The sequence below is a fragment of the Burkholderia theae genome (assembly GCF_048565265.1).
In the GTDB taxonomy this organism is placed as follows: Bacteria; Pseudomonadota; Gammaproteobacteria; order Burkholderiales; family Burkholderiaceae; genus Burkholderia; species Burkholderia theae.
The window spans coordinates 1,594,764-1,651,508 of sequence record NZ_CP183462.1 but is presented as its reverse complement, the minus strand read 5'-3'; the positions used below and the strand labels follow the sequence as shown (position 1 = coordinate 1,651,508).

Annotated in this window: 52 protein-coding genes and 1 pseudogene (2 of these 53 running past the window's edge); 23 read left to right on the top strand and 30 right to left on the bottom strand. The window is 68.7% G+C overall.

Annotation, left to right across the window (positions count from 1 at the left end; translation table 11 throughout):
* The 4 genes from ACN22W_RS24920 to ACN22W_RS24905 form a co-directional block, all read right to left on the bottom strand.
* Positions 1-186, bottom strand: the 5' portion of a protein-coding gene (locus ACN22W_RS24920) for a hypothetical protein (RefSeq protein WP_129516970.1). The gene continues 132 nt to the left of window position 1, outside the view; the window shows 186 of its 318 coding nt (coding positions 1-186); the start codon lies at positions 184-186; its stop codon lies off the left edge, out of view.
* A gap of 192 nt (positions 187-378) precedes the next feature.
* Positions 379-852 carry a hypothetical protein gene (locus ACN22W_RS24915; protein WP_419689787.1) on the bottom strand — a complete coding sequence of 158 codons (474 nt, stop codon included), beginning with the start codon at positions 850-852 and terminating at the stop codon, positions 379-381.
* Between the two features lie 348 nt (positions 853-1,200).
* Positions 1,201-2,589: a nucleobase:cation symporter-2 family protein gene (locus ACN22W_RS24910; RefSeq protein ID WP_419689786.1), complete on the bottom strand. Its 1,389-nt coding sequence runs from the start codon at positions 2,587-2,589 to the stop codon at positions 1,201-1,203.
* 151 nt (positions 2,590-2,740) lie between these two features.
* The gene (locus ACN22W_RS24905) at positions 2,741-3,688 is read right to left on the bottom strand and encodes a LysR family transcriptional regulator (protein WP_419689785.1); all 948 of its coding nucleotides are present in this window, start codon (positions 3,686-3,688) and stop codon (positions 2,741-2,743) included.
* Between the two features lie 103 nt (positions 3,689-3,791).
* On the opposite strand from ACN22W_RS24905, the gene ACN22W_RS24900 reads away from it, so the two are divergent.
* Positions 3,792-4,529: an SDR family oxidoreductase gene (locus tag ACN22W_RS24900; protein ID WP_419689784.1), complete on the top strand. Its 738-nt coding sequence runs from the start codon at positions 3,792-3,794 to the stop codon at positions 4,527-4,529.
* A 20-nt stretch (positions 4,530-4,549) separates the two neighbouring features.
* Here the strand turns inward: ACN22W_RS24900 and ACN22W_RS24895 are convergent, their stop codons facing one another.
* Positions 4,550-5,527, bottom strand: a complete 978-nt coding sequence (locus ACN22W_RS24895) for a LysR family transcriptional regulator (protein WP_419689825.1) — start codon at positions 5,525-5,527, stop codon at positions 4,550-4,552.
* 133 nt (positions 5,528-5,660) lie between these two features.
* Between ACN22W_RS24895 and ACN22W_RS24890 the strand changes: the two genes are divergently transcribed.
* From ACN22W_RS24890 to ACN22W_RS24880, 3 genes and pseudogenes are all read left to right on the top strand, one after another.
* Positions 5,661-6,377, top strand: coding sequence for an SDR family oxidoreductase (locus ACN22W_RS24890; protein ID WP_419689783.1), 717 nt, complete (start codon positions 5,661-5,663; stop codon positions 6,375-6,377).
* Positions 6,378-6,391: 14 nt separating this feature from the next.
* Positions 6,392-6,526, top strand: a pseudogene (locus ACN22W_RS24885) (antibiotic biosynthesis monooxygenase); the annotation flags it as partial.
* Positions 6,523-7,680 (top strand): iron-containing alcohol dehydrogenase, encoded by a 1,158-nt coding sequence (locus ACN22W_RS24880; protein ID WP_419689782.1) that lies wholly within the window; start codon positions 6,523-6,525, stop codon positions 7,678-7,680. The pseudogene ACN22W_RS24885 and the gene ACN22W_RS24880, both read left to right, overlap by 4 nt.
* 56 nt (positions 7,681-7,736) lie before the next feature.
* On the opposite strand, the gene ACN22W_RS24875 is transcribed toward ACN22W_RS24880, so the two are convergent.
* Positions 7,737-8,258, bottom strand: a complete 522-nt coding sequence (locus ACN22W_RS24875) for a hypothetical protein (protein ID WP_419689781.1) — start codon at positions 8,256-8,258, stop codon at positions 7,737-7,739.
* A gap of 30 nt (positions 8,259-8,288) precedes the next feature.
* Complete coding sequence (locus tag ACN22W_RS24870) at positions 8,289-10,469, bottom strand: ornithine decarboxylase (RefSeq protein ID WP_419689780.1); 2,181 nt, start codon at positions 10,467-10,469, stop codon at positions 8,289-8,291.
* 509 nt (positions 10,470-10,978) lie between these two features.
* Here ACN22W_RS24870 and ACN22W_RS24865 point away from each other — a divergent pair.
* Together ACN22W_RS24865 and potE are read left to right on the top strand one after the other, a co-directional pair.
* A complete protein-coding gene (locus ACN22W_RS24865) occupies positions 10,979-13,279 on the top strand; it encodes an Orn/Lys/Arg decarboxylase N-terminal domain-containing protein (protein WP_129516981.1) in 2,301 nt (766 codons plus the stop codon).
* Between the two features lie 54 nt (positions 13,280-13,333).
* The gene (potE, locus tag ACN22W_RS24860; protein ID WP_129516982.1) at positions 13,334-14,719 is read left to right on the top strand and encodes a putrescine-ornithine antiporter; all 1,386 of its coding nucleotides are present in this window, start codon (positions 13,334-13,336) and stop codon (positions 14,717-14,719) included.
* A 39-nt stretch (positions 14,720-14,758) separates the two neighbouring features.
* Here potE and ACN22W_RS24855 read toward each other — a convergent pair whose 3' ends face one another.
* Positions 14,759-15,667 (bottom strand): LysR family transcriptional regulator, encoded by a 909-nt coding sequence (locus ACN22W_RS24855; RefSeq protein ID WP_419689779.1) that lies wholly within the window; start codon positions 15,665-15,667, stop codon positions 14,759-14,761.
* A 269-nt stretch (positions 15,668-15,936) separates the two neighbouring features.
* Here ACN22W_RS24855 and ACN22W_RS24850 point away from each other — a divergent pair, with 269 nt between their 5' ends.
* Positions 15,937-16,512, top strand: coding sequence for a putative glycolipid-binding domain-containing protein (locus ACN22W_RS24850; RefSeq protein ID WP_419689778.1), 576 nt, complete (start codon positions 15,937-15,939; stop codon positions 16,510-16,512).
* A gap of 27 nt (positions 16,513-16,539) precedes the next feature.
* Here the strand turns inward: ACN22W_RS24850 and ACN22W_RS24845 are convergent, their stop codons facing one another.
* Positions 16,540-17,532, bottom strand: coding sequence for a sulfonate ABC transporter substrate-binding protein (locus ACN22W_RS24845; RefSeq protein WP_419689777.1), 993 nt, complete (start codon positions 17,530-17,532; stop codon positions 16,540-16,542).
* A 138-nt stretch (positions 17,533-17,670) separates the two neighbouring features.
* Entirely contained in the window at positions 17,671-18,078 is a 408-nt protein-coding gene (locus ACN22W_RS24840; RefSeq protein ID WP_343490305.1) for a DUF427 domain-containing protein, read from the bottom strand.
* A 326-nt stretch (positions 18,079-18,404) separates the two neighbouring features.
* On the opposite strand from ACN22W_RS24840, the gene ACN22W_RS24835 reads away from it, so the two are divergent.
* Positions 18,405-20,066 (top strand): ABC transporter substrate-binding protein, encoded by a 1,662-nt coding sequence (locus ACN22W_RS24835; RefSeq protein ID WP_419689776.1) that lies wholly within the window; start codon positions 18,405-18,407, stop codon positions 20,064-20,066.
* 42 nt (positions 20,067-20,108) lie between these two features.
* Here ACN22W_RS24835 and ACN22W_RS24830 read toward each other — a convergent pair whose 3' ends face one another.
* The 7 genes from ACN22W_RS24830 to ACN22W_RS24800 all read right to left on the bottom strand — a co-directional run bounded on the left by ACN22W_RS24830 (position 20,109) and on the right by ACN22W_RS24800 (position 26,498).
* Positions 20,109-21,056: a TauD/TfdA dioxygenase family protein gene (locus ACN22W_RS24830; protein ID WP_419689775.1), complete on the bottom strand. Its 948-nt coding sequence runs from the start codon at positions 21,054-21,056 to the stop codon at positions 20,109-20,111.
* 161 nt (positions 21,057-21,217) lie between these two features.
* Positions 21,218-22,171: a TauD/TfdA dioxygenase family protein gene (locus ACN22W_RS24825; RefSeq protein WP_419689774.1), complete on the bottom strand. Its 954-nt coding sequence runs from the start codon at positions 22,169-22,171 to the stop codon at positions 21,218-21,220.
* 147 nt (positions 22,172-22,318) lie between these two features.
* Positions 22,319-23,164, bottom strand: coding sequence for an ABC transporter ATP-binding protein (locus ACN22W_RS24820; RefSeq protein ID WP_419689773.1), 846 nt, complete (start codon positions 23,162-23,164; stop codon positions 22,319-22,321).
* A gap of 40 nt (positions 23,165-23,204) precedes the next feature.
* On the bottom strand, positions 23,205-24,035 hold the full coding sequence (locus tag ACN22W_RS24815) for an ABC transporter permease (RefSeq protein WP_419689772.1): 831 nt from the start codon (positions 24,033-24,035) through the stop codon (positions 23,205-23,207).
* 34 nt (positions 24,036-24,069) lie between these two features.
* The gene (locus ACN22W_RS24810) at positions 24,070-24,912 is read right to left on the bottom strand and encodes an ABC transporter permease (RefSeq protein WP_419689771.1); all 843 of its coding nucleotides are present in this window, start codon (positions 24,910-24,912) and stop codon (positions 24,070-24,072) included.
* Positions 24,913-24,927: 15 nt separating this feature from the next.
* Entirely contained in the window at positions 24,928-26,010 is a 1,083-nt protein-coding gene (locus ACN22W_RS24805; protein WP_419689770.1) for an ABC transporter substrate-binding protein, read from the bottom strand.
* A gap of 242 nt (positions 26,011-26,252) precedes the next feature.
* A complete protein-coding gene (locus ACN22W_RS24800; RefSeq protein ID WP_419689769.1) occupies positions 26,253-26,498 on the bottom strand; it encodes a hypothetical protein in 246 nt (81 codons plus the stop codon).
* Positions 26,499-26,861: 363 nt separating this feature from the next.
* Here ACN22W_RS24800 and ACN22W_RS24795 point away from each other — a divergent pair, with 363 nt between their 5' ends.
* From ACN22W_RS24795 to ACN22W_RS24740, 12 genes are all read left to right on the top strand, one after another.
* On the top strand, positions 26,862-27,044 hold the full coding sequence (locus tag ACN22W_RS24795) for a Flp family type IVb pilin (protein ID WP_048250404.1): 183 nt from the start codon (positions 26,862-26,864) through the stop codon (positions 27,042-27,044).
* 89 nt (positions 27,045-27,133) lie between these two features.
* Positions 27,134-27,613, top strand: a complete 480-nt coding sequence (locus tag ACN22W_RS24790) for an A24 family peptidase (RefSeq protein WP_419689768.1) — start codon at positions 27,134-27,136, stop codon at positions 27,611-27,613.
* Between the two features lie 20 nt (positions 27,614-27,633).
* On the top strand, positions 27,634-28,650 hold the full coding sequence (gene cpaB, locus ACN22W_RS24785; RefSeq protein ID WP_419689767.1) for a Flp pilus assembly protein CpaB: 1,017 nt from the start codon (positions 27,634-27,636) through the stop codon (positions 28,648-28,650).
* 62 nt (positions 28,651-28,712) lie between these two features.
* Positions 28,713-30,095, top strand: a complete 1,383-nt coding sequence (locus ACN22W_RS24780) for a type II and III secretion system protein family protein (RefSeq protein ID WP_419689766.1) — start codon at positions 28,713-28,715, stop codon at positions 30,093-30,095.
* Positions 30,096-30,108: 13 nt separating this feature from the next.
* The gene (locus tag ACN22W_RS24775; RefSeq protein WP_048250399.1) at positions 30,109-30,492 is read left to right on the top strand and encodes a CpaD family pilus assembly lipoprotein; all 384 of its coding nucleotides are present in this window, start codon (positions 30,109-30,111) and stop codon (positions 30,490-30,492) included.
* A 22-nt stretch (positions 30,493-30,514) separates the two neighbouring features.
* Entirely contained in the window at positions 30,515-31,738 is a 1,224-nt protein-coding gene (locus ACN22W_RS24770; protein ID WP_419689765.1) for an AAA family ATPase, read from the top strand.
* Positions 31,735-33,144 (top strand): CpaF family protein, encoded by a 1,410-nt coding sequence (locus ACN22W_RS24765; RefSeq protein WP_419689764.1) that lies wholly within the window; start codon positions 31,735-31,737, stop codon positions 33,142-33,144. The genes ACN22W_RS24770 and ACN22W_RS24765 overlap by 4 nt, the downstream gene beginning before the upstream one ends.
* Positions 33,141-34,118 (top strand): type II secretion system F family protein, encoded by a 978-nt coding sequence (locus ACN22W_RS24760; RefSeq protein WP_419689763.1) that lies wholly within the window; start codon positions 33,141-33,143, stop codon positions 34,116-34,118. Before ACN22W_RS24765 ends, ACN22W_RS24760 begins: the two co-directional genes overlap by 4 nt.
* Complete coding sequence (locus ACN22W_RS24755) at positions 34,115-35,059, top strand: type II secretion system F family protein (RefSeq protein ID WP_129517001.1); 945 nt, start codon at positions 34,115-34,117, stop codon at positions 35,057-35,059. Before ACN22W_RS24760 ends, ACN22W_RS24755 begins: the two co-directional genes overlap by 4 nt.
* Positions 35,056-35,913: a tetratricopeptide repeat protein gene (locus ACN22W_RS24750; RefSeq protein ID WP_419689762.1), complete on the top strand. Its 858-nt coding sequence runs from the start codon at positions 35,056-35,058 to the stop codon at positions 35,911-35,913. The genes ACN22W_RS24755 and ACN22W_RS24750 overlap by 4 nt, the downstream gene beginning before the upstream one ends.
* Positions 35,910-36,338: a TadE/TadG family type IV pilus assembly protein gene (locus tag ACN22W_RS24745; RefSeq protein ID WP_129517003.1), complete on the top strand. Its 429-nt coding sequence runs from the start codon at positions 35,910-35,912 to the stop codon at positions 36,336-36,338. Before ACN22W_RS24750 ends, ACN22W_RS24745 begins: the two co-directional genes overlap by 4 nt.
* Entirely contained in the window at positions 36,331-37,371 is a 1,041-nt protein-coding gene (locus ACN22W_RS24740; protein ID WP_419689761.1) for a TadG family pilus assembly protein, read from the top strand. The genes ACN22W_RS24745 and ACN22W_RS24740 overlap by 8 nt, the downstream gene beginning before the upstream one ends.
* On the opposite strand, the gene ACN22W_RS24735 is transcribed toward ACN22W_RS24740, so the two are convergent.
* The 4 genes from ACN22W_RS24735 to ACN22W_RS24720 all read right to left on the bottom strand — a co-directional run bounded on the left by ACN22W_RS24735 (position 37,335) and on the right by ACN22W_RS24720 (position 42,373).
* Entirely contained in the window at positions 37,335-38,597 is a 1,263-nt protein-coding gene (locus ACN22W_RS24735; protein WP_419689760.1) for a glycosyltransferase family 87 protein, read from the bottom strand. The genes ACN22W_RS24740 and ACN22W_RS24735 overlap by 37 nt on opposite strands.
* Before the next feature lie 14 nt (positions 38,598-38,611).
* A complete protein-coding gene (locus ACN22W_RS24730) occupies positions 38,612-39,688 on the bottom strand; it encodes a glycosyltransferase family 2 protein (RefSeq protein WP_419689759.1) in 1,077 nt (358 codons plus the stop codon).
* Positions 39,689-40,006: 318 nt separating this feature from the next.
* On the bottom strand, positions 40,007-41,269 hold the full coding sequence (locus tag ACN22W_RS24725) for a glycosyltransferase family 87 protein (protein ID WP_419689758.1): 1,263 nt from the start codon (positions 41,267-41,269) through the stop codon (positions 40,007-40,009).
* Between the two features lie 6 nt (positions 41,270-41,275).
* The gene (locus ACN22W_RS24720) at positions 41,276-42,373 is read right to left on the bottom strand and encodes a glycosyltransferase family 2 protein (protein ID WP_419689757.1); all 1,098 of its coding nucleotides are present in this window, start codon (positions 42,371-42,373) and stop codon (positions 41,276-41,278) included.
* 315 nt (positions 42,374-42,688) lie between these two features.
* Here ACN22W_RS24720 and ACN22W_RS24715 point away from each other — a divergent pair, with 315 nt between their 5' ends.
* Entirely contained in the window at positions 42,689-43,063 is a 375-nt protein-coding gene (locus ACN22W_RS24715) for a phage protein NinX family protein (protein WP_419689756.1), read from the top strand.
* 21 nt (positions 43,064-43,084) lie between these two features.
* On the opposite strand, the gene ACN22W_RS24710 is transcribed toward ACN22W_RS24715, so the two are convergent.
* The gene (locus tag ACN22W_RS24710; protein WP_419689755.1) at positions 43,085-44,071 is read right to left on the bottom strand and encodes an ABC transporter substrate-binding protein; all 987 of its coding nucleotides are present in this window, start codon (positions 44,069-44,071) and stop codon (positions 43,085-43,087) included.
* 148 nt (positions 44,072-44,219) lie between these two features.
* Positions 44,220-45,098 (bottom strand): LysR substrate-binding domain-containing protein, encoded by an 879-nt coding sequence (locus ACN22W_RS24705; protein WP_419689754.1) that lies wholly within the window; start codon positions 45,096-45,098, stop codon positions 44,220-44,222.
* A gap of 100 nt (positions 45,099-45,198) precedes the next feature.
* Here ACN22W_RS24705 and ACN22W_RS24700 point away from each other — a divergent pair, with 100 nt between their 5' ends.
* A complete protein-coding gene (locus ACN22W_RS24700) occupies positions 45,199-46,767 on the top strand; it encodes an MFS transporter (RefSeq protein ID WP_419689753.1) in 1,569 nt (522 codons plus the stop codon).
* A 29-nt stretch (positions 46,768-46,796) separates the two neighbouring features.
* On the opposite strand, the gene ACN22W_RS24695 is transcribed toward ACN22W_RS24700, so the two are convergent.
* From ACN22W_RS24695 to ACN22W_RS24680, 4 genes are all read right to left on the bottom strand, one after another.
* Entirely contained in the window at positions 46,797-47,945 is a 1,149-nt protein-coding gene (locus ACN22W_RS24695; RefSeq protein WP_419689752.1) for a LysR family transcriptional regulator, read from the bottom strand.
* A 61-nt stretch (positions 47,946-48,006) separates the two neighbouring features.
* A complete protein-coding gene (locus ACN22W_RS24690; protein ID WP_193100883.1) occupies positions 48,007-48,735 on the bottom strand; it encodes an aspartate/glutamate racemase family protein in 729 nt (242 codons plus the stop codon).
* Between the two features lie 22 nt (positions 48,736-48,757).
* Positions 48,758-50,308 carry an NCS1 family nucleobase:cation symporter-1 gene (locus tag ACN22W_RS24685; RefSeq protein ID WP_419689751.1) on the bottom strand — a complete coding sequence of 517 codons (1,551 nt, stop codon included), beginning with the start codon at positions 50,306-50,308 and terminating at the stop codon, positions 48,758-48,760.
* Between the two features lie 346 nt (positions 50,309-50,654).
* A complete protein-coding gene (locus ACN22W_RS24680; protein ID WP_419689750.1) occupies positions 50,655-51,962 on the bottom strand; it encodes an MFS transporter in 1,308 nt (435 codons plus the stop codon).
* 532 nt (positions 51,963-52,494) lie between these two features.
* Between ACN22W_RS24680 and ACN22W_RS24675 the strand changes: the two genes are divergently transcribed.
* Positions 52,495-52,941, top strand: a complete 447-nt coding sequence (locus ACN22W_RS24675; RefSeq protein WP_129517017.1) for a MarR family winged helix-turn-helix transcriptional regulator — start codon at positions 52,495-52,497, stop codon at positions 52,939-52,941.
* 23 nt (positions 52,942-52,964) lie between these two features.
* On the opposite strand, the gene ACN22W_RS24670 is transcribed toward ACN22W_RS24675, so the two are convergent.
* The 3 genes from ACN22W_RS24670 to ACN22W_RS24660 form a co-directional block, all read right to left on the bottom strand.
* Positions 52,965-55,241, bottom strand: a complete 2,277-nt coding sequence (locus ACN22W_RS24670; RefSeq protein WP_419689749.1) for a molybdopterin cofactor-binding domain-containing protein — start codon at positions 55,239-55,241, stop codon at positions 52,965-52,967.
* 137 nt (positions 55,242-55,378) lie between these two features.
* Positions 55,379-56,032 (bottom strand): isochorismatase family protein, encoded by a 654-nt coding sequence (locus tag ACN22W_RS24665; protein WP_419689748.1) that lies wholly within the window; start codon positions 56,030-56,032, stop codon positions 55,379-55,381.
* Positions 56,033-56,051: 19 nt separating this feature from the next.
* Positions 56,052-56,745: the 3' portion of a 2,5-dihydroxypyridine 5,6-dioxygenase gene (locus ACN22W_RS24660; protein ID WP_419689747.1), read on the bottom strand. 347 nt of this gene lie beyond the right edge of the window; the window shows 694 of its 1,041 coding nt (coding positions 348-1,041); the start codon falls outside the window, past its right edge; it ends in the stop codon at positions 56,052-56,054.

Sequence of the window (56,745 nt, the reverse complement as noted above, 5' to 3'; positions counted from 1 at the left end):
GGCGTCAGGCTCCTCGTCGTCGTTGAGCGGCGGCTCGAGCATGTCTTTGAGCATCGTCGCCAGTTCCGGGGTGTCCCAGGGTTCGCCGCGTTGCTCCTTCTTCCTGATGTAGTGCCGGATCTCCGCATCCTGTTCGGGTGTCAGTGGCAGGTGCCGAAAGGTGCTGCTTGGGTTGGCATCGATCATGATGGTGCTCCGAAGTCCGGCGGGGTCCCGGTTTGGCTGCTTCCCGGGATCTCCGTGCCGGAAAAACGATAAGGATGACCGATCGACTCGCGAGCGAGGCCGGGCCAGGGCGACTCGCGCGACGGTCGGCGTCGCGAATACTGCTCGCCGAGCGGATGCGCCATCGAATGCTCGGACGTGCGTGGCAGGTTCTTATTTGCGGAAGTTCGGATCATGGATCCGGTCGAGGCGAGCGAACAGCTCATTGATCTGGTATTCGAGTACCTTGTTTCGCTCGAATCGTGTCCGGAGTGCGTTGAGCTTGACTCGCCAATACGCCGGATCGTTCACTGGCGATCGGTTCGTGAAGGCGTCGTGTGTTTGCTCGAGCAGTCCGATCGCGCCCCTAATGTGAGCCAGTTCGCGCTCCACATCGCAGTACCAGCTCATTTTCCGACTCCCGGTTATGGTTCGATTCTTGGTTTTTTGTACGGCGAGTGCGTTCGATTTCACTCGAAGGCCGCCGCACGGGCCAATTTCGAGCGGTGTTGTCGTCCGTGCCCGCAGGCAGGATCTCGACCACTGTGTCGAAGCCTGCGTCGTCGTCATGCGGGCGGTCGTGTTGCGCCGGCGCATGGGGCAAATGAGCGCGCAATATTCGAATCCACGATAGAGATGCGCGCTCATGACGAGCTGCTGAACTCTGAACGTTCGGCCGCGACGAATCGCAGGGCGAACGCATCCGGCCTGTATCGCCGTGTGTGGCGCGACGGGGGGACGAAAGACTTAGCGCTGCGTGCGACAGTGGGCGCGCTGCAGCAAGAGGGAAGAGGGAGGGCGAGCAGTCGAACGGATCACGACTGCCCGGATGAGTTCATCATACGCGCGTCGTCCTTCGGGTGCCCGGCTTATTTCGGGCGGCGCGGATTGCCGTTGGTACGCGGTGTCCGGCGCGGTCGGGGTGCGCTGGCGGTCGGCGTTCGGGCCGACCGGCGCGGTGCCTGAAACACCGCGCGGATGCCACGTATCGGGTCCTTACTTCTTTTCCGGCAGGAACCAGTTCATCACCAGCGCGCAGATGCCGCCCGTCGCGACGCCCGATTCCAGCACGTTCTTCAGCGCGTGCGGCAGGCTGTTGAGAATGTCCGGTACCTGCGACACGCCGAGGCCGAGCGCCAGCGACACCGCGATGATCAGCAGCGCGCGGCGGTCGAGCTGGACGCCCGCGAGAATGTTGATGCCCGAGGCGGCCACCGCGCCGAACATCACCATTGCCGCGCCGCCGAGCACGGGCTCCGGCACGGCCTGCAGCACGCCGGCGACGACCGGGAACAGGCCGAGCACCACGAGCATCCCCGCGATCCAGATGCCGACATGGCGGCTCGCGACGCCGGTGATCTGGATCACGCCGTTGTTCTGCGCGAACACGGAGCTCGGGAACGTGTTGAACACGCCGGCCAGCAGCGAATTCGCGCCGTTGACGAGCACGCCGCCCTTGATTCGTTGCATCCACACCGGGCCTTCGACCGGTTCGTTCGAGATCTTGCTGGTGGCCGTCACGTCGCCGATCGCCTCGAGCGACGTGACGAGGTAGATGATCAGCATCGGCACGAACAGCGACCACGAGAAACCGATGCCGAAGTGCAGCGGCGTCGGCACCTGGAACAGCGCGGCCTGGTGCATGCCGGTGAAGTCGAGGCGGCCGAGGAACGCGGCCGCGAGGTAGCCGATCACGAGCGCGATGACGAGCGCGGTGCTGCGCACCCAAATGATCGGCACGCGGTTCAGCAGGATGATCGTGCCGAGCACGAGGCCGGACAGCGTCAGGTTCTCCGCGCTCGCGAACGTGCCCTTGGCCATCGCGCCATAACCGCCGCCCATGCTGATGAGGCCGACCTTGATCAGCGTGAGGCCGATCAGCAGCACGACGATGCCGGTGACGAGCGGCGTGATCAGGCGCTTCACGAACGGCAGGATGCGCGACACGCTCATCTCGACGAACGACCCGGCAATCACGACGCCGAAGATCGCGGCCATCACGGTCTCGACCGGCGTGCCCTGCTTGACCATCAGGCTGCCGCCGGCGATCAGCGGGCCGACGAAGTTGAAGCTGGTGCCCTGGACGATCAGCAGACCGGCGCCCAGCGGGCCGAAGCGCTTGCACTGGACGAAGGTGGCGATGCCGGAAATCACCAGCGACATCGACACGATCAGGGTCGTATCGCGGCTGGACACGCCGAGCGCCTGGCAGATCAGCAGGCCGGGCGTGACGATCGGCACGATGATCGCCAGCAGGTGCTGTAGCGCGGCGACGAAGGCGACCATCGGCGCCGGCCGGTCGTTCGGGCCGTAGACGAGGTCGCGGGCCGATGCTGCGGCGTCGGCGCCGTGGGCGGCGGGTTGGGCGGAGGAGGCGGGTTGCATGGCGAGCGGGCCGGACAAGGTGGAAAGTGCGGCATTTTATCCGAAGGGCCCGCCGTCGCCGTCGGGGCGCGCGGCAATAGCCGGGATCCGGCCGACGGCGAAAACGGCGACGGATCGGCGCCCGCTTGGCCGCGACCGCGGCGCCCGTCGATCAGCGGGTTTGCCGGGAGGCGACCGTGGCCGTCGTCGCGGTCGCGCTGAAGCCGGGCAAATCGGGAATCCGCTGCGCCATGAACTGCAGGAACGTGCGGGTCCGCAGCGGCAGATATCGGCGCGACGCATACACGAGGTGCAGCGCATGCGGCGGAACCATGTCCCACTTCGGCAGTAGCCGGACGAGCTGCCCGGTGTCGATCAGATCCTGGACGAGCCACGCCGGCGCGCTGCCCACCGCGTTCCCGGCCAGAAAGCACTCCCGCAGCGCAATCGAGCTGTTCACGCGATACCGGCCGCGTACCGGGACGGCGACCTTGTCGTCGCCGCGGGCAAATTCGAGTTCGCTTCCGATGATGTCCGCGCGCGCGTAACCGACGTACTCGTGCGCCGCCAGGTCTTCCGGCCGGCGGATCCTGGGTGCCTGCGACAGATACGCCGGCGCGGCCACCAGCAGGCGCGGCGACGACGCGATGTGTCGCGCGACGACATCCGGCGGCAGCACGTGACCGAGGCGAATGGCGACATCGACGCCTTCCTCGACCAGATCGATCACGCGATCGGTCAGGTGCAGTTCGACGTCGATCTCCGGCCACGCGGCGAGGAATTCGAGCACGAGCGCGTTCAGCCTCAGCTCGCCCAGCCCCAGCGGCGCGTTGACGACCAGCTTGCCGACCGGCCGCAGCGTTTGCCCGCGCACCTCGGCCACGGCGCCGGCGTATTCGTCGAGCACGCGCTTGCAGCGGTCGTAGAAGCGGCGGCCTTCGTCGGTCGGCGCGAGGCTGGTGGTCGAGCGTTCGAGCAGGCGGACGCCCAGTTCCTTTTCGAACGCGGCGACGATCTTGCTGATCGTCGGCTGGCCGGTGCCTTCCTCTCGAGCGACCGCCGAAAAATTGCCCAGCTCGATCGCGCGGACGAACACGCGCATGGATCGCAGCGAATCCATCTTATTCCTTTATGGCATGAACCCTATTCAAGTTTCCCATGTTCCGGCGCAATTGGGCATGACTTAACGTTCGTGAACCTTCAACCCTTGATGAGGAGTCGACATGAACGAGGCAACGCAATCTTCGACACTGGACGGTGCGCACGTCGTGATATTCGGTGGGAGTTCCGGAATCGGTCTTGCCGCCGCGGCCGCCGCGAAGGCGAGGGGCGCCACCGTCACGCTGGTCGGCCGGACCCGCGCGAAGCTCGAGGCGGCCGCGCAAGCGATCGGCGGCGCACGCATCGCGGTGGGCGACATCGCGGACAGGCACGCGGTGCAGGCCGTATTCGACACGATGACGCGCGTCGATCACCTGGTCGTCACGGCCGGCCGCTTCATCGCCGGCAAGCTCAGTGAGACCGATCCCGATCACCTGCTCGGTGCGATACAGGAGCGTATCGCCGGGCCGGTCTACGCGATCCGGGCCGCGTTGCCGCTGATGCCTGCGACCGGCTCGATCGTGCTGACTGGCGGGCAGCTGGCGGATCGCCCGGCCGCGCAAGGCACGTCCGTCATCGCGGCGGCCGTGCGCGGTGTCGAAGCGCTGGCGCAGTCGCTCGCGCTGGAACTGAAGCCGATTCGCGTCAATGTCGTTGCGCCCGGCTTCGTCGAGACGCCGCTGTACGACGCGTTCGGCCCGGAAGCGCGCGATGCGATCCTGGCGGGAGCGGCCGCGGCGCTGCCGGGCGGCCGCGTCGGGCGCGCCGACGAAGTCGGGGACGCGATCGCGTTCCTGCTGGGCAACGGCTTCATGAACGCCGAAATCCTGCACATCGACGGCGGCGGCCGGCTGGTCTGAACCGGGCGCGTTGCGTGGCGTCAGCCGGCCGCGCGTGTTTTCGTGCCGCGCGCCGGTGTACGCGGTGCGCGGGCATCGGGATACATGCGCTGGCACACGGCAATGACCGTGTCGCGCAGGCGGCGATGCACGGGGTCGCCGTGCATGCGCGGGTGCCACAGCGCGGAGACGAGGATCGCGGGCAGGCGGACCGGGATCTCGAAGCTGCGCAGCCCGAGCGTTTCGACGAGCCCCGGCGAGAACGCGTTGCCGAGGCACGAGCGCGGCACGAGCGCGATCAGGTCGGTGCTGGCCGCGACGCGCATCGCATCGGGGTAGCTGGGGACGACCACGCGCACGGTCTGGTCCGAGCCGGACCGGTTCGCCGGCTCATCGGCCGGTCCGCTGAAATCACCGAGCTGCGCTGCGATCACTTGACGGCAGGCCGCAAAGCGCGCGGGCGTGATCCTGGCCGACGCGAACAGCGGATGTCCGGCGCGCGCCACCGCGACGTGCCAGTCGTGACCGAGCATGCGCGTGTGCAGCTCGGGCGCGTCGTCGCCGCGCTTGCCGATTTCCAGATCGACGGTGCCGTCGCGCAGCGCTTGCGGATCGCGGTCGGGCTTGGGCACGAAGCGGATGCGCACGTGCGGTGCGACTTCGCCGATCGCGGCGACCACCGGGCCGGACAGCATTTCCATGAACGACGCCGCCGCGCGAATGGTGAACGTGGCGGCGAGCGTCGCCAGGTCCACGTCGGCCGTCGCCGGCCGCAGCACGGCGCGCGCGTCGCTTGCGATCGCATGTACGCGGTCGCGCAATGCCGCCGCGTGCGGCGTCGGCACGAGCTTGCGCCCGGCGCGCACGAGCAGTTGATCGCCGGTGGAAAGCCGCAGCCGCGTCAGCGTGCGGCTCATCGCGGACGTGCTCAGGCCAAGCCGGCGCGCGGCGCCGGTCACGCTGCCTTCGGACAGCAGCACGTCGAGCGCGGTGACGAGGTTCAGGTCGATGTCTTCCATGCGGACAGGATACGCCATTGCTCGATCTGGCATGGCGTCTGATGCAACTATCGATTGCATCCGGTGCGTCTGGCGCATGGTTCGGTGCGCGCCTATAGTGGGCGCATCATGCAACCCGGCAAAGGCGGAAACCATGCAATCGACTGAATCAAACCGGAACGCCCCCGCGATCCTGCTCGTTGCGGCCTCGCGCGGCCTCGGGCTCGCGATGGCGGAGGCATTTCTCCGCAAGGGCTGGAACGTCACGGGGACCGTGCGCGAAGGATCGGGCCGCACGAAGCTGCACGATCTGGCGGACCGGTTCGACGGCCGGCTCGAGATCGAGACGCTCGACATCTGCGAGCCGGTGCAACTGGCCGCGCTGCGCGAGCGCCTGTCGGGCCGGCGCTTCGACCTGCTGTTCGTGAACGCGGGGACGACCAACGATCCCAACGAAACGATCGGCGAAGTGACGACCGACGAATTCGTGCGCGTGATGATCACGAATGCGCTTGCGCCGATGCGCGTGATCGAGGCGCTGCAGGATCTCGTGACCGCGGACGGCCTGATCGGCGCGATGTCGTCGGGGCAGGGCAGCGTCGCGAACAACGTCAGCGGGATGCGCGAGGTCTATCGCGGCAGCAAGGCCGCGCTGAACCAGTTCATGCGCAGCTTCGCGGCGCGCCAGGCCGGCACGCCGCGCGCGCTGGCGCTGATGGCGCCCGGCTGGGTCCGCACGGAGCTGGGCGGGCCCGATGCGCGGCTGACCATCGACGAGAGCGTGCCGAGCCTCGTCGACGTGCTGATCGCGAAGCGGGAGCGCCCCGGGCTCGAGTATCTCGACTATCTGGGGCGGACGGTGCCGTGGTAAGCGGTGCATCTGGCATGCATCGGGAAACGCCGCACTTCCAGTGAATCGCGATCCGGGCGATCATGCCGTTGCTCGATCGCCGCGACGTGTCGCGCTACATGGTGCAGCCGGACACCGGCACGGCGACGCCACCGGGAGGCACCCGATGAATCCGTTTCAATTCCGTACCGTTCCGACGCAGATCGTCGAATTCGGCGCCGCGCGCCGGCTCGGCGCGTTGTTGCGCGAACGCTTTCCGGCGCTCGCGCGGCTGTGCGTCATCACCGATGCGTTCCTGCATCGCAGCGGCGTGCTCGCGCCCGCGCTGGAGAGCCTCGCCGCGCACGGCTGGCAGGTGACCGTGATCGACGACGTGATCGCCGATCCGCCCGAGCACGTGGTGCTCGAAGCGACCGAACGGGCCGTCGCGGCCGACGCCGAGCTCGTGCTCGGCCTGGGCGGCGGTTCGTCGATGGACGTCGCGAAGCTGATCGCGGTGCTCGCGCCGGGGCAGCAGGCGCTGGCCGACATGTACGGCGTCGACAAGGTCGCGAGCGCGCGGCTGCCGCTCGTGCAGATGCCGACGACGGCCGGCACGGGCTCGGAGGTCACGGCCGTGTCGATCGTCACGGTCGGCGAGGCGCGCAAGATGGGCGTCGTGTCGCCGCACCTGTTTGCGGATGTCGCGATCCTCGACGCCGAGCTGACGCTCGGCCTGCCGCGCGCGGCGACGGCCGCGACGGGCATCGACGCGATGGTGCATGCGATCGAGGCCTATACATCCGCGCGGCTGAAGAATCCGGTATCCGACATGCTGGCCGTGCACGCGCTGACGCTGCTGTCGCGCAACCTGCTCGCGGCGTGCGACGACGGCAGCAACCGGCCCGCGCGCGAGGCGATGCTGGTCGGCGCGATGTTCGCGGGGCAGGCGTTCGCGAACGCGCCGGTCGCGGCCGTGCATGCGCTGGCCTATCCGGTCGGCGGGATCTTCCACGTGCCGCACGGGCTGTCGAATGCGCTCGTGCTGCCGCACGTGCTGCGCTTCAACGCGCCGGCCGCCGCGCCGCTGTATGCGGAACTCGCGGCGATCGTCGCGCCACAGGCGACGGGCAGCGACGAAGCGAGGACGCATGCGCTGATCGACGAGATCGACCGGCTGATCGTCGCGACGGGCATCCCGCGCACGCTGCGCGAGGTCGGGATCGGGGAGGGCGACCTGCCGAGGATGGCGTCGGACGCGATGCTGCAGACGCGCCTGCTCGTGAACAATCCGCGCGAGGTGACGGAGGCCGACGCACTGGCGATCTATCGGCACGCGTGGTGATGCGGCCGGCGTGAGCGGTCGACGGGCCGCGGCGCGATGCCGCCGGCCGGGTGCCGTTATTTCAGGTCGCGATCCTTGCAGGTCGGCTCGAGCTCGCCGTCGAAGTACTGATACAGGTGCACGAGCAACTTGTTGGCGCCGACCTTGCGCCCGAGGTAATGCGTGCCTTCCACCGACGTGCAGGTCGAGAGCGCGAGCTGCAGCCCGCCGTCGAGCACGGCTTCCGGGCGGGCGCCCTGGCGCACGAAGCGCGCGGTGCCGACCACGCCGAAACCGCGCGTGTCCGCCGCCACCGACTTCGGCAGCGACAGTGCATACGCGGCGATCGTGCGGTCGTCGTGCAGCGCGTCGAGAATCTGGTTGGCGGGCTTGCCGGCAGGCCCGGTGATCGTCGCGCAGCAGCGCGGGATGCCCTTGTCGTCATCCGGCAGCACCTGCAGCGACGTGCCCGCCGCGAGGTGCGTGTTCGGCGTGTAGTAGACGCCGTCGGCAATCACGCCGACCTGCTGCGCATGCGCGGCAACGGAGACGGCGAGTGCCGGGGCAATCAGGAGCGGACGAAGGGCGCGAATGGGCATGATGGCGGCGATGATACACGTCGTGCGCGATCAGGCGCGCGATGCGTCGGCGCCGGCGGCCACCACGTACGCCGATGCCTGCTTCGTACCGTCCGGCTTCGTCTGCAGGTACACGCCCTGGATCTCCGGTTCGAAGCCCGGCAGCGCGTTGATCCCGGCTTCGAGCGCGCGGAAGTAGTCGAGCGCGGGGCCGCCCCACGCTTCGCCGGGCACCACGCAGAAGATGCCGGGCGGATAGGGCAGCGCACCTTCGGTCGCGATCCGGCCTTCGATGCGATCGAGCGTGACGAGCTCGACGTTGTTGCGGATCAGCTCGGTATTCGCGGCTTGCGGCAGCATCGCCTGCTTCGGGAACTGCGCGCGCCGGAACATCTGCTTCTGCAGGTGTTTCATGTCGTGGCTGCGGTAGAAATCGTGCATCCGCTGGCACAACTGCCGCAGGCGCATGGTGCCGTACAGCTCCGGATACGCTTCGCACAGCGACGGAATCGCTTCGCGCAGCGGCGTGTCCTGGTCGAGATGGCGTTCGAACTGCGCGAGGTGCGCGACCAGATGCTGCAGCTTGCCGAAGCTCTCCGACGGCGTGAGCAGGAACAGGATCGTGTACAGGTCGGCCTTCTCGGGCACGACGCCGTGCTCGCGCAGGTAGCGGGCGAGGATCGGCGCCGGCGCGCCGAACGGCGCGTACTCGTGCGTGTCGCGATCGATGCCCGGTGTCGTCAGCAGCAGCTTGCACGGATCGACGAAATACTGGTTGTCCGCATAACCTTCGAAACCGTGCCAGCTGTCGGCCGGATGGAAGCGGAAGAAGCGCAGGTCGTCGACGATCTGCTCGGTCGGGTAGTCGGCCCACGGGCGGCCGTCGACATGCTGCGGAATGAACGGACGGATCTGCCGGCAGGTCTTCAGCAGCAGCTTGCGCGCATCGACGCCGTGCGCGACGCAGTCGCGCCACAGGCGCTTGCCGGCCGGGCCCGCGTGCATCTGCGCGTTGACGTCGAGTGCCGCGAACATCGGGTAGAACGGGCTCGTCGACGCATGGATCATGTACGCGTTGTTGAAGCGCCGGTGATCGCAGTAACGTTTCTGGCCTTCGATGTGGCTGTCCTTCTTGTGGATCTGCGACGTCTGCGAGAAACCGGCCTGCTGCTTGTGCACCGACTGCGTGACGAGGATGCCGGGATCGTCGGGGCCGAGCGTCAGCATCAGCGGCGAGCAGTCCTGCATCATCGGGATGAACTGCTCGTAGCCGACCCACGCCGAATCGAACAGGATGTAGTCGCACAGATGCCCGATCCGGTCGACGATCTCGCGCGCGTTGTAGATCGTGCCGTCGTAGGTGCCGAGCTGGATCACCGCGAGCCGGAACGGGCGCGGCAGGTCGGCGCGCTCGGGCGCGACGTCGCGGATCGTGTCGCGGATGCGCGCTTCGTCGAGCGCCGCGTTGTCGACGCCGCCGATGAGGCCCCACGCGTTGCGTGCGGTCTCGAGGTAGACCGGCCGCGCGCCGGACAGCACGAGCGCGCCGAGGTGTACCGACTTGTGGTTGTTGCGGTCGAACAGCACGAGATCGCCGGGCGCGAGCAAGGCGCTCGTGACGACCTTGTTCGACGTCGACGTGCCGTTCAGCACGAAGTAGGTCTTGTCCGCGTTGTAGATCCGCGCGGCGTTACGCTGCGCTTCCAGCGCGGGGCCTTCGTGGATCAGCAGGTCGCCGAGCCGGACGTCCGCGTTGCAGAGGTCGGCGCGAAAGATCGTCTCGCCGAAGAAGTCGAAGAACATCCGGCCGAGCGGGTGATTCGAGAAGAACTGGCCGCCCTGGTGGCCGGGGCAGTCGAATTCGACGTAGCCGCGCTGCACGTAGTCGCGCATGACCTTGAAGAACGGCGGCAGCAGGTTCTCGCTGTAGATGTCGGCGGCGGCGGAGATCTGCCGGCCGTAGTAGTGACGGCCGCCGTGCCCGAGCTGGATCACGCCGCTCGCGCCCGGCAGGATCGACGGCGGCACTTCCTGGTCGGGCTCGACCGCGACGAAGAACGGAATCGCGAAGCCGGTTCTTTCAACGGCTTTCTGGACTTTCTGCGCCGCATCGATTCCGACGACGATTGCCGCGATATTCGTGAAATCGGTCTGAAATACGTCGACCTGTTCGTGCGTGGTGAGGAAGGCGCCAATCAGCGCCGGCTCGACTGCGATTTTCAACAGGCTCACGCGAATTCTCCCGAAAATGTGCGGAAGCGGGCGCGGCATTCGCGCCGGTACGCAATCCATGCGTAATCCGGCATGCGCCGCAGCCGATTCAAATGCTCCCGCGAATGCTGAATGCCGAATGCGCTCCGCGCCAGCTGGCCTTGCGCGGCGGGGTGCGGCCGCCACCGGTCAGCGCACGGCGCAGCCGATCCTAGCAACAAAACCCGGCGAGTTCAATCGAGCGGAAATGACAATGTCATTGCAGGATGAGAATGATCAAGTTATCTCGAATTTAAATGCTGCGGTGCACATGAAAATGATCAAATCATGAAATCCGATTTGAAAGCGACCGACGTTTTCGCCGAATCGTCGGCTTTTCATTGAAAGTCGTCTATGGCATAGTCGGCAGCGAATTGGATGGCGAATCAAACCGGAATTGCGAGCGTCTCATGTCGCCGCCCGTGGCCTGCGTCCGGGTGCTCGCGAGACGAACAACCCCAATGAAGCAACGGAACAACGAGGGCAACATCATGAATACGTCCGTCGGTGGCATCCGTCGTCTCGGCATGCGTGCGCTGCTGGTCGACGACGAGATCACGCAGGAAACGGCAACGGGGCGCGCGGTCCGCACGCTGAGCGCGGAGCTCGTGCAACGCGACATCGACGTGCTCACGGCGACCTCCGCCGACGATGCGATCGTATCGATCCGTTCCGATCCGTCGATCCAGTGCGTGCTGCTCGACTGGGATCTCGGCGTGGACGGCCACGGGCCGTCCGAGGCCGTGGTCGACGCGATCCGGCAGCGCAATGCCAACGTGCCGATCTTCCTGCTGGCCGACCGCAGCGTCGCATCGACGGTGCCGGCCACGGTGATGGGCAAGGTCGACGATTTCGTGTGGCTGCTCGAGGATACGGCCGACTTCATCGGCGGGCGCATCCACGCGGCGATCGAACGCTATCGCGCAACCGTGCTGCCGCCGATGTTCGGCGCGCTCGCGAAGTTCTCGCGCGTCTACGAATACTCGTGGCATACGCCCGGCCACACGGGCGGCACGGGCTTTTTGAAGTCGCCGGTGGGCCGCGCGTTCTTCGAATACTTCGGCGAAGCGCTGTTCCGCTCCGACCTGTCGATCTCGGTCGGCGAACTCGGCTCGCTGCTCGACCACTCGGGCCCGATCGGCGAAAGCGAGCGCTACGCGGCGCGCGTGTTCGGCGCGCACCGCACGTATCACGTGACGAACGGCTCGTCGACGTCGAACCGCATCATCCTGATGGCGAGCGTGAGCCGCGACCAGATCGCGCTGTGCGATCGCAACTGCCACAAGTCGGCCGAGCATGCGATGACGATGTCGGGCGCGATCCCGACCTACCTCGTGCCGACCCGCAACCGCTACGGGATCATCGGGCCGATCGCGTCCGAGCGCCTCACGCAGGCGGCGATCCGCGAGGCGATCGCATCGAACCCGCTCACGGCCGGGCTCGCCGATCGCCAGCCGAAGCACGCGATCGTCACGAACTCGACTTACGACGGCCTGTGCTACAACGTCGCGCGTGTCGAGGAGCTGCTCGGCGCGAGCGTCGACCGCCTGCACTTCGACGAAGCGTGGTACGGCTACGCGCGTTTCAATCCGATCTACCGCGACCGCCATGCGATGCACGGCGACCCGCGCGACCATCATGCGGACCGGCCGACGGTGTTCGCGACGCAGTCGACGCACAAGCTGCTGACCGCGCTGTCGCAGGCGTCGTACATCCACGTGCGCGACGGCCGCAACCCGATTCCGCATGGCCAGTTCAACGAAACGTTCATGATGCACGCGTCGACGTCGCCGAACTACGCGATCATCGCGTCGAACGACGTCGCGGCCGCGATGATGGACGGCCCCGGCGGCGAAACGCTGACGCACGAGTCGATCGAGGAGGCCGTTGCGTTCCGGCAGATGATCGCGCGGATGAGTGCCGAGTACGCGGCGAAGGGCGACTGGTTCTTCGAATGCTGGCAGCCCGACACCGTACTCGAGGCGCGCACGGGCCGCACGCTGCCGTTCCATGATGCACCGCCCGAGCTGCTCGCGAGCGACCCGTCGTGCTGGGTGCTGCGCCCGGGCGCGCAATGGCACGGCTTCGGCAATATCGAGGACGGCTACTGCATGCTCGATCCGATCAAGGTGTCGATCGTCACGCCGGGCGTCGCGCCGGCCGGCGGCCTGATGCCGGTCGGCATCCCGGCGAGCGTCGTGACCGCGTATCTCGATGCGCGCGGGATCGTCGTCGAGAAGACGACCGATTTCACGATCCTGTTCCTGTTCTCGATCGGCATCACGAAGGGCAAGTGGGGCTCGCTCGTCAGCGCGCTGTGCGACTTCAAGCGCGACTACGACGCGAACCTGCCGCTCGACCTCGCGATTCCGTCGCTCGCGAAGGAGCATGGTTCGCGTTATGCGGGCATGGGGCTGAAGGACCTGGCCGACACGATGTTCGCGGCGATGGAGCAGCTCGGCACGACGCGGCTGATGTCGGAGGCGTTCTCGATCCTGCCGACGCCGGAGATGAGCCCGGTGCGCGCGTACGAGCATCTCGTGCAGGGCCGCGTCGAGCAGGTCACGCTCGACGAACTGGCCGGGCGCACGGTCGCCACCGGCGTCGTGCCGTATCCGCCGGGCATTCCGCTGCTGATGCCGGGCGAGAACGCGGGGCCGGCCGGCGGCCCGGTGCTCGGCTACCTGAAGGCGCTCGAAGCGTACGACCGGCGCTTCCCGGGCTTCGCGCACGACACGCACGGCGTGGAAGTCGAGGACGGCACGTACCGCGTGTACTGCCTGAGTGCCTGACCGGACGAACGAGCGACCGGCCGCGCGGCGGCCTCACATCGAAGGATCGACATCATGGAAAACGCAGCGCGCATGACCGACGCGGCCCCGGCGGCCGCGCCGAAGAACCGGATGAATGTCTGGCAGCTGACCATCCTCACGGCAGTCAACATGATGGGCTCCGGCATCATCCTGCTGCCGTCGAAACTCGCGCAGGTCGGCACGATCTCGCTGCTGTCGTGGATCGTCACGGCCGGCGGTTCGCTCGCGCTGGCCTACGCGTTCGCGCGCTGCGGGATGTTGAGTCGCAAGCCGGGCGGGATGGGCGGCTACGCGGAATACGCGTTCGGCAAGGCCGGCAACTACATGGCGAACTACACGTACGGGCTGTCGCTCGTGATTGCCAACGTCGCGATCGGCGTCACGGCGGTCGGCTACGGCACCGTGCTGTTCGACGCGACGCTGACGCCGCTGCAGACGGGCCTCTGGACCATCTTCCTGCTCGTGCTCACGACGGTCGCGAACTTCGGCGGCTCGCGCATCACCGGCCGGATCGGCGCGGTGACGGTGTGGGGCGTGATCATTCCGGTCGTCATCGTGTCGCTGATCGGCTGGTTCTGGTTCAGCGGCGCGACCTGGGGCGCCGCGTGGAATCCGCACAACCTGCCGTTCGGGCCGGCCGTCGGCGGCTCGATCGCGGTGACGCTGTGGGCGTTCCTCGGGCTCGAATCGGCGTGCGCGAACTCGGACGCGGTGGAGAATCCGGAGCGCAACGTGCCGATCGCCGTGCTCGGCGGCACGGTCGCGTCGGCGATCTTCTACATCGTGTCGACCAACGTGATCGCGGGGATCGTGCCCAATGCGATTCTCGCGGCATCGAACGCGCCGTTCGGCATCGCGTTCGCGACGATGTTCACGCCGACGGTCGGCACGATCGTCACCGCGCTGATGGTGATCGCGTGCATCGGCTCGCTGCTCGGCTGGCAGTTCACGGTGGCGCAGGTGTTCAAGAGCTCGGCGGACGTCGGTTACTTCCTGCCGGTGTTCGCACGCGCGACGCGCACGGGCACGCCGATCGTCGGCATGGTGATCCTGCTCGTCGCGCAGGTCGCGCTGGCGCTGATGACGATCAGCCCGGAATTGAGCAGCCAATTCCAGAAGATCGTCGATCTCGCGGTCGTGACGAACCTCGTGCCCTACGTGATGTCGATGGCCGCGCTGATCACGATCCAGAAGGTCGCGAAGGTGCCGCCAGCCAAGGCGCTGCTGACGAACGCGATCGCGATGGTGGCCACCGCGTACAGCTTCTATGCGCTGTTCAGTTCGGGCGAGCAGGCGCTGATGCTCGGCGGCCTGTGCGTGTTCCTGGGCTGGACGCTGTTCGGTTTCGTCAGCGCGCGTTTCTACCAGATGGAAGTCGACGCGCACGTGAAGGAGCCGGGGAAGTCGCTGCAGGCGTGACGGCGGGCGGCCATCGGTGACGGCCGGTGGCTGTCGTCGTTAGCGGTGGCGCTGCGTCAGCAGCGGCGGGATGGCCTGCTTCAGCAGATCGACGACGGCCCGCACGCGCGGCGGCAGCGGCCGCTGCGCATGCACGAGCGCATTGAGCGCGAAATCGGGGATCGCGTACTGCGGCAGGAGCCGGACGAGTTCGCCGCGCGCGAGCGCGTCGGCGCAGGCCGGGTGCTGCACCACGCCGATGCCGCCGGCGGCCACGATCGTGTCGAACATCGGTCGCCAGTGGCTCGTGGTCATGACCGTGCGGATTCGCGCGTGCTGGACCGCGCCGCCGTCTCGTTGCAGCGGCAACTGCTCGTTGGCGAAGACCCCCTTCACGCGAATGAACGGATGGGCCGTGAGATCGGCCGGCGTGTCGAGCGGGCCGTGCCGGTCGAGATACGACGGCGCGGCGACGAGTACGCGGGCGACCTCGCCGAGCGCGTGCGCGACGAACCCGCCGTCGTTGAGCTGGCCGACCCGGATCGAAATGTCGACGCCTTCGGTGACCGGATCGACGATGTCGTCGTTCAGCACCAGGTCGATGTGCAATTCCGGATACGCGGTGCGGACCTGCATCAGCACGCGCGGCAGCACGACCTCGCCGAAGCATTGCGGCGCCGCGAGCCGGATCGTGCCGTCGAGCGCGTGTTCCGTCTTCGATACCGACGCGACTGCCATCTCGGCCGCGTCGAGCAGCGCCTTGCTGCGCTCGTAGAAGATGCGGCCTTCTTCCGTGCAGGTCAGCGTGCGCGCACTGCGCAGCAGCAGCCGCGTGCCGAGATGTTTTTCGAGTCGTTCGATGCGCTCGCTGACGGCCGGCTGGCCCATGTCGAGATCCCGCGCCGCGCCGGACATCGTGCCGCGCTCCACGACCCTGACGTAGATGCGCATCGTCGCCAACAAATCCATGTAGTCGCGCCTGTTGTCTGCTTGTGTCTGCTGGTCCGGTTCCCGGCCGATGACGACGGTCGTCGACGAACGACGATGCGTGCCGGAGCGTGTTCCGCTCGACGGATGGTACCAAAGCATCGTCGGCCTGACGGTGCGGGTTGGGCCGATACTGACTATCGGTTCGAAGCCGGCCGGTGCCGGCGGGCATGCAGTGTGCCGAAGCCGCGTGCGTTCAGCGGCGTCGTGCGCGAAAATCGGCTTCCGCGCGACCGACAGGAGACAGCGACATGACGCAACAGGACGAAGCCGGGCGCACGCGATGCGTCGCATGGCAGGTCGTGCAAACGTGGCAGTCGGCCGAATGGTGCCGGCTCGTGGAGTCGCGTACGGGAATCGACCTGTCGGGTTCGGTGTCGGGTGCGATCGACGGCACGCCGTTTCGCATCGACTACGCAATCGCATGCGGCACGGACTGGCTCACGCGCTCGGCGCGCGTAATCCGCTGGGTCGGCACGCTGCCGCCGCAGCAACTGGACATCGCATGCGAAGGAGGGCGCTGGACGATCGACGGTGTCGACACGCCGGCGCTCGCGGGCGCGACCGATATCGATCTCGGTTTCAGTCCGTCGACCAATACGCTGCCGATCCGGCGGCTCGCGCTGGCCGTCGGCGACTCGGCGGCGATCCGCACCGCGTGGCTGCGCTTCCCGGATTTCGACCTCGTGCGCGGCGAGCAGCGTTATACACGCACGGCGCCTCATGTGTATCGCTACGAAAGCGGCACGTATGCGGCCGATATCGCGATCGACGACGCGGGCCTCGTCACCGACTACGACGAATGGCGGCGCATCGGCGCGGCGTAACGCGTCACATCGCAATTCGGCGGCGCGTCAGCGCGCGCTGGCAACCGTCAGCTTGCCCGGAATCAGCTTCAGCGCGCTGAACGCGTCGGCGATGTTCTGCTGATACGCGACCGTCGCATCGGTAATGGGTTGTACGCCGTAGCCGGCGCGCTTGAGTGCGATTTCGAGCGTCGGCGCGTCGAGGCCGACGAGCGGCGACAGTTGCGTGGCAACCTCGGAAACGTGATCGCGTGCCCAGCGATCGGTCGCGTCGACTTCGTCGAGCAGCGCGCGCAGCACCTGCGGCTGCGCGGCCGCGTACTTGCGCGCGGCGAGGTAGTACTGCGTGTTGCGCACGAGCCCGTCGCCGTTCGCGATCACGCGCGCGCCGAGTTGCCGCTCGGCGGCCGCCAGATACGGATCCCAGATCACCCACGCATCGACGTTGCGTTGCACGAACGCGGCGCGTGCGTCGGCGGGCGTCAGGTAGATCGGCTGGATGTCGGCATACGTGAGGCCCGCACGTTCGAGCGCCTTCACGAGCAGGTAGTGAACGTTCGAACCCTTGTTGAACGCGACCTTCTTGCCGCGCAGTTGCGCGACGTTGCGGATCGGCGAATCGGGCAGCACGACGATCGCCTCGCCCTGCGGCGCGGGCGGCTCGTTGCCGATATAGACGAAATCGACGCCGCCGGCTTGCGCGAAGATCGGCGGCGTTTCGCCGACCGTGCCGACGTCGATCGCGCCGGCGTTCAGCCCTTCGAGCAGTTGCGGACCGGCCGGGAATTCGAGCCATTGCACCGCGACGCCCTGGCTCGCGAGACGCTTCTCGAGCGTGCCGCGCGCCTTGAGCACGACGAAGTTGCCGTATTTCTGGAAGCCGACGCGCAGCCGCGTGCCGTTGCCGTCGGCCAGCGCGGGCCGGGCCGCGAGCGGCCCGAGCGCGAGCCCGGCCAGCCCGGCGGCCGCGCCGTGCAGCCACTGGCGGCGGCGCGGGTTTGCCGGTGTCGTTTCAACGTCTGCGTGCGGTGTGTCGTTCATCGGAGCGTCCTGCGTGCGGGTTCACGGGCCGCGCGCGAAGGCGCGGCCGGCGCGGGCCGGCCCGCGCCGGATTCAGGACGATACGGCCGCGCGCGCCGGCGGCCAACCAATGAATGCGCATATGCAAATCAGCGGCGCTCAATCGGTGCCGGTGGCGCTTTCCTCGATCGAGTCGACGCGGTCCGGATAGAACGCGAGGTGCCCGCGAATCGCTTCGACGGCCGGATACGGATGCTCGTACGTCCACACGGCGTTGGTCGCGCGTTCACCGCCAGCCGGGATCGAGTAATACGCGCAGTCGCCCTTGTACGGGCAGTAGGTCGAATGGTCCGTGCGCTGCAGCAGCGACATGTCGGCGTCTTCACGCGGGAGGTAGAGCACGGCCGGGTAGCTGGATTCGCGCAATGCCAGCGCGCGGCGCGTATCGACGACAACTTTGCCGGCTACCTTGACCACCACGCGCGACGGATGCGGTTCGATCGTGATCGGATGATCGGGGCCCGGCGATTTGACGGGACGAGCGGGCGTATCGGGACTGATCGACATCGTGTGTCCTCCAGGAATCGGCGGCGCGACGGCGCCGGGCGGATCCCGGCGCGCCCGTGCCGGCGTTTGCCAGCCGATACGATGCGCCAATTCCGGAGAGTCTGCAGGGGGCCGGATTGACGGCGACCGGCCGCGCGCGACAGCGCGGCGCGACAAGGCTGCCGGGCAATCCCCCGGCGCTCGCGTGGACATTTTCATGCACGGGCAGCGGGATGCATCCACGGCGATAAGCAACGCCGAATTTATTGGTAAGCGATCGACGGGCGGCGCGCGAAGATCGGCCGTCGTCATTCGCATGACAGCCATCGTCCTTTCTCTCCGCCACCATGAAGAACGCTTTCGTTTCGTCAGCCGCGCGTCGTGCGCGTGGCGCACCTCATGCCGTTGCCGCGCTGCGCTGCATCGCCGCGTCGCTGTTGCTCGCCGGCGCGGCCACGCAGGCGCTCGCCGCGCCGACCGGCAAGACGCTCGTGTACTGCACCGAAGGCAGCCCGGCCGGCTTCGATCCGGGCCAGCACACGACGAGCACGGATTTCGACGCGAGCACGTACACGATCTACAACGGGCTCGTGCAATTCAAGCGCGGCACGCTCGATCTCGAACCGTCGCTCGCGACGAGCTGGGACGTATCGCCCGACCAGCGCACGATCACGTTCCATTTGCGGCGCGGCGTGAAGTTCCAGACGACCGCGTGGTTCAAGCCGACGCGGCCGTTCCAGGCCGACGACGTCGTGTTCACGTTCCGCCGGATGCTCGATCCCGATGATCCGTTCCGCAAGGCCTACCCGGTCAGCTTCCCGTACTTCAGCGATCTCGGTTTCGACCGCAACGTCGAGCGTATCGAGAAGATCGACGACTACACGGTGCGCTTCGTGCTGAAGTCGCCCGACGTCGTGTTCGTGCGCAATCTCGCGATGGCGTTCGCATCGGTCCTGTCGGCCGAATATGCGTCGCAGCTCGCGGCGCGCCATCGCGAGGCCGACATCAACCAGTTCCCGGTCGGCACGGGGCCGTTCTTGCTGCGCACGTACCAGAAGGACGCGCTGATCCGCTACGACGCGAATCCCGACTACTGGAAGCCGGACGACGTGAAGCTCGCACGCCTCGTGTTCGCGATCACGCCCGATCCGGCCGCGCGCCTGCAGAAACTGGTGGCGGGCGAGTGCCAGGTGTCGGTGTTTCCACGGCCGGCCGATCTCGACACGGTGCGGCGCGACCCGAAGCTGACGCTGTTTTCGGGGATGGGCTTCAACGTCGGTTTCGTCGCGTACAACACGCAGCATGCGCCGCTCGATCGCGTCGACGTGCGGCGCGCGCTCGACATCGCGATCGACAAGACGGCGATCGTGAAGACCGTCTTCAACGGCGACGCGAAGATCGCGACGAACCCGATGCCGCCCACGCAATGGTCGTACAACCCGCGCCTGAAGGATGCGCCGCGCGATCCGGCCGCCGCGAAGGCGCTGCTCGCGCAGGCCGGTTTTCCGAACGGTTTCGACCTGACGCTGTGGGCGATGCCGGTCCAGCGCCCGTACAACCCGAATGCGCAGCTGATGGCGCAACTGATCCAGCAGGACTGGGCGAAGATCGGCGTGCACGCGAAGATCGTCAGCTACGAATGGGGCGAATACAACCGCCGCGCGAAGCACGACGGGCAACACGACGCGATCCTGTACGGCTGGTCGGGCGACAACGGCGACCCCGACAACTGGCTCGGCACGCTGCTCGGCTGCGACGCGGTGCACGGCAGCAACCTCGCGAAGTGGTGCAACCAGGATTTCGAAAAGCTGGTGAGTGCGGCACGCGCGAACGGCGATGTCGCGAAGCGCACGGCGCTGTACGAACAGGCGCAGGTGGTGTTCAAGGACCAGGTGCCGTTCACGCCGATCGCGACGTCGATCGTGTCGTTGCCGGTGTCTCGGCGCGTACACGGGCTGACGTTCTCGCCGCTCGGCGGGCACCGGTTCGACGGCGTGTGGCTCGATTGACGGAAGGACCGGCGCGCTCGTGCGCGCCGGTGCCGGTCGTGCTCAGTTGAGCGCGACGGCCGTCGCCGTTTCGACCGGCGAGCCTTCGAGCGCGACCGATGGCTGCCCGTCGGGGCCGACCGGCACATCGCCGGTGAGGGTCGTGCGATAGAGCTGGCGGTCGAAGTCGAGATCGAAGATGTCGACCGGCGCGAGATGCGCGGTCGCGCGGTTGTCCCAGAACGCGATGCTGCGCGGTTCCCACTTGAAGCGGATCGTGAATTCCGGCCGCGTCACGTGTTCCCACAGCAGTTCGAGCAGCGCCTGGCTTTCGCGCGGCGTGAGCCCGACGATCGATTTCAGGAAGCTCGGGCTCACGTACAGCGCTCGCTCGCCGGTCTCCGGATGCACGCGTACGAGCGGATGTTCGGTCACGAGCGGGCGGCGCTCGACCGCTTCGTCGAACGCGCCGGTTGCGCGCGCACCGGCCGGCGGCGTGAAGCGGTGCAGGCCGCGCAGGCCGTCGACGAAACCGCGCAGCGGCGCGGACAGCGTTTCATACGCGCGCACGAGGTTGGTCCAGTGCGTGTCGCCGCCGTACGGCGGGATCGTCACGCCGCGCAGGATCGATGCCCACGGCGGATTCACGGCGGCCGTCACGTCGGTGTGCCAGCCCGTCCACGGCCGGCGCACCGGTTCGCCTTCGAAGCGCGTCGCCTTGCGATGTTTCGCGATCGAATAGACGGCCGGATGACCGTCGACGTGCCCGAACACCGGGTGGCCGACCGTCGGCTCGCCGAACTGCGCGGAGAACGCGACGTGCTGCTCGTGCGTGAGGAATTGCTCGCGGAAGAAGACGACGCGCCATTTCAGCAGCGCGGCGCGGATTGCCGCGATCTGCGGCGTGGTCAACGGTTGCGTGAGGTCGACACCGCGGATTTCCGCGCCGATATGGGCGGACAGCGGGATCACGTCGACCGGCTGGGCGGCGGGTTCGAGTAGGGCGCTCATGCGACACTCCTGGCGGAAGTGAACGGGGCGGATGGCCGACATCGTTGCGGGTGCACGCGTCGGCCCGGTGGCGAGAGGTTCATGATCGGGTGTCCGGGGTGGCGAATCGCGCGGAACGCGCGGCAGCGCGCAGGGAATCGTGCCGCCGCAAGGCTCGGGCGTTACTGCAGTGTTGCGCCCGGCCCCTTCAGCACGACGCTCTGGCGGCCGTCGATGCCGACCGGCACGTCGCCGTGAACGGTCGCGCGGCGCACGACGCGGCGCGCATCGCCGTAGTCGTTGATCGCGTAGTGTTGCGTCGCGCGGTTGTCCCAGATCGCGACGTCGCCTTCCTGCCAGTTCCAGCGCACGGTGTTCTCGAGACGCGTCACGTGCTCGTGGAACACCTGCAGCAAGTGCGCGGAATCCTGCGCCGATAGCCCCTTGAGCCGCTGCACGAAGTGCCCGAGTACAAGCGTGCGTTCGCCGGTTTCCGGATGCACGCGCACGACCGGATGCTCGGTTTCGTAGACGGTCGACGTGAACACCTCGCGGTAACGCTTCAGTTGCGCATCGTCGGCATGCACGTGCGTCGACGCGTAATCGTATGCGTTCGTGTGCAGCGCCCACAGCGTGTCGGCCAGTGCGCGCAGCGGGTCGGGGAGATGCGTGTACGCGGCGGCCGTGTTGGCCCACACGGTATCGCCGCCGAACGGCGGAATCACGACCGCGCGCAGGATCGAGATCTTCGGGTATGCATCGACGAAGGTCACGTCGGTATGCCATGAATTGGCGCGCGCGCCGTGCGTGGAATCGAGTTCGAGCAGGTGCGCGCTGCCGTCGACGGGCGGCACGGTCGGGTGCGCGACGATATCGCCGAAGCGCCGTGCGAACGCTTCCTGCGCAGTGTCGTCGAGATGGTGCTGGCCACGGAAGAACAGCACCTTGTGGCGCAGCAGTGCGGCCTGGACCGCGTCGAACGTCGCGTCGTCGAGCGTGGCCGACAGCCGGACGCCGGCGATCTCCGCGCCGATCCGGCCGGCGACCTGACGCAACTGGAGCGGGGCGGCGGCCGTGCGCGGCGCGGCGTGCGAAGCATGGGAAGACGGGTGAGCGGCGTGCTGGACTTCGGACATCGGGAGTCTCCTGGAGTCGGGTCGATCGAATCTCCATTCAAGCAGGGACTGCGCGGAACCGGAACCGATGAATCGTCACAACCTTAGCGTGCGGATTTCGACGATCGATATGTGTCGTCGTGCTGAGCAATCCGCCGCGTCACGCACCTACCACGCAAGCCGCCATTCGCCGATCCGGTGACGAGGCGTCGTGTCGATGCGCTTGCCGCCCGCGCCATCGTCGCCCGGTGGTTCGTGGGCGTCGAAATCGGCGAGCACCGTGTCGCGCAGCCGCGCGAATTCCGGCGAATCGCGCCGGCGCGGCCGCGGCAGCGCGATGTCGACGATGCGCTCGATGCGGCCCGGGCGCGGCGCCATCGTCACGACACGGTCGCCGAGATAGACGGCTTCGTCGACATCGTGCGTGACGAGCATCATCGTGATGCGCTCCTGTTCCCAGATGCGCAGCAGTTCGTTCTGCATCCGCGCGCGGGTCTGCGCGTCGAGCGCGCCGAACGGCTCGTCGAGCAGCAGCACGCGCGGGCGGTTCACGAGGCCGCGCGCGATCGCGACGCGCTGCGCCATCCCGCCCGACAACTGGTTCGGATACGCGTGCTCGAAGCCGTTCAGCCCGACGAGCGCGATGTGATCCGCGACCGCGCGCCGCTTCGCGGCCGCGTCGAGCGGCGCGTTGCGCAGCGCGGCGCCGATGTTCTGTTCGACGGTCAGCCAGGGGAACAGCCGGTGATCCTGGAACACGATGCCGCGTTGCAGCGACGTGTCGCGCACGCGTTCGTCGCCGGCGCGGATCTCGCCCGCGTAGTCGGCATCGAGCCCGGCGATCAGCCGCAGCAGCGTCGACTTGCCGCAGCCGCTCGCGCCGACGATCGTGACGAATTCGCCGGCACGCACGTGCAGCGACACGTCGTCGAGCACGGCGAGCGACGCGCCGCGTTGTGCGTAGCGCTTGCTCACGTGGAGGATGTCGATCGAATCGGAGGCGAGGGTCGTCATGGCGGGGCGAAGAAGGTTGCGGCAGGGAAGGAAAGGGCGATCACCGCGGCAGGTCGCCGCGCCCGGCCAGCACCTTGCGCTCGATCGCACGCGCGATCGCGTTCAGTGCCCAGCCGGTCACGCCGACGACGATGATCCCGAACAGCACGAGATCCATCCGGAACTGTTCGCTTCCGTCGATCAGCGTGTTGCCGATCCCGCTGCCGGCGACCAGCAGGTATTCGGCGCCGAGCGTCGCGAGCCACGAATAGATCAGGCCGAGATACAGCCCGGTGAAGATCGACGGCAGCGCGGCCGGCAGGATCACGTAGCGGATGAGTTGCAGCCGCGAGTAGCGCAGCGAGCGGGCGACGTCGACATACGTGCGCGGCACCGCGTGAATGCCGTCGCAGGTGTGCGCGGCGACGGGCAGCAGCGCGGCGAGCGACAGGAACACGACCTTGGCGACGTCGCCGAGGCCGAACCACACGGAAATCAGCGGAATCCACGCGAACAGCGAGATCTGCTTGAACGTGTCGAAGCTCGGGCCGACCATCCGCGCGGCGACGCGCGACAGCCCGAGCGCCGCGCCGAGCAGCAATCCGCCCGCCGCACCGATCGCGAAACCGCAGGCTTCGCGTGCGAGCGACGCGGACAGCGCGCGGCCGAGCGCGCCGCTCGCGGCCTGCACCCACGCGGTGCGCAGCACGTCGGCCGGGCCGACGAGCAGCCCGCTTTTCACGAGATGCGCGGAAGCGATCGCCCACCACAGCGCGAACGCGGCGAGCGGCAGCACGAAGCCGCGCCAGTCGGGCGCGTGCAGACGGCGGGCAGATGCGGCGGCCGGCGGTGGATCGTCCGGCGTGAGCGTCGGCGTGGCGGAATGCGGCACGGGTGGTCTCCTTCGGTTGGGCCGGCAGGCCGGTTCAGCCGCGGAACGCGGACGGCACGCCGCGGCGCAGGCGCGCTTCGAGCGCATCGAACAGCCGGTTGATCAGCAGGCCGACCGCACCGACCACGATCACCGCCGCCATCACGAGATCGAGCTGGAACAGTTGCCGCCCGTACACGATCAGGTAACCGAGCCCTTCGGACGACGCGACGAGCTCGACGACGACGAGCGCGAGCCACGACTTCGTGAACGCGAGCCGCACGCCGGTCGCGAGCGTCGGGATCGCGGCCGGCAGCACGACGTGGACGATGCGTTGCCGGCGCGTGTAGCCGAATACGCGCGCGACTTCGTCGAGCGCGGGCGGTGTCTGGCGAAACCCTTGCAACGTGCTCAGCGTGACGGGGACGAGTGCCGCGTGCGCGATCAGCAGGGTCTTGAGCGGTTCGCCGACACCGACGAGTAGCAGCAGGAACGGCAACCAGCCGAGCACCGGAATCTGCACGAGCGCGTTGAAGCTCGGCAGCACGTAGGCCTCCAGCGTGCGCGACAGGCCGAGCGCGACGCCGGTCGCGAACCCGAGCAGCGTGCCGGCCGCGAAGCCGACCAGCACGCGCTGCAGGCTGATCAGCGTGTGACGCGCGAGATCGCCGCTCGTCGCGAGGTCGGCGAGCGCTTCATACACGCGCTCGGGCGGCGGCAGGATCTGCGGCGCGATCCAGCCGCGCGCGCTGCCGACCGTCCACAGCGCGAACAACAGCGCGGGCAGCACCCACGGCGCGAGCCGCCACGACAGCCGCTTCAGCCCCGCCACGCGGCGCGGCTGCGTGGCGAGTGCATTCAGCTCGGACGACGGAATCGGGATCGCGGTGTCGCTCATCGAGGCAGGTCCAGGTCAGGAAAGGGGCTTGCCGGCCGCGTCGTAACGTTGCCAGTAGGTTTCGAGCTTCAGCGTGCGCAGCGCGTTGTCGAGATACTTCGGCTCGAACCAGCCGTCGACGTCGACCGGCTGCCGGATCAGCTTCAGCTTCAGCGCATCCTGCGCGACGGCCTTGTAGCGCGCGACGAGGAACGGATCGATCAGCGGGGACAGGCGATCCTTCAGGCGCTGGTTCGCATAGTCGGCCTGCCACGACGAATACGGCACGCCGCTCTTCGCCCACAGCTTGAACAGCGCATCGCGGTTCGCTTCGTCGGACGACCATTGCGCACCCTTCACGAACGCGTTGACGACGCGCTGCACGACGTCCGGATGCGCGCGCTCGAAGTCGTCGAGCACGAGCAGGTGAGTCTGGCGCGTGTACTGCGGGCCGTCGTTCTGCGATTCGTAGATGATCTTCGCGAGCCCCGCGTCGCGCAGCTTGTACAGCTGGTAGTCGCCGACCGACGCGTCGATGCCTTTCGATGCGAGCGCGGCGAGCGAACTCGCGGAGTCGAGGTTGATCACGCGCAGGTCGCGTTCGCCGAGGCCGTTCGTCGCGAGTGCGTTGTCGGCGACGAGCTGCAGGTTCGTACCGCGGAAGATCGATACGCGGCGGTCTTTCAGGTCCTTGATCGAGCGGATCGCGGAATCGGGCGGCACCGCGATCTTGACGCCCGAGCGCACGCTCGCGGCGAGCAGCAGGTGCGTCTTGATGCCGTTCGAACGCGCGAGCACGGCCGGCAGGTCGCCCTGATACGCGAAGTCGAGCGCCTTGTTGGCGATCGCCTCGTTGACGGCCGGCCCCGCGCCCTTGAAGAACAGCCACTGCACGGTGATGCCGTCGGCCGCGAACTCCTTCTCGACCCGCTGCTGCAACTGCACGGTGGCGGCGCTCGATCCGCCGAAGGTCGGCGGATCGCCGGCGCCTTGCTGGGCGACACCGATGCGGATCGTGGCGGGCTTGTCGGCGTGTGCGGCGGTGGTTGCCAGCGTCATCAGCATGGCCGCCAGCAGCGGTCGCAGCAGGCGCAGGGGAGACGGGAATCGTTCGGTCATGGTGCGGCGGGTCGCGAGAGAATGAAGTCGGGCCGGGAGGCGTCGAGCCATTCTGGTGGACGCTGCCGGCGCGGGACAAGCAACGATTTGAACTATGCTTATCGCCGTCCGGCGGGTTGCCGGGCCGGATGTGCCGTTATATGAGGACGGCAAGCGGATTCGTGTATACGGGGTAATCGTTCAGGATTCCGATCGTATTTGTTGACGTCATTCGATAATCGGGAAAGCGCCGATCCATGGATTCATGAAATGGCGGAGTCGCGGATTCGCATGCCGATCGACCGGCGAATCCAGGCGGTGAAATAGGCATAAGGGGGTAAAGAAATCGATCCGGACTCGTCATGTTCGCCGGTCTGGCCGCATGAATCGGCGATCACGGCCCGATCCGGCATACCGGAAAACAGAATGAAAATGGGTTGTAAGCCAGGCGCCAAATGACGCATCGCAATAGTCGAAATGTTTGCGTCGAAATCTGAACCACGCGGCATGCCACGAGAAAGAATTTCGATAGATGACCGGTATGAATTTCATTGTTTCAGGGCGCTATCCATAAATACATTCCGACGCCAAATTATTTGAAATCGTCCGAAAAATTGTCTATACCCTAGACGAATCAGCGCAGTCGGCATCGTGCCGGCACGGCGCATAACAAGCGTGCGAATGAAACGATCGATGCCGTCGTTGCATGCCGCACGTCGTAGTGATCGAGTGGACTTCGAGGGTGCGAACAGCCCGATGCCAGGGCCGTTCGTAAGAGTCGCGAATGGGCGAGCGCCCTGTGCAGCCGGCGCACCCATGCAGCGTCTTTGCGTTCAACGGTCGATCATCGACCCCGTCACACGGAGGTTGCCATGCTGCAATACGTCAAGTCCCTGCTGCGTGATGAACGTGGCGTCAGCTCGCTCGAATATGCGGTGCTGGCCGGCATCGTCGTGGTCGCGCTGGCGGCGGTCGGCGTGATCCTCAGCAGCACTTCCGGTGGCTTGCCGAGCGTGTTCACGGCGCTGATCTCGAAGGTGACGAGCCTGATCTGATCCCCTGAACCCGCGCGCCGCCGACGAACACACGGATCCGCATCGGTAGAACGTATCCAGCCGGGGGTGCGCCGACGGACGGCTCTCCCATGCTCATTCTTGTGCAGTCGGTGGCCACGATCGTGCTGGCGTCGCTCGCGGCGCAGGACCTGCGCGATCGTCGCCTGTCCAATCGCGCGGTGCTGGCGTTCGCGATGCTGTATTTCGTCGCGGCGGCGCTCGCGCACGAGAGCCTCGCGCCGCTGGCCGGCCACGTGGCGACCGCCGCGGCGATGCTGCTGATATTCGGCGGCTTGCATCACGCGGGCTGGATCGGCGGCGGCGACGTCAAGCTCGCGGCGGCGGTATTCCTGTGGGCCGGCCCGACCCTGGCGCTCCCGGTGTTGACGATCGTCGGCGCGGCGGGCGCCCTGTGCGGCCTCGCCGCGCTCGCGGCCATCGCGTGGCAGCGTCGCGCGGCACCCGCCCGCGCGCTCGCCGTGCGCGGCGTGCCGTACGGTGTCGCGCTCGCATTCGGCGGTGCGCTCGCCGTCTGGGTGCCGTCTCCGTACGCGGTTTCGCTTACCTAGCCGGGGGGACGCACGCCGCCATGCCCAAACCTCTGAGAATGGCCGTGCTGATCGTCGCTGCCGGCATTGGCGCGTTCATCCTGCGCGAACTGTACGTCGCCGCGTCGACGACGTCGGCGCCCGGCGACGCGGATCAGGCGCGCGTGCGCGTCGCGGCCGCCGATCTGCCGGAAGGGCTGCTGCTGCGCGACAACGATCTCGGCTGGAAGCGCATGCCGCGCGCGCAGGTGCCGCCCGGTGCGTTCGTCGAGTCGCAGCCGGGTGCAGACCTGAAAGGCGCGCTGCTGCGCAACCGCGTCGGTGCCGGCACGGCGATCCGCACGGACAACGTGATCCCGGCCGGCGCGCCGGATTTTCTCGCGGCCGCGCTGCAGCCCGGCATGCGCGCGATCTCGGTGCCGGTCGACGACGTGTCGGGTAACGCGGGGCTGATCCAGCCGGGCGACTTCGTCGACGTGGTGCTCACGCAGCAGATCGGCGGCTCGGCGACGTCGCCCGGCACCTTCGAAGCGGAGACGGTCGTGCGGCGCGCGCGCGTGCTCGCGGTCGGCTCGGATTTCCAGCGGGCGAAGGCACCGGCGAGCGCGCCGGACGCGACGGCGCGCGCGCGCACGGTCACGCTCGAGGTCGCGCCGCGCACCGCGCAGGTCGTGCTGGTCGCGACGCGCCTTGGCTCGCTGTCGCTCGCGCTGCGCAGCTTCGCGACCAGCGACCGGCGGCAACCGGCGGGGGGCGACGAGCAGGAGCCGGACACGCAGCCGGTCTGGGCGGGCGACGTGTCGCGCGCGGCCCGCGAGGCTGCGCGCGTGCCGTCCGCCCGGCCGGAGGCCGGCGGCGCGCGCTCGACAGGACAGGACAACACGGTCGTGATCTATCGCGGGTCGTCGATCGACGACGGGTCGCGCGGCGGCGGCACCGGCACGCCGGGCCTGCCGCCGTTGCCGTCCGGCATGCCGGGGCTGCCGGCGCTGCCGGGCGGCGGCAACGTCGCGGCGGATGCGACGGCGCAACTGCCGCGGGTGGCGGCGCCGCAATGACGGGTGGACGGATCGGGACGGCCTGCCGCCGGCCGGCATGGGACGGGATGACGGGAACACGCATGGTGCGCATGATTCGTTGGTTCGCTCTCTGGTGCCTGGCCGGCGTCGCCGCGCCCGGCATCGCGTTCGCGCAGGGCGCACGCACGCCGGACGCGGGCGCGGTGCTGTCGATCGCGACCGGCAAGGGCGAGATGCTGTCGCTGCCCGAGCCCGCGATCGCGATGTTCGTCGCCGATCCGGCGATTGCCGACATCCAGGTGCCGTCGCCGCGCACCGTGTTCGTGTTCGGCAAGAAGGCCGGCACGACCACGCTGATTGCGCTCGGTGCGAACCATCGGCCGATCCTGCGCAGGACGGTGATCGTGCAGGTCGACACGGCGTCGCTTCAGGCGGTGCTCGACGGCCGCTTTCCGCAGCTGAAGCTGTCGGTGTCCGGCGCGCCCGGCTCGCTGATGGTGTCGGGCAAGGTGCCGAGCGCGGCCGACGCGGACGCCGTGATGCAGTCGCTCGCGCCGTACCTGCACGACAAGGAAAGCATCGTCAACCGGCTCACGCTGTCGCGCCCGATCCAGGTGAACCTGCGCGTGCGGGTGACCGAGGTGAGCCGCAACATTACGCAGCAACTCGGCATCAACTGGAGCGCGCTCGGCGGCGCCGGCAATTTCGTCGGCGGGCTGTTCAACGGGCGCACGTTGTTCGATCCGACGAGCGGCCTGTTCAACCTGTCGCCGACGGGCGCGTTTTCGGTGCTCGGCGGGTTCCGCGCGGGGCGCTGGTCGATCGACGTCGTGCTCGATGCGCTCGATCAGGAGGGCCTGATCACGATGCTCGCCGAACCGAACCTCACCGCGATGTCCGGCGAGACCGCGAGCTTTCTCGCGGGCGGCGAGATTCCAATCCCGGTCGCGCAGGCGGGCACGTCGTCCGGCGCGATCACGGTCGAGTTCAAGCCGTTCGGCGTGTCGCTCGACTTCACGCCGACCGTGCTCGCCGACAACCGGATCAGCCTGAAGGTGCGGCCGGAGGTGAGCGAGGTCGACCCGAACAACAGCGTGACGACCGGCGGCGTCAAGATCCCGGGGCTGACCGTGCGGCGCGTCGAGACGACGGTCGAGCTGTCGAGCGGGCAGAGCTTCGCGATCGGCGGGCTGCTGCAGAGCCAGACGGCCGACACCGTGTCGCAGATCCCGGGGCTCGGCCGGCTGCCGATCATCGGCCGGCTGTTTTCGTCGAAGAACTTCCAGGACAGCAAGACCGAGGTGGTCGTGATCGTGACGCCGTACATCGTGCAGCCGGCCGGGCCCGGCCAGCTCGAGCAGGCGATCGACACCGTCGCGCGGCCGAGCAGCGATCTGGAGTTCGCGGTGCAGCACGAGCTGGGGCTCGACCTGCTGTCGGGCGATACGCCGCGTCTCGTCGGCGCCGCGGGCTTCGTGTACTGAACCGGAGGCGCCCATGCGAGTTCGAACCGCTGTCCTGACACTGCTGCCGCTGACGCTGGCGGGCTGCATGTCGGCGCCGCCGCCGCTGAGCCTGCCCGACGCGCGGTCGATCGGCTTCGACGGCGTGCAGGCGGTGCCGCCCGACTGCGCGAAGCTGATGCAGCCGTCGCATCTCGTCGACGCGGGCTTCGGGCGGCCGGGCGTGCCGTTCGGCTGCGCGACCTACACGAACCTCGCGACCATGCTCGCGCGGCCGCAGGATCTCGTCGCGCCCGTGCCGTACGGCGGCGCCGACGCGGAAGTCGCGGCCGGCGCGGTGCGTCGCTACGTCGAGGATCGCGTGAAGCAGCCGACCCCCGGCAAGACGCTGACGACGACCGGCTCGCCCGGCCATTGAACCGATTTCCGCTGCCATCGCGATGCCGCCCATGAACGTCCTCGAACGCCAGAATGCCAAGCGCGCCGTGTCCGCCGGCGCGACGGATCTCGTCGCGGTCGTGTCCGATTCCGGTAGCGAGGACGTGATCCGGCGCGTCGCGCAGGATTTGTCGATCACGCGTGCGCACCTGCAGACGGGCACCTGCGACGACGCGATCCGGTTGCTGCAGCAGCAGGAGCGCTCGCCGCGCCAGCTGGTGATCGACGTGTCGGATTCGGTGCTGCCGGTATCGGACCTGATGCGGCTCGCCGACGTGTGCGATCCGTCGGTGCGGGTCGTCGCGATCGGCACGCAGAACGACGTCGGGCTGTTTCGCAACCTGCTCGGCATCGGCGTGCAGGACTACATCGTCAAGCCGCTGACCGTCGAGCTGATGCGGCGCGCGCTGACGGCGACGGAATCGGTCGTGCAGGGGCGTACCGGCAAGATCGTCAGCTTCGTCGGCGCGCGCGGCGGCGTCGGCACGACGACCATCGCGGTGAGCCTCGCGCGCTGCCTGACGGGCGAGAAGCGCCGCCGCGTCGCGTATATCGACCTGAACCTGCATGGCGGCGGCGCGAACTCGATGCTCGGCCTTTCGAGCAACAACGGGCTGGTCGAGTTGCTGAACATGGAGCAGCGCCCCGACGACGCGCTGTTCGACCGCATGTTCGTCACGAAGGGCGACCGCCTGCACGTGCTGTCGGCCGAGCTCTCGTACGGCGCCGACGTGCCGCTGAGCGACGGGGCGATCGCGCGACTGGTCGACATGCTGAAGGACCGCTTCCACTACGTGCTGTTCGATGTCGGCAGCGGCGCCGGCAAGCTGCTCGAGGACGCGCTCGAGGCGTCCGATCTCGCGTACGTCGTCGCCGACCGCTCGGTGCACGCCGCGTACGAATCCGCGCGGCTCGCGCGCTTCGTGCAGGAGCTGCCGGGCGAGCGGCAACTGTCGATGGTGCTGAACAATCCGCTCGCGCCGGTCGCCGGCCGGGTCGAGCCGGCCGATTTCGCGGAGGCGTTTGGCGGCGCGACGCTGCGCGAGCTGCCGCACGAGCCGCAGACGCTCGCGGTTGCCGAGAACCTTGGCGAGCCGATCGAAGGCGCGAAGCCCCACGGCTTCGTGGACGGGATCCTGCAGCTCGCGAACGGGATCACCGGCGAACCGACGGTCATCGCCGAGCCGTGGTACGCGCGCTTCGTCAAGTGGAGGAAAGGATCGTGACGTTCGGCAACCGCAACCGGCCGCCGCCGGACCCCGCGCCGGCCGCGGTGCCAGCGACGCCCACGGCACCGCGCGAGCCGGCGCCGACGGTCGCGCCCGCGCCGCCGCCAACACGTGCACCCGCGGCCGCCGACACCCACGAGGCGCTGATCCGCTCCGGCAAGTTCGATGCGATCCGCACCGCGGTGTTCGCGTCGATGAACATGTCGGCGGCGTTGATGAAGACGCGCGACGAGGTGCGCGCGGGCATCGAGCAGGTGGCGGCGCACACGGTCGAGCGCGAGCGCCTGAAGATCACGGCCGGCGAGCAGGTGCTGATCGTCGATGCGATCCTGAACGACATGTTCGGCGTCGGGCCGATCGAGCCGCTGCTCGCCGACGAAACGGTCACCGACATCCTCGTCAACGGGCCCGACCAGGTCTACGTCGAGCGCGCGGGCCGGCTCGAACTCACGTCGCTGAAGTTTCGCGACGACGCGCACGTGACGAGCGTCGCGCAGCGGATCGCGGCGGCGGTGGGCCGGCGCGTCGACGAGAGCAGCCCGATGGTCGACGCGCGGCTCGCCGACGGCAGCCGCGTGAACGTCGTGCTGCCGCCGATCGCGATGCGCGGCCCGTCGATCTCGATCCGCAAGTTCGCGAAGCGCGACATCACGCTCGCGCGGATGGCGCATCAAGGCAACATCTCGCATCCGATGCTGCAGCTGCTGAAGGTGGCATGTTCGTGCCGGCTGAACATCGTGATCTCGGGCGGCACCGGCTCGGGCAAGACGACGCTGCTCAATGCGCTGTCGCAGCACATCGAACAGCATGAACGGGTCGTGACGATCGAGGACGCGGCCGAGCTGCAGCTGCAGCAGCCGCACGTCGTCAGCCTCGAGACACGGCCGGAGAATACCGAGGGGCTCGGCGGCATCTCGCAGCGCGACCTCGTGCGCAACGCGCTGCGGATGCGGCCCGACCGCATCATCCTCGGCGAGATTCGCGGCCCGGAGGCGTTCGACGTGCTGCAGGCGATGAACACCGGCCACGACGGCTCGATGACGACGATCCATGCGAACTCGCCGCGCGACGCGATCAGCCGGCTCGAGAGCATGGTGATGATGGCGAACGCGAACCTGCAGTTGCTGTCGATCCGGCGCCAGATCGCGAGCGCCGTGCACCTGTTCGTGCAGATCGAGCGGATGCGCGACGGCGTGCGGCGCGTTACGCGGATCACCGAGATCGTCGGGATGGAGGGCGAGGTGGTCATCACGCAGGACCTGTTCGCGTTCCGCCAGGAAGGCGACACGACGCGCGACGCGGTCAAGGGCGTGTTCGACGCGTCGTCGCTGCGGCCGGCGTTCGCGGCGCGCGCCGCGTACTACGGCCAGGAGGATGCGCTCGCCGAGGTATTCCGGCCATGAGGGCCGCCGACCTGTTCGCGGTGTGCGCGTTCGTCGTGATCCTCGGGATCGGGCTTGCGCTGTCGTCGCTGCTGGAGCGCGCGCGCCACACGCCCGCACGGCGCATTCGCGAGCGGATGCGGCACCTGTCGCCGTTGCTCGCGGGCCGCGATGCGGGCGCGGCCGACGGGTCCGGCGTCGCGCTGTTCAACCTCGAACGCCGGCAAAACCGCGTGCGCACGTGGCTGCAGCACTACGTGACACGCGTGCGGGCGGTGGGCGGCGACGGCGGCATGCGGATCGTCGTCGCCAGCACGGTGGCCGGTGCGATAGCGGCGATCGTCGCGATCAAGCTGATCGGGCCGCCGGGTGTGCTGCGCCCGCTGATCACCATCGGGCTGCCGCTGGTCGCGATGCGCGCCAGCTACCGCGCGCTGGTCGAGCGTTTCCGGGTGCGCTTTCTCGAGGCATTCCCGGACGCGATCGACCTGATCGTGCGGGCCGTGCGCGCGGGCATTCCGGTCACGCAGGCGATCAGCACGGTCGGCGACAGCGCGGCCGAGCCGGTGCGTTCGACGTTCCGCACGATGGGCGACAGCCTGCGGGTGGGCGCGGATCTCAAGGATGTGCTGACGCAGGCGGCGGACCGGCTGATGATCGCGGACTTCTCGTTCTTCACCGTCTACCTGCTGCTGCAGCGCGAAACCGGCGGCAGCCTCGGCGAGACGCTCGACGAACTGTCGAGCATCATCCGCACGCGTCGCGACATTCGCCTGAAGACCCGCGCGCTGACCGCCGAAGGGCGGATCACGACGAAGATCATTTCGGCGGTGCCGTTCGTGATGATCGGCGCGCTGTTCCTCGTGAATCGCGCGTACGTGATGCTGCTGTTCACGACGCACGCCGGCAACACGATGCTGACGATCGCCGCCGGGCTACTGACGGTGGGGCTGCTGACGATCCGCAAGATCTCGCGACTGGATACCGCACGATGACGATATCGATACTGGCCGCCCGTGGCCTTGAACTGCTGCTGTTGCTCGCGTGTGTTGGCGTGGCGCTCGCCAGGCCCGGCGGCGGCACGCGCCGGCGCATCGCCGCGCGCGTGCAGCAGGCGGCCGGACAGCGCGCGCCGTCGCCGTCGGCGGGGCTGCTGCAGCCGGGCGAAGTCCGCCAGGGCCTGACGCGCCGGCTCGCGCAGCTCGGCGAGCGGCTGCCGGTGCTCGACCCGATGCAGCGCGTGAAGCTCGGCCTGCAACTGGCGCGCGCGGGTTTTCGCGAGCGCCGCGCGGTGTCGTCGATGATCGGGATCAAGCTGAGCTGCGGCGTGCTGTTCGCGGGCGTCGCGATCGTGTTCAGCCCGTTCATCCCGCGCTTCGGCGAATACTTCGTGATCCGCGCGCTGGCGATGGTCGCCGCGTTCGTGATCGGCGTGATCGTGCCCGAGTACGTGCTCGGCGCGATGATCCGGCGGCGGCGGCGGATCATCGCCGCGTGCTTTCCGGACGCGCTCGACCTGCTCGTGATCTGCACGATGGCCGGCAACAGTCTCGCGTCAGGCGTTCGGCGCGTCGCGCACGAACTGGCGCGCATCTGCCCGCCGCTGGCCGACGAGCTGACGGTGTGCGCGGACGAGCTCACGCTCAGCGGCGACGTGTCCGCGACGCTCACGCACTTCGCGACGCGCGTCGATTTCGCGTCGGCGCGCTCGCTCGCGACGACGCTCACGCAGTCGCAACGGTTCGGCACGCCGATCACGCGGGCGCTGCGAACGCTGTCGCGCACCGAGCGCACCGAGCAGATCGTCGCGCTCGAGGAAAAGGCCGCGAAGCTCGCGCCGAAGATCACGCTGCCGATGATGTTGTTCATCCTGCCGACGGTCTGCCTGATCGCGGCGGGCCCGGCGGCAATCCGCCTGCTCGAGGTGTTCAAATGACACGATCCGTCGTACGCGCGCTCGCGCTCGCGGCCGTGCTGCCGGTGCTGGCCGGCGGCTGCGCACCGGGCGTCCAGACGCGGCCGGTGCTGTCGCACAAGAGCGACGACCCGCAGGCCGAACTGCGCATCGCGGACAGCGCGCTCGCCGGCGGCAACGTCGATCTCGCATCGACGCTGTACGAGAAGGTGCTCGCGAAGCATCCCGATTCGCTCGCGGCGCAACTGGGGCTCGGCGACGTCAACTATCGCACCGGCAACCTGGAGCGCGCGCGGATCCTCTACGAGGAAGCGCAGCGGCAGTCGCCCGCGGAGCTCGGCCCACAGCTCGGGCTCGCGCGCATCGCGTTGCGGCAGCGCCGGCTCGACGAGGCCGCGCAGCGCTATCGCGACCTGCTGGCCGCGCAGCCGAACCATCCGCTCGCGGCGCAAGGGCTCGGCACCGTGCTCGACCTGCAGGGGCGCCATGCGGATGCGCAGGCCGTGTATCGCGACGCGCTGCGCGTGCACCCGGACGCGCAGGGGCTGCGCATCGACCTCGGGCTGTCGCTCGTGCTGGGCAACCGGCCGCGCGAGGGCGTGAACGTGCTGCTCGACGTCGCGGGGCTGCCCGATGCGCCGTGGCAGGCGCGCCAGAACCTCGCGTTCGCGTATGGCGTGCTCGGCAATACCGATTCGGCGAAGAAGCTGCTGTCCGCGGACCTGCCCGCGTCGGCGGTGGCCGACAACCTGCGCTTCTATCAGGCGGTGCGTGCTCGGCTTGCGTCGCGCGGGGCGGCAGGCGGCGCGCCGCCGCTGTCGGGTGCGGCGCTGGAGTCGGACGTCGCGCCGCCGGGAGCGGGGGCCGCAAAATGACACGCGGGGCGACGGGCGCCCGCCGCGCGCGCGGCGTCGTGTCCCTCGAGTTCGTGCTGATGCTGCCGTTCCTGCTGATGGTGCTGATCGGCATCATCGATACGAGCCTGATCCTGTGCGACAAGGCCGTCATCACGAACGCGAGCCGCGAGGCCGCGCGCGCCGGCGTCGTGCTGCGCGTGCCGATGCTGACCACGACGCAGGTCGCCAGCGTCGCGCAGACCTACATGCAGAACAGCCTGATCACCGGCGGCACTGCGACGACGCCGGCCGTGACCGTGACGCAGGCGAACGGGACGACGTCGGGCACCGCGCTGACGGTGACGGTGACCTACACGTATTCGGGGATGGTGCTCGGTTCCGCGTTCAGTGCGCTGACCGGCCCGGTGACGGTTTCGGCCACGTCGGTGATGCTCTATGAATGACGCACGCGGCCCGCGGCCCGTCGCGCTGGTGCGGCAGCGCGGTTCGGTCGCGCTGTTCTTCCTGTTGTTCCTGATTCCGTTGCTGTCGTTCGGCGCGCTCGCGATCGACATCGCATGGGTGGCCACCGTGCGCAACCAGTTGCAGAACGCCGCCGATGCCGCCGCGCTCGCGGGGGCCGACGCGATGATGTCGTCGAGCGGCGGCGCGGTGAACTGGTCGCAGGCCGCGTCGGCGGCGAACGGCGTGATCGCGCGGAATTCGGCGGCCGGTGCCGCGCTGTCGTCCGGCACGGTGGCCACCGGGTACTGGAACATGACGCGCAGCCCCGCGGGCATGCAGGCGACGACCATTACGCCCGGCGTGTACGACGTGCCGGCCGTGCAGGTCACCGTGTCGCGCGCGCCGGGCGTGAACGGCGGCTCGATTCCGCTGCTGCTCGGCGGGCTGCTGGGAATTTCCGGCGCGTCCGGCAGCGCGACCGCGGTGGCGGTGCTGGCCGCGCCGGGCGGGGTGGCGGCCGGCGGGTTGTTCCCGGTCGCGATCGATCAGTGCATCTACAACCAGTACTGGAACGCGGCGACCAACCAGCCGCTGATCAATCCGCTGACGGGCTTGCCGTTCGAGTTCACGATCACGAACGGCCAGACCTATGGCTTGCTGTGCATGGGCGGGCAGTGGACGTCGTTCCAGTCGACGGCGACCGACACGACGACGATTGCGGGGCTGATGGCGACCGGCAATCCGACGACGCTGAGCATCGGCGACAGCATTAACCTCGCGACCGGCTCGAAGACGACGCTCTACTCGTCGGTGCCGGTCGGCACGACGGTGGTGCTGCCGGTCGTCACGCAGACGTCGAGCAGTACCACCGTGCCGATCGTCGCGTTCGCGGCGTTCCACATCGACGTGTCGCTCGGCGGCTCGTACAAGTACATCCAGGGCCACTTCGTCGGCGGCGTGAAGCTGACCGGCGTCGCGACCGGCGTCGGGCCGTACTACGGCGTGTACGTGCCGCCGCGGCTCGCGCTGTGAGCGCCGGACCGCGCGCGGCGCAGCAGCACGAGGAGGGCGCCGAGCGTCACGGCGGGGCCGATTTGCGGCAGCAGCAGCCACGCGTTCAGGTATTCGACGAGCGGCAGCGCCCACATCAGCGCGATCATGGTCTGCTCGCCGCGCAGCCAGCCGTCGCGCCAGCCGATCGCCAGCATGCAGGCGATCGCGAGGCCGAGCCACGCGAGCTCGTAGTGCCACACGTACGGATTCGCGACGAGCGTCGCGACCGCCAGCGCCGCCGCGCGCACGCGGGTGTCGCGCGAGCGCACCCACACGATGCACGCGGCCGCGATCGCGATCGCCGCGACGCAGGCGTGTGCGGCATATGCTGCGCCGAGCGGCAGGCCCGCGAGTCGGAACGCCGCGAACGGCGTCGGCGACGCGAACCAGAACATCACGCGATGCTCGAGAATCAGCGATCGCGCGAGCCCCGTGCTGGCGGCGAACAGGCGCGGCGACTCGACGCCGCACACCAGCACGCTCAACGCACCGAACGCGGTGGTGGCGAGCGCAGCCCACGCAATCGTGCGCCACGCGCGCGCGGCGATCAGCACGAACGGGAACAGCAGCGCCATCTGCGGCTTGACCGACAGCAGGCCGATGCAGAGGCCGGCCCACATCGGCCGCCGGTCGGCCCAGTAGACGGCCAGCGCCGCGCACGCAGCGGTCAGGAACGCGTTTTGCCCGAGCATCGCGGTGACGAACACGCACGGCGCGGCGACCAGCGCAAACGCGCCGACGCGCAGCACGCCGGGCGTCGCGCCGAGGCCCGAGACGCGCCACGCGGCGCACCCGAACACGACGATGCCGAACGCGACGAACAGCGGATAGCCGATCGCGAAAGGTAGGAGTGCGAGCGGCGTCACGAGCAGCAGGTAGGTGGGCGGGTACAGCCAGGCGACGAAACCTTCGCCGCGGAAATACGGGAACAACGCGGCCGACAGCCTCGAGAAGGTCGGGAGATCGTACGCTTGCCATGGCGCGCCGTGCAGCATCAGGTACGACGCCGACCAGAACACCGCGTAGTCCGCACCCGGGCGCTTGATGGCGATGCCCGGCGCGTAGCGAATCACGTACGCCCAGATCGCCAGGAACAGCGCATGGAAGACGAGCACGAACGCGCTGTACGTGACGACGCGTCGGGGTGTCAGCCACGCGCGGACGGGGTGTTCCGCCGAGCGCATCGATTGCCGGGGAATGTCCATGCGTCGCGTGCCGGTTACTTGACGGAGGTGCGCTTGGCGCTGTGGCCGGCGGCTGCGGGCGCCACCGGCCGGCGGCGGGCCACGTGCGCGCGCTTGAGCGGGAACTGCAGCAGCTTCGACGCCGGATGTGCGGCGGCGTCACGCTCGGCGCGGTAGCGGCGGCGCACGAGATAGACCGGGCGCTGCTTCGATTCGTGATAGATGCGGCCGAGGTATTCGCCGATCACGCCGATGCCGATCAACTGGATGCCGCCGACGAACAGCATCACGGAAATCAGCGACGCGTAGCCGTGCACGGGGTTGCCGAACAGCAGCGTGCGCATGACGATGTACGCACCGTAGACGAGCGAGAGCGCGGCAAACGCGAGGCCGATGTAGGTCCACACGCGCAGCGGCACGGTGCTGAAGCTCGTGATGCCTTCGAGCGCGAAGTTCCAGCGCCGCCACCCGGAGAATTTGGAGCGTCCGCCGCTGCGCGGCGCGCGCGTGTATTCGATGATCTCGGTGCGATAACCGACCCACGCGAACAGGCCTTTCATGAAGCGACGCCGCTCGGGGAGTGCGCACAGTGCGTCGACGACCTGGCGGTCCATCAGGCGGAAATCGCCGACGTTCTCCGGCATCTCGACTTCGGAGAGCCGGTTGTGCACGCGGTAGTAGAGCGCGGCGGCCACGCGCTGCATCAGCGGATCGCACATGCGGTCGGTGCGCTTGGCGGCGACTACCTCGGCGCCGGCGTGCCAACGTTCGACCATCGCGGGAATCAGTGCGGGCGGGTCCTGCAGGTCGGCGTCGATCAGGATCACGGCCGCGCCGGCCGCTTCGTCGATGCCGGCGGTGAGCGCGGCTTCCTTGCCGAAGCGCCGCGTGAGATCGACGATGCGCACGCGCGGATCGCCGGCCGCGATGTCGATCAGCTTGTCCAGCGTGCCGTCACGGCTGCCGTCGTTGATGCAGACGATCTCGAAGCGGACCGCGTCGACCGATTCGAGGACGGGCAGTGTTTCGGCAAAGAACGCGTCGATCGTTTCGTCTTCGTCGTGAAACGGCACGACGAGCGAGACCAGCGGTTTTCTGGCGTGCGTGGGCATGCATCCCCCGAGAAATCCGGCCTGCGCTGCACCGTATGGATCCGGGTGTCGTCCACCGCAGCCGGACGACAGGCGTTACGAATATTGTATGCAGAAATGGACGATTCGTAATACCGATGCGCGGGGGGCTGTTTCACCGTCGGGGCACGGTTCGTCGACGGCGGGCGCGCTGCAAGGCAAGCAAGTATCGGGATCGTGCTTATCGGTGCATGGGGGCGCGCGGGAGTGGCCTCATGCGATGCCGTGGCCGGATTCCGATGGTCGGCGATCCGCCCGCATCAAGCAGGGCGGCCGAGCCGGCCGCACGTGGCAATCCGCTCAGCGCGTGCGAACGCTATCGGTGCGCGCGCCGCGGCCGGCGACCTGTGCACGCCGCAGCAGCATGAGCAGGGCGACCGACGTGACCGCGGGCCCGATCTGCAGCAGCTTCATCCACGGATTCAGGAACTCGTACAGCGGCAGCGCCCACATCGCGGCGACGACGCTTTGCTCGCCGCGCAGCCAGCCGTTCTGCGAGCCGATCGCGATCATGCACGCGATCGGGATGCACAGCCACGACAGTTCGTAGTGCCAGACATAGGGATTCGCGGCGAGCGTCGCGATGACCAGTACCGCGCCGCGCAGCCGTGCGTCCCGGTTGCGGTGCCAGACGAAACACGCGGCCGCGATCGCGATCGCGGCGATGCCGGCTTGTCCGGCGTACGCGAGTGCCGGCGACAGGCCGGCGAGGCGAAACGCCGCGAACGGCGTCGGCGACGCAAACCAGAACGGCACGCCATGCTCGATGATCAGCGAACGCAGCGCGCCGGCGTTTTGCAGAAAGAGGCGGACCGATTCGATGCCGCCCGTCGCGACTCCCAGCGCGGTGAATGCGACGGCGAATGCCGCGGCCCACGCGAACGCACGCCATGCGCGCGCGGCAATCAGCACGAACGGGAACAGCAACGCCAGTTGCGGCTTGACCGACAGCAGGCCGATCAGGAAACCGGCCAGCATCGGCCGCCGATCGACGAAATACACGGCGAGCGCCGCGCATGCCGCGGTCAGCATCGCGTTCTGTCCGTACGTCGCGGTGACGAACACGCCCGGACACGCAAGCAGCGCGAGCCAGCCGACACGTTTCGCGCCGGGCGTTGCGGCGAGCCCCGACACACGCCAGGCCGCGACGCCAAGCAGCACGATGCCGAGCGCGATGAACAGCGGATAGCTGATTGCGTAGGGCAGCAGGGCGAACGGCGCCACCACCAGCAGATACGAAGGCGGGTACAGCCACGGCAGGAACGCATAGCGGCCGGTCGTCGGGAACAGGCCGGCGAGCACCCGCGAGAACGTCGGGACGTCGTAGGCCTGCCACGACGAGCCGTGCAGCATCAGGTGCGACGCGGACCAGAACACCATGTACCCCGAGCCGGGGCGGAACGTGCCCGGGTCGGTCGAGAGGACGCCGTTCCAGACCAGCAGCGACACGAACAGCACGCCGATCGTCAGCATGACCGCGCTGTAAAGCGCGATGCGGCCGGGCGTCAGCCAGACGCGAACGGCGCGTTCGTCGGTCCGTATCGATGAGCTGGAAATATCCATGCGACGTTACTTGACCGACAGGTTGCGCGATACCGGCGCGCCGACGGCGGCGGCCTGCCGGCGCCGGGCCGCGGCGACGCGCCGGACCGGAAACTGCAGCAGCTTCGAACGGTCCGGCTGCGCGGCGTGCCGCACGGGCTGCTGGATCGCATGGGCGTCGGCGCGGTAGCGGCGGCGCACGAGATAGACCGGGCGCTGCTTCGATTCGTGATAGATGCGGCCGAGGTATTCGCCGATCACGCCGATGCCGATCAACTGGATGCCGCCGACGAACAGCATCACGGAAATCAGCGACGCGTAGCCGTGCACGGGGTTGCCGAACAGCAGCGTGCGCATGACGATGTACGCACCGTAGACGAGCGAGAGCGCGGCAAACGCGAGGCCGATGTAGGTCCACACGCGCAGCGGCACGGTGCTGAAGCTCGTGATGCCTTCGAGCGCGAAGTTCCAGCGCCGCCAGCCGGAGAACTTGGAGCGGCCGCCGCTGCGCGGCGCGCGCGTGTATTCGATGATCTCGGTGCGGTAGCCGACCCACGCGAACAGGCCTTTCATGAAGCGACGCCGCTCGGGCAGCGCGCACAGCGCGTCGACGACCTGGCGGTCCATCAGGCGGAAATCGCCGACGTTCTCCGGCATCTCGACTTCGGAGAGCCGGTTGTGCACGCGGTAGTAGAGCGCGGCGGCCACGCGCTGCATCAGCGGATCGCACATGCGGTCGGTGCGCTTCGCGGCAACGACCTCGGCGCCGGCTTGCCAGCGTTCGACCATCGCGGGGATCAGCGCGGGCGGGTCCTGCAGATCGGCGTCGATCAGGATCACGGCCGCGCCGGCGGCTTCATCGATGCCGGCAGTGAGCGCGGCTTCCTTGCCGAAGCGGCGCGTGAGATCGACGATGCGCACGCGCGAGTCGCCGGCCGCGATGTCGATCAGCTTGTCCAGCGTGTCGTCGCGGCTGCCGTCGTTCACGCAAACGATTTCGAAGCGCGCGGTGCCGATCGATTCCAGTATCGGAACGGTGGTCGCGAAGAATGCATCGATCGCTTCCGCTTCGTCGTGAAACGGCACGACGAGCGATACCAACGGCTTTCGGGTGTGCGTGGACATACGTCCCCCCGTGAGATCCGGTCTGCGCCGCATTGTCTGGTCCTGTTGTCGCCGAATGTGCGGAAACGGGTCCGGTTCGGCGCAAGTCTTGTGTTTGTGATGGCCTGGTTGGCTTGCTGCGGGCCGGGCGGCAAGCTTCGGATGATTGTACGCACGAATGACGCGATGGTGACAGGGGGCGCGGGTTTGCTCGGGGGAGGGGTTTCAGCGATGTGGCCGGCCGCCGGCGGGCGCGGTCGGCGTGATCCGCGACCCGCCGTTCACGCGTGTGCAGCGGTTAGCATGGCGTCTGCAACGACGGCGACGGAGACGGCCATGCAAGTTCAGGATCTGACGGGCGCACCGCTGGATTATTGGGTCGCGATCGCGGAAGGCCATGACGCCCCGCGCGCCGACGCGTCCGGGTGTACGTCGATTCGCGCACCGGGCGGGGCGCCGGTGCCGTTCGCGCCGTCGTCGTCGTGGGCGGACGGCGGCCCGATCGTCGAGCGGTTGCCGTTCGCCGCATTCGAGCGCGATGGCGGCCGCGGCGCGTGGCGGGCCATACTGCACCGCGCCGTGCCGGCCGCGGGCGAGCGCTGCACGTTCAACCAGTCGGGGCCAACGCTGCTGGTCGCCGCGATGCGCACGCTCGTCGCGTCGACGTTCGGCGACGACGTGCCGGACCTTGATATGGCGCGGCCGCGCTGAACGCCGCCGCTCGCGGCATCCTCACGCAGACACGTTCCGGATCGCGATCGACGCGACGTCGACGCGCCGCGGCAGGATCGCGTCCGCCGCCGCGCGGTCGGCGACGCGCTGCAGCACGTCGATGTCGGCGCCGCTGAGGCTGCGCTGAGCGAGCGCGGCCCGGTGCGCGATGTCGGTGGCCGCGTCGGGCGGCAGGCGCGTGAGCGACGCATAGACGCTCGCGTAATCGACCGGGTGCGCGAGCGCCCACTGGCCCGCGCGGGCGAGCCGTGCGAGTACGTCGGCGAGCGCCGCGCGCTTCGCGCGATCGTCGAGCGTGTCGACCGGCGACGTGAGGAACGCGAGCCCCGAATTGATGCCGCTGCCGTCGCGGACGATACGCGCGCCGCGTCGTACCGCATGTCCGTAGTACGGGTCGAACGTCGCCCAGATGCCGATCCGTTTCGCCTCGAACGCGGCGAACGCATCGACGGGCAGCACGAAGCGCACGTCGACGTCGCGCGGCGCGAGGCCGTGTTCGCGCAGCGCGCCGTACAGCTGGTATTGCGAGATGCTGCCGCGCGCGGACGACACGACGACGGTTTGCCCTTTCAGGTCGGCGACCGCGCGGACCGGCGAATCGGGCTGCACGACGATGCCGAGCGACGCCGGCGAGCCGACGCGCGTCGCGACGATCCGCAACGACGGATCGCCGAGTGCGGCCGTCAGCACGGGCAGGTCGCCGGCCGGCGCGAGATCGATCGCGCCCGCGCGCTGGGCCTCGAACAGCGGCGCAGCGCCCTGGAAATTGGCCCAGCGGAACCGGTAGGGCGTGCCGTCGAGCACGCGCGCGGCTTCGGCCAGCGCACGCAGGCCGCCGGCCTGGTCGCCGAGCACGAGCGTGACGCCCGACAGGTCGGCGCCGGCCGCGCGGGCAGGCAGCGCGATGCCGCCCGCGAGCGGCGCGGCGGCGAGGGCGGCAAGACGCTGCAGCACGCGGCGGCGCGCTATGGCGGAAGAGGGGTTCATCGGCGGCGTGTCCTCGGTGATCCGCGCACGTGCGGCGCGGCTGCCGGGCAGGTTACGGAATCGGTTTCCGGCCGACAAACATCGAATCGTGAAATGCATATTCGCGCGGCGACGGCCGCAACGGCCGATATCGACGCGCGCGAGTACGTTATGCAGCGGGCGGAACCGTGCGCAGGAACGCCCGCACGGCGGGCGCCTTTTCGAACCGCCGGTGCGCGAGTGCGAGTTCGGACGTGATCGGCTTGCCGGCGATCGGCCGGTACACGACACCCGGCAGCGACACGCAACCGGCGAGCGCATCGGGAATCACGGCGACCCAGCCGTTCACGGACACGCATGCGAGCACCGCGAGCAAGCCGCCCGGCCGCGCGGCGATCACTGGCGCGAAGCGGCCGCGGCGCGCGACCTCGAGCGTGCCGCGCTCCTGTTCGGGCACCGCGAAGCGCGCATCGGCGAGGTCGGTCGCGCGTACGGCCGCCATCGCCGCGTAACGCGAATCGGCCGGCACGGCCGCGACGAACACGTCGCGCTGCAGCGTGACGATCCGTAGGCCCCCGGGCAGCGGCAACGGCGGGCGCACGTACGCGAGGTCGAGCCGGCCCGCGTCGAGCTGGTTCGCGACGTCGTCCATCGGCACTTCGCGCAGGTTCAGCTCGATGCGCGGGTGTGCGGTGCGAAACGCGCCGACCGTGCGCTGCAGCGTGCCCGAATAGACGGCGGACGATACGTAGCCGATCTCGATCCGGCCGAGTTCGCCGCGTTCGGCCAGCGCGGCGAGTTCGCGGCCGCGCTGCAGGTGCTCGAACGCGGCGCTGGCCTCGGCGAGATAGGCCTCGCCGGCGGCGCTCAGCGTGACCGCGCGGCGCGACCGGTGAAAGAGCCGCACGCCGAGCACGCGTTCGGCTTCCTGGATCTGCCGCGTGAGCGCGGGCGGCGCCATGTCGAGCGCCTCGGCCGCGCGGGCGAAATGCAGGTGCTGCGCGACGCTCAGGAACGCGCGCACATGACGGAATTCGAGCCGATCCATGATTGCAATTTTCGTCAATAAAACAGCATGAGAGTGTCAATGACAGGCAATACCGGGCAAGCCTAGCATACGGGTCGTTGATCCTGTTCCGGAGTTGCCGATGTCCCAGTCCTCCCCGGCGTCGCGCGCAGACGCGGCCGCCGCCCCGCGCGCGGGCACCCGCCTGCCGGCTGCCGCGACGCTTGCCGTCGCGTCCGCGACCTGTTCGCTGATCGTGCTCGACACGAACGTCGTCGCCGTGTCGCTGCCGAGCATCGCGCGTAGTTTTCATGCGAGCTTCGCCGAGATCGAATGGGTCGTGAGCGCGTACATGACCGCGTTCGCCGCGTGCCTGCTGCCGGCCGGCGGACTCGCCGACCGCTTCGGCCGCAAGCGGATGCTCGGCGCGGGGCTCGCGCTGTTTTTCGTCGCATCGCTCGGCTGCGGCGTCGCGCCGTCGGCCGGCTGGCTGATCGCCGCGCGCGCGGTGAAGGGCGGCGGCGCTGCGCTGCTGCTGACGGCCGCGCTCGCGGTGATCGCGAACCGGTTTCCGGAAGGGCGCGAACGGGCGCGCGCGTGGGCGATCTGGGGCATGTGCATGGGGATCGCGACGGCGATCGCGCCGCTGGTTGGCGGCGCGATCACGCAATGGATCGGCTGGCGCTGGGTGTTCCTGCTGAACCTGCCCGTCTGCGCGCTGCTGGCGGTTGGCGCGCGCGTCGCGATCGACGAATCGCGCGATCCGCACGCGAAACGCGTGGACGCAGCCGGCAGCCTGCTGTTCGGCGCGGCGCTGTCGTGCGCGATCGCGGCGCTGATCGGCGCACCGTCGCACGGCTGGCTGTCGGTCGCGACGCTCGGCCGGCTCGCGCTTGCCGTCGCGCTGTTTGCCGCGTTCATCGGCGCGGAACGCTGGCAGTCGCGGCCGATGATCGATCTCGCGCTGTTTCGCCAGCCGCGCTTCGTCGGCGCGGTGCTCGCGATGTTCGGTTATGCGGCGTGCGCGCAGGTGATGATGACGTTCCTGCCGCTGTACCTGCAGAACGCGTTCGGGATGTCGGCGATCGACGCGGGGCTCGGCATGCTGCCGTTCGCGTTCGCGATGGTCGCCGGGCCGTCGCTCGGTGCGGCGCTCGCCGCGCGCGTGTCGTCCGGCGGCGTGCTGGCGGGCGGGCTTGCGCTGATCGGCGCGGGTAACCTCGCGACCGCGGCGCTGACGGCCAGCGGCGACTACCGGCTCGTCGCGCTCGGCATGTTCGTGACGGGCTGCGGCGCCGGCATCATGAACGGCGACACGCAGAAGGCGATCATGGCGTGCGTGCCGCCGAACCGCACGGGCATGGCGTCGGGCATCAGCACGACGACGCGCTTCTCGGCGATCGTGACGGCCGTCGGCGTGCTCGGCGCGGTGCTGGCCGCGAGCACGCACGCGCAACTCGATCGGCTGCTGTCCGCCGCGCCCGGGCTGCGCGCGTTCGCCGACGCGCCGTTCATGTCGAGCCTGCTGGCCGGCGATCTCGCGCAAGCGCTCGGCCGCGTGCCGCCGTCGGCGGCCGGCGTGCTCGCGAAGGCGGCGCCTGTCGCGTTCGCGAGCGGGTTCGCCGACGCGCTGACGGTAAGCGGCGTGCTGGCACTCGTCGCGGCCGTCGTTGCATACAAGTTGCTTACGCAACCGATGCGCGACGCGTGACGCTTATCCCGGTGTGTTTCGCTCGCGGCTTAGTGCGATTTCGTCGTGTGGCGCAGATGACGCGCGACGCGGGCGACGAGCGGCCGGCGCGACACGCGGCAGCGCGTTGCCTTGCGTGCCCGCGGCACGCGCAGCGGGTCGGGCGCGGGCGTCGCCGGGACGGTTGCGGCCGCAACCGCTGCAACCGCCGGCAGCGCGGCCTCGGCATCGAGCCAGCCGCGCGTCGCTTCCGCGATCAGCCCGCGCAGCCAGCGCACGCCGTCGGTGCACGATCCCGATTCGTTCCACGTCATCCGGTACACGATGTCCGGCGGCTCGACCGGCAACGCGACGGCGGCGAGCGGCAGCAGCTTCGCGTAGTGCCGTGCGAGCCGGTACGTGGTGGTCAGGATCAGGTCGGAGCGCACGAGTGCATGCGCGGCGAGTTCGAAGTGCGGCAGCGTGACGACGATCCGCCGCAGCAGGCCCACGCGTTCGAGCTGCCGGTCGATCGCGCCGGACGCTTCGAGCCACGACGGCGTCGGGCACAGCTGCGGTGCATCCGCGAAATCGCCGGCCGTCATCGTGCCGCGTCGCGCGAGCGGGTGCGTCGCGCGCATCAGGCACACGACGCGATCGTCGAACAGATCGTCCTGCCGGAACCGCGACGAACGCGCCGGGCGATTGTCGATCACGACGTCGAGCTCGCCGTCGGCGAGCGCGCGCTCGTCGTCGAAGCCGTCGCCGAGCGGATGGAACACGAGCTGCGCGTTCGGCGCGCGCTCGCGGAACAGCGCGACGAGCTTCGGCACGAACAGCACGTTCAGGTAGTCGGGGCAGCCGATCCGGTAGGTGCGCACCGACGTGCGTGCATCGAACCTCGGCTGCTGGATGCGGATGAAGTCGATCACGCGCAGCGCGTTGCGCAACGGTTCGATCAGCCGCGAGCCGAACTCGGTCGGCACCATCCCGTAGCGGCTGCGCACGAGCAGCGGATCGCCGAGCAGCGTGCGCAGGCGCTTGAGCGCGGCACTGGTCGCCGGCTGCGACATGTTCAGGCGCACGGCCGCACGCGACACGGTGCGCTCGGTCAGCAGCACGAGCTGGATGCGCATCAGCCGCGCATCCAGCACGTCGAGCACGCCCGCGGTGTCGGACGTGTCGCGGGGCAGCGCGTTCGGGTCTAGCGGGTTCCGCATGCCGATACGCCTCCTGGCGACGCAGTGCCCGCGCGCGACGCGACAGCCGGCCGGCGGCCCGTCATTTTGCGAAGACGCCCGGCCAGCCGACGATCCGCTTCGGGCGCGGCGGCGCATACGTGCGGACCTTCGACGTCTTCAGCTTCAGGCGCACCAGCGACTCGGCGAGCGCGACCGCGGCCGACACGCCGTCGACGACCGGTACGCCCGTGCATTCCTCGATCTGCCGGTCGAGGCCGGCCATCCCGCCGCAGCCGAGGCAGATCACTTCCGCGTGATCGTCCTTCACCGCGCGCTGCGCCTGGCCGACAATCGACTCGATCGCGCGGGCCGGGTTCTCTTCGAGTTCGAGCACCGCGAGGCCGCTCGCGCGCACCGACGCGCAGCGTGCATCGAGCCCGGCGAGCTTCAGGCGATCCTCGATCAGCGGCACCGTGCGGTCGAGCGTCGTGACGACCGAGTAGCGATGGCCGAGCAGCATCGCGACGCTCGCGGCCGCTTCGGTGATGTCGACGACGGGCACCGTCAGCAGTTCCTGCAAGCCTTCGCGGCCGTGTTCGCCGTAGCCGGCCTGGATCACCGCGTCGTACGGCTCGTCGTAGCTCAACACGCGATCCATCACGGCGATCGCCGCGAGGTAGCTCTCGAAGTTGCCTTCGACCGACTCCGCGCCGAAGCGCGGCGTCAGCCCGACGATCTCCGTGCCCGGCGACGCGGCTGCCTGAGCCTGCGCGGCGATCGCGTCGGTGATCGACTCGGTGGTGTTGACGTTGACTACCAGGATCCTCATCGGTGACTCCGTATGCGTGTGTTCAGTGTTGCGCGCAGGCGACCGCGATGTGTTCGCCCGAGCGCTCGTCGTATTGCCGCTTGCGATCGGCCAGCAGCCAGTACACGCTGCCCGCGATGGCCGCGCCGAGCAGCCACGAGAACGGCGTCATCGCGCTGAAGGCCGGCACGACGGCGAGCGTGATCGAGATCAGCGCGGACGGCACGAGGGCCGCGAGCGCCTTGCGGTTCACGCCGCGTGTGTAGAAATAGGCGCCGGTGGGCGCTTCGGTATAGAGATCGGGCACGTTCACGCGCTGCTTGCGCACGAGCCAGTAGTCGACCGTGATGATCCCGTACAGCGGGCCGAGCAGCGCGCCGAGGCCGGACAGGAAGTAGACGATCACGATCGGGCTGTTGTACAGGTTCCACGGCATGATCAGTACCGCAACCGTTGCGCTGATCAGGCCCGCGCGGCGGAACGACAGCCGGTGCGGCGCGAGGCTCGTCAGCACGAAGGCTGGCGCGACGAAGTTCGCCATGATGTTCACGGCAACTGTCACGATCAGGAACGCGAGGCAGCCGAGCACGAGGAACAGCTTGTTCGGCACCGTCGCGATGATTTCGGTCGGGCTGTGGATGATCTGGCCGTTCAGCTTGAACTGCGCGCCCGCGAGCACGAAGCTGATCGTCGCGAACACGAGGATGTTGACCGGCAGGCCCCAGAAGTTGCCCACGCGCACCGTCTTCGCACTCGGCGACGAGCGCGCGAAATCGCAGAAGTTGAGCACCAGCGTGCCGTAGATCGCGAGCCACAGCGAGCCGCCCGCGAAGATCTCGGTCCACATCTTCAGGCCGGTCAGCGGCTTGCCGATCGACATCGCGAGATGGCCGCCGGTGCGGCTGAACATCCAGGCGGCGAGCGACAGCGTCGTGACGAGGATCACCGGGCCGGCCAGCCCCTCGTACTTGCGGACCATTTCCATGCCGTACGTGAGGATGCCGATCTGCACGAGCCAGATTGCGACGAACGTGATCCAGCCGAGCGTGGACAGCCCGAAGATCGCGTTCTGGTCGAAGGCGGCGAGGCCCGGCCAGACGGCGGTGAGCAGCACGCGCAGCACGACGGAGGCGAGATAGGTCTGGATACCGAACCATGCGATCGCGATCACCGCGCGGATCATCGCGGGCAGCAGCGCGCCGTAGATGCCGAAGCTCATCCGGCTGATCACCGGGAACGGCACGCCGGTCTTCTGGCCCATGTAGCCGGTGAGGTTCATGAAGCAGTACACGAGTACCGCGCCGATCGCGAGCGACGCGAGCATTTGCCAGCCCGACAGGCCGAGTGCGAACAGCCCGATCGCGAACGAGTAGTTCGCGATGTTGTGCACGTCGTTGGTCCACAGCGCAAAGATGCTGTAGCGGCCCCAGGTCCGGCCTTCGGCCTTGGTCGGCGCGAGATCGGGGTTGTGCAGCCGCGGACTCAGCGCGGGGTCGCGCGCGGCCGTATCGGTTCGATGCGATGCGTCGTCCGCGCCGAGCACGATGCCCGGGCGGTGGGTGGCTTCCAGTTGCACGCCGTTGTCTCCTTCCATGTGCGGGGCGCGAAACCGGCAGCGTATGGACGCTGCGCCGGCCCGGCCGCCGTGGACGTTATGTCTCGGATTTGTTCGCGAGTATGGGTGGCCGATTCGGTGATGGGAAATTAAATATTCGGCTGGGCGTCATTTGAAAAATGAATGGGATGCGGCCGGAGGTGGGGCCGGATGCGTGGATGGCGCGGTGGCCTGCGTGCGCGGCGGACGACGACGAATGAAAGCGGGAAAACGCACACGCCGGCGTGGCGGCGTGCGCTGTACGAAGCGGGGGGCGTGGGACGGACCGCGCGACAGGCGCGGTCGTAAAAGAAGGGACAGCGTCGCGCGTGGGCGACGCAATCCGTCAGCGGTTCACGAGCTTCGCCGGAAATGCAAGCGCGAGCGCGCAGCCAACGAGCATGCAAGCGGCGAAGCCATACAGCCCCGCGCTTTGCGAATGGAACGTATCGCGCAGCCAGCCGATGAAATAGGTGCTGCCGAACCCGCCGAGGTTCGCGATCGAGCACGCGAACGCGATCCCGCCGGCCGCGGCCGAGCCCTTCAGGAACGTGGACGGCAGCGCCCAGACCACCGGCATCGCGGCCGCCGCGCCCGCGTTGATCAGCGAGAACAGCAGTATCGTCCCGAGCGTGCCGTGCGACGACGCCGCCGCGATCGTCAGCGCGACGGCCGACACCATGAACGGCACGACGATATGCCAGCGGCGCTCGCGTGCGCGATCGGAGCTCGCGCCGCAATACAGCGTGGCGAGCACGGCGGCGGCATTCGGAATCACCATCAGCCAGCCGATGTGATACGCGTCCTTCACGCCGGTGTCGCGCAGGATCGTCGGCAGCCAGAAGCTCACCGCATACAGGCCGAGCAGCACGCACAGGTCGATCAGGCCGAGCGCCCACACCTTCGGATCGGAGAACGCCTTGCCGAGCGCGTGGCTCTTGTTGCCGGCCGGATCGGCGTCGAGATTCGCGCGCAGCGTCCGCTTTTCGTCGGCGTTCAGCCATTGCGCGGATTCGATGTTGTTGGGCAGCCAGCGCAGCACCGCGAAGCCGAGCAGCACCGACGGCAGCGCTTCGAGCAGGAACAGCCACTGCCAGCCGCCAAGCCCGTGCGCGCCGTCGAACGCGCGCATGATCCAGCCGGAGATCGGACTGCCGATCATGCTCGACAGCGGCAGGCCGACCATGAACAGCGCGACGATCCGCGCGCGGCGCGCATCGGGATACCACTGCGTCAGGTACAGCAGCACGCCCGGCAGGAAGCCGGCCTCGGCGGCGCCGAGCAGGAAGCGCACGACATAGAACTGCATCGGCGTGTGCACGAACATCGTCGCGCCCGACAGCAGGCCCCACGTGATCATGATCCGCGCGATCCACAGCTTTGCGCCGACGCGCTGCAGCACCAGGTTGCTCGGGACTTCGAACAGGATGTAACCGCCGAAGAACAGGCCGGCGCCGAGCCCGTACACGGTATCGCTGAACTTCAGCGCGTCGAGCATCTGGAGTTTCGCGAGCCCGATGTTGATGCGGTCGAGATAGGCCGCGAAGTAGCACAAACAGAAGAGGGTGATCAGGCGCAGCGTGACCTTGCGATAAAGATTGCCGTGCAGCGCGTCGTCGGGGGAAACGGCGGCGCTCGGGTGTGCGGTAGACATGGGGTTGCCCCTGTTCGAATGTGACGGATGAATGGGTGGCCGATCGACGCGAGCGAAGGTTCCGCTGCGCACTGGAGTCTGTATATCACGGCAATTAAATAGCGTACACACTAGAAAATACGGAATCGCACAGGCATGAAAATCGACGCGTGTCGGCAAGCGTTCGTGTGAAGAAAACCGCGCTTTTAGTGGGGTTTTAGGCGATCTAAAACATGTGTATGAATGATCTGGGAGCGCGCCTGAATATGCACAATATTCGTGCGTATGCGCTTAAAAATGGAGTGTGTGCGTGAAAGCCTGCCGCAGCGCGTAAACGCGTGTGCGGCAGCAGGTTCGGACGCGGGCGGCCGATCGTCCCGGCGGTGCCACCGGCGCAATCCGCTCCTGTCAGGCGATCGTCAGGCATGCTGCGTAGCGGGCACCGCGAATCCTGATGCACCGCAATGAAGCGGCTGCCCGGCGGCCGGTTGCGTGGAATTGAGGGTGTACACTCCTTGTCTTTCCCTTACACGCGGCACGGGCCTGCACTTTCATGGCGTCTTCCAAGGATTCCTACGACTTTCACGACCAGGTCGGGCACCTGCTGCGCCGCGCCTATCAGCGGCACGTTTCGATCTTCCAGGAAGCGATCCCCGATTCGGACCTCACGGCCGCGCAGTTCGTGACGCTGTGCGCGGTCAAGGAAAGGCAGGCGTGCTCGCTGAACGACATCGTCAAGGCGACCGCGATCGATCAGGCGACGATACGCGGCGTCGTCGAGCGCCTGAAGGCGCGGGCGCTGATCGAGGTGCTGCACGACCCGAACGACGGCCGCAAGCTGCTCGTGCGCGCGACCGCGAGCGGCCTTGCGCTGATCGAGCGCACGGTGCCGTTTGCGCGACAGGTGACGGAGCGCACCTATGGCGCGCTCAATCCGGGCGAACGTGTCGCGCTGCAGTTCCTGCTGCGCAAGATGATGGAAGAGGACGGCGACGCGTGATGCGGTAGCGGCGCGGGTCGGGCCTACGTCGTGCCTGCGGTGACGGCCTCGCCGGCCTCGTCGGCACGCATCAGCCGGCCGGCGTCGCGCAGCGCGGCGCGGACCGCCTCGGGCGTAAACGGTGGCGCGTAGAACCGCACGCCGGTGGCATCGAACAGCGCGTTCGCGACCGCGGCCGGGCCCGGCACCGACGCCGATTCGCCCGCGCCGAGCGGCGGCTCGCCCTGCCTCGGCATCAGCACCACATCGACGTCCGGTACTTCCGCGAACGTCAGGATCGGATAACTCGCCCATTCGCGCGACGCGACCTTGCCGTCCGCGAACCGCACGCGCTCCTTCAGCGTGCGGCTCAATACCTGGATCACGTTGCCGTGGATCTGGTGGCGCACGCCATCCGGGTTGATCATCGTGCCCGTGTCCTGGCCGACCGTCACGCGTTCGATGCGTATCTCGCCCGACACGCGATCGACGCTCAGGTCGACGATCCATGCCGACCATGCCGCGCCGAATCCGGGAAAGCGGCTGTGCACGTAGCGCGCATAGGCGACCCCGCGTCCATGCACGAGTCGCGCGCCGTCGCGTTCGCGCTGCGTGCGCGGCGTCCAACCCGCGCGATCGGCCACGGCCAGCAGCAGTTCCGTCGCGCGCGGGTCCTGCAGGTGACGCAGCCGGAACGCGAGCGGATCGATACCCGTCAGCGCCGCGCATTCGTCGACGAACGCGTCGTGCGCGAACGAGTTCGGCAATGCCGACACGCCGCGCAGCCACGACGCGCGCACGAGCGGCGCGAGATCCTCGCAGACGAAGCGGCGATGCGGGCTCGCGTACGGCGACACGGCCGTGCGGTCGCCCATCTCGAACACGCGCGGCTCGGGCGCGATCGCGCCGGTCAGCAGCGCCGCGAGCAGCGGCGCGTCGTTCGACGGATAGCGGGTCGTGAAGTCGTAGCCGAGCAAGCGGCCGTCGCGCGTGACGGTGCCGGTCACCTGCATCAGCTGGCCCGCGCCTTTCGGTTCCCACAGATGCTCGTCCGCGCGCGACAGTTGCACGCGCACCGGGCGGCCGACCGCGCGCGACAGCAGCAGCGCATCGCCGCACACGTCGTCGGCGCCGTTGCGGCCATAACAGCCGGCCGCTTCCATCCGCACGACATCGAAATCGGCTTCGTCGCGCGCGACCAGTGTCGCGAGGTCGTAGCGCAGCGAGACAGGATTCTGCGTGCCGGACCACACGGTGATCCGGCCGTCGCCGGGTTCCCGGTAATCGGCGAGCGCGCATGACGGACCGATCGAGCCATGCATCTGGAACGGCCACGCATAGGTGCGCGACAGCGTGATCGTGTCGGGCTGCGCGCGTGCCGCGTCCACATCGCCTTCGTCGAGCAGCACGCGGCGTTTGGCCGGCGCGGCGGCGATCGCGGCGGCCGGCGCGTCGAGCGGCGGCAGCGCGGGATGCGGCCGCCACGTCGCGCGCAACTGGCGCGCCGCGCGGATCGCGTGTTCCTCGCGCTCGGCGACGACGCCGACGAAATCGCCGATCGCGACGACCGCCACCAGCCCCGGCACGTCGGCCACCGATGCACGGTCGACGTCAACGAGCGAGGTGCCGACGAACGGGCCGCTGTCGTGTCCCGCGTACGGCGGCCGCACGACGCGGCCGTGCAGCATGCCCGGCACGCGCATGTCGTGCACGAACGTGAGCTGGCCGGTTGCCTTCGCGGGCAGGTCGACGCGCGGCGACGACTTGCCGACGATCCGGTAATGCGCGGGGTCTTTCGTGCGGATGGTCGGGTCCAGCGTCAGCGCGATCCGCTGCGCGGCGACGAGCGCGGCGAACGTCGCCGTTTGCCCGGCCGCCGAGATCGTCGCGTTGTCGACGCTCAGTTGCGCCGCGTCGACGCCGAACCGTTCGGCGGCGAGCGCGAGCAGTGCGTGACGCGCCTGCGCGGCCGCGCAACGCAGCGGCGTCGCGGAAATCTGGATCGTCGCGCTCGCGATGGTCGGGCCCTGGTTCGGGGTCGCGGCCGTGTCGCCGAGCACCATCGTCACGCGCGCGGCCGGCACGTCGAGTTCCTCGGCGACGATCTGCGCGAGCGACGTGCGGATGCCGGTGCCGAGATCGACGTGTCCGTTGAACGCGAGGATGCGGCCGTCGTCGAGAATCGCGACGAAGACTTCGGGCAGTGCCGGCACAAAGGACGACAGGCTGCCCGGCTGGCCGGGCGCCGGCTTGACGGGCGGCGCGGGCGGCCGGATCACGGTCAGGCAGCCAGTGCGCGCGAGCAGTTCGGAGCGGTTCACGGGGGAGGTGTCCTGTCGGGAGCGGCGCGGCCGGCGACCGGTTGCGTCGGGGAAGGATCGTGCGGCGCGCGTCGGGCCAATTTAGGTCGCCAAAAGCGCAGCGTCAATCGCGGGCGCCGCATGCGATCGGTCGCGACTCAGCGTGCGCGGGCATGCATGGCGTCGATCGCCGCGATCGCGTCGTCGAGCGGCATCACGGCCGCATATTTCTGCTGCATGTCGAACAGGTTCGCGTCGTGCGGCGCGATCGCACGATCGCCGACGCAATCGGCGAGCACGAGCGGACGGAACCCGTGCGACATCGCGTCGACCACGCTCGCGCGCACGCAGCCGCTCGTCACCGCGCCGGCGACCAGCAGCGTCTGCACCGCGCGCTGCGCGAGCCACGGCGCGAGTTGCGTGCCGAAGAACGCCGACGGCACGGTCTTGCGCACGACGAGTTCGCCGGCCGCGGGCGTGAGTTCGGGCACGATCGCGCTGTTCGGATGGTGCTCGGTCAGCGTCGCCATGCCGGGCACCTTCAGCGAAAACACGTTGTCGTCGCTGCCGTCGTCCGCGTAGACGATGCGGCTGTGCGCGACGGGCCAGCCGCGTTCGCGCGCCAGCGCGAGCGCACGGGTCGTGCGTGCGATCGCCGGTGCGATGTTGCCGCCGCCGAACGTCGCGGGATCGGCGAAGCCGACCACGAAATCGACGATCAAGAGGCCGATGTTGCCGTGCGGCGGCAGCGGCGTGCCGAAACCCTGCTGGCGATACACGTTCGCTTCGGCGTGATGGGAAAGATCGGTCATGGTGTCGGGTGCTTGTCGGTCAGGCGGGTTGGTCGGTCACGCGGCCGTCGCGCACGACGGTTTCGCCGTCGAGTTCGACCGTGCAGCGGCGCAGCGGGATGTCGATGTGGCAGGTGGTCGTGCGGTTGCCGCCGCCTTCGTTGTTCGGGCCGAGCGAGAACAGGAAGTTGCCCTCGAACGCACGTGCGTCCATCCCGATCGTCGCCTCGCGGTCGTACAGCCCGAGCGTCGACCAGCGCGCGCGCGGCTGCAGCCCCCAGCCGATATGCGAGATCGCATAGCCTTCGGGGTCGGCGAAGGTTTCCATGTAGTCGCGCAGCAGGTCGGCGTCGACGCCGCCTTCGATGCGCGTCGCATAACCGCCTTCGACGGTCAGCGCGATCGGCTCGCTCACGTAGTGCTTCTGCGGCAGCAGGATGTCGCCGCGATCGATCACGATCGTGCCGCGCGCGGTGCGGTCGTTCGGGTAGGTCAGCGCGAAGCCGCTCGGCCAGTGATCCCATCGGCCCGGCGCATCGACGAAACCGTACTCGGCCGTCGGCGGGAAATCGCCGAGCGGGCAGGTGAGCGCGGTGCCGGCCGCCGACGTCACGCGCATCTCGCGGGCGGCGGCGATTTTTTTTGCCGCGGCGAGCACGCGCGTGCGGTCGGCCAGCGTCGGCACCATCCGCACGAGCACTTCAGGCGGCTCGACCGCGAGCAGGATCTTCGTG

Coding starts and splice junctions, on each gene's coding strand:
- ACN22W_RS24915 (WP_419689787.1), bottom strand. CDS start 852: ATGAGCGCGCATCTCTATCGTGGATTCGAATATTGCGCGCTCATTTGC.
- ACN22W_RS24910 (WP_419689786.1), bottom strand. CDS start 2,589: ATGCAACCCGCCTCCTCCGCCCAACCCGCCGCCCACGGCGCCGACGCC.
- ACN22W_RS24905 (WP_419689785.1), bottom strand. CDS start 3,688: ATGGATTCGCTGCGATCCATGCGCGTGTTCGTCCGCGCGATCGAGCTG.
- ACN22W_RS24900 (WP_419689784.1), top strand. CDS start 3,792: ATGAACGAGGCAACGCAATCTTCGACACTGGACGGTGCGCACGTCGTG.
- ACN22W_RS24895 (WP_419689825.1), bottom strand. CDS start 5,527: ATGGAAGACATCGACCTGAACCTCGTCACCGCGCTCGACGTGCTGCTG.
- ACN22W_RS24890 (WP_419689783.1), top strand. CDS start 5,661: ATGCAATCGACTGAATCAAACCGGAACGCCCCCGCGATCCTGCTCGTT.
- ACN22W_RS24880 (WP_419689782.1), top strand. CDS start 6,523: ATGAATCCGTTTCAATTCCGTACCGTTCCGACGCAGATCGTCGAATTC.
- ACN22W_RS24875 (WP_419689781.1), bottom strand. CDS start 8,258: ATGCCCATTCGCGCCCTTCGTCCGCTCCTGATTGCCCCGGCACTCGCC.
- ACN22W_RS24865 (WP_129516981.1), top strand. CDS start 10,979: ATGAATACGTCCGTCGGTGGCATCCGTCGTCTCGGCATGCGTGCGCTG.
- potE (WP_129516982.1), top strand. CDS start 13,334: ATGGAAAACGCAGCGCGCATGACCGACGCGGCCCCGGCGGCCGCGCCG.
- ACN22W_RS24855 (WP_419689779.1), bottom strand. CDS start 15,667: ATGGATTTGTTGGCGACGATGCGCATCTACGTCAGGGTCGTGGAGCGC.
- ACN22W_RS24850 (WP_419689778.1), top strand. CDS start 15,937: ATGACGCAACAGGACGAAGCCGGGCGCACGCGATGCGTCGCATGGCAG.
- ACN22W_RS24845 (WP_419689777.1), bottom strand. CDS start 17,532: ATGAACGACACACCGCACGCAGACGTTGAAACGACACCGGCAAACCCG.
- ACN22W_RS24840 (WP_343490305.1), bottom strand. CDS start 18,078: ATGTCGATCAGTCCCGATACGCCCGCTCGTCCCGTCAAATCGCCGGGC.
- ACN22W_RS24835 (WP_419689776.1), top strand. CDS start 18,405: ATGAAGAACGCTTTCGTTTCGTCAGCCGCGCGTCGTGCGCGTGGCGCA.
- ACN22W_RS24830 (WP_419689775.1), bottom strand. CDS start 21,056: ATGAGCGCCCTACTCGAACCCGCCGCCCAGCCGGTCGACGTGATCCCG.
- ACN22W_RS24825 (WP_419689774.1), bottom strand. CDS start 22,171: ATGTCCGAAGTCCAGCACGCCGCTCACCCGTCTTCCCATGCTTCGCAC.
- ACN22W_RS24820 (WP_419689773.1), bottom strand. CDS start 23,164: ATGACGACCCTCGCCTCCGATTCGATCGACATCCTCCACGTGAGCAAG.
- ACN22W_RS24810 (WP_419689771.1), bottom strand. CDS start 24,912: ATGAGCGACACCGCGATCCCGATTCCGTCGTCCGAGCTGAATGCACTC.
- ACN22W_RS24805 (WP_419689770.1), bottom strand. CDS start 26,010: ATGACCGAACGATTCCCGTCTCCCCTGCGCCTGCTGCGACCGCTGCTG.
- ACN22W_RS24800 (WP_419689769.1), bottom strand. CDS start 26,498: ATGCCGCGTGGTTCAGATTTCGACGCAAACATTTCGACTATTGCGATG.
- ACN22W_RS24795 (WP_048250404.1), top strand. CDS start 26,862: ATGCTGCAATACGTCAAGTCCCTGCTGCGTGATGAACGTGGCGTCAGC.
- ACN22W_RS24790 (WP_419689768.1), top strand. CDS start 27,134: ATGCTCATTCTTGTGCAGTCGGTGGCCACGATCGTGCTGGCGTCGCTC.
- cpaB (WP_419689767.1), top strand. CDS start 27,634: ATGCCCAAACCTCTGAGAATGGCCGTGCTGATCGTCGCTGCCGGCATT.
- ACN22W_RS24780 (WP_419689766.1), top strand. CDS start 28,713: ATGGTGCGCATGATTCGTTGGTTCGCTCTCTGGTGCCTGGCCGGCGTC.
- ACN22W_RS24775 (WP_048250399.1), top strand. CDS start 30,109: ATGCGAGTTCGAACCGCTGTCCTGACACTGCTGCCGCTGACGCTGGCG.
- ACN22W_RS24770 (WP_419689765.1), top strand. CDS start 30,515: ATGCCGCCCATGAACGTCCTCGAACGCCAGAATGCCAAGCGCGCCGTG.
- ACN22W_RS24760 (WP_419689763.1), top strand. CDS start 33,141: ATGAGGGCCGCCGACCTGTTCGCGGTGTGCGCGTTCGTCGTGATCCTC.
- ACN22W_RS24755 (WP_129517001.1), top strand. CDS start 34,115: ATGACGATATCGATACTGGCCGCCCGTGGCCTTGAACTGCTGCTGTTG.
- ACN22W_RS24750 (WP_419689762.1), top strand. CDS start 35,056: ATGACACGATCCGTCGTACGCGCGCTCGCGCTCGCGGCCGTGCTGCCG.
- ACN22W_RS24745 (WP_129517003.1), top strand. CDS start 35,910: ATGACACGCGGGGCGACGGGCGCCCGCCGCGCGCGCGGCGTCGTGTCC.
- ACN22W_RS24740 (WP_419689761.1), top strand. CDS start 36,331: ATGAATGACGCACGCGGCCCGCGGCCCGTCGCGCTGGTGCGGCAGCGC.
- ACN22W_RS24735 (WP_419689760.1), bottom strand. CDS start 38,597: ATGGACATTCCCCGGCAATCGATGCGCTCGGCGGAACACCCCGTCCGC.
- ACN22W_RS24730 (WP_419689759.1), bottom strand. CDS start 39,688: ATGCCCACGCACGCCAGAAAACCGCTGGTCTCGCTCGTCGTGCCGTTT.
- ACN22W_RS24725 (WP_419689758.1), bottom strand. CDS start 41,269: ATGGATATTTCCAGCTCATCGATACGGACCGACGAACGCGCCGTTCGC.
- ACN22W_RS24720 (WP_419689757.1), bottom strand. CDS start 42,373: ATGTCCACGCACACCCGAAAGCCGTTGGTATCGCTCGTCGTGCCGTTT.
- ACN22W_RS24715 (WP_419689756.1), top strand. CDS start 42,689: ATGCAAGTTCAGGATCTGACGGGCGCACCGCTGGATTATTGGGTCGCG.
- ACN22W_RS24710 (WP_419689755.1), bottom strand. CDS start 44,071: ATGAACCCCTCTTCCGCCATAGCGCGCCGCCGCGTGCTGCAGCGTCTT.
- ACN22W_RS24705 (WP_419689754.1), bottom strand. CDS start 45,098: ATGGATCGGCTCGAATTCCGTCATGTGCGCGCGTTCCTGAGCGTCGCG.
- ACN22W_RS24700 (WP_419689753.1), top strand. CDS start 45,199: ATGTCCCAGTCCTCCCCGGCGTCGCGCGCAGACGCGGCCGCCGCCCCG.
- ACN22W_RS24695 (WP_419689752.1), bottom strand. CDS start 47,945: ATGCGGAACCCGCTAGACCCGAACGCGCTGCCCCGCGACACGTCCGAC.
- ACN22W_RS24690 (WP_193100883.1), bottom strand. CDS start 48,735: ATGAGGATCCTGGTAGTCAACGTCAACACCACCGAGTCGATCACCGAC.
- ACN22W_RS24685 (WP_419689751.1), bottom strand. CDS start 50,308: ATGGAAGGAGACAACGGCGTGCAACTGGAAGCCACCCACCGCCCGGGC.
- ACN22W_RS24680 (WP_419689750.1), bottom strand. CDS start 51,962: ATGTCTACCGCACACCCGAGCGCCGCCGTTTCCCCCGACGACGCGCTG.
- ACN22W_RS24675 (WP_129517017.1), top strand. CDS start 52,495: ATGGCGTCTTCCAAGGATTCCTACGACTTTCACGACCAGGTCGGGCAC.
- ACN22W_RS24665 (WP_419689748.1), bottom strand. CDS start 56,032: ATGACCGATCTTTCCCATCACGCCGAAGCGAACGTGTATCGCCAGCAG.